The sequence below is a fragment of the Kocuria rosea subsp. polaris genome (assembly GCF_001483755.1).
Classification (GTDB): Bacteria; Actinomycetota; Actinomycetes; order Actinomycetales; family Micrococcaceae; genus Kocuria; species Kocuria cellulosilytica.
The window spans coordinates 114,132-170,294 of record NZ_LQBK01000002.1 but is presented as its reverse complement, the minus strand read 5'-3'; the positions used below and the strand labels follow the sequence as shown (position 1 = coordinate 170,294).

Here is a 56,163-nt window from a genome sequence, read left to right as displayed (position 1 = left end):
AGCTTCGAGTGCGCCGCCCACGCCATGGCTCCGACCTGCGCCCACTGCGGGTGCCGTGTTCTCGGCCACGGGGTCGAGGCCGGGAACACCATCTACTGCTGCGCCCACTGCGCCGAGCACTCCGGGGCAGAGGGACTCACCGACCGCACCTGAGTCCCGCCGCGGCGCTCGGCCGCGCTCGGCCGCCCTCGCCCGGCCGGCGCGGAACGGGACCGCCGGGACCGGGACGGAGGGCTCAGCTCACTCCGTGGGGCACCGGCGCTCCGCGGGCTCCTGGTACTCGGGAACGGCCCGGGCCTCGGCCTCCCGGGCCGTGGCCGCCACGCCGTTGCGCTCGATGTCCTCGATCAGCCAGTCCATCTCGAAGATCTCCCGCCGCTGGGCCTCGCTGATCTCCACGGCCAGTTCGCACACCCGAACATCGGCGAGCTCGGCGCGCTCGGACCGGGTGATGGCCAGGGAGTGGTGCGGGATCATCGCGCTCATGAACGCGGTGTCCTGCACCGTGGTCTGGCTGCGGTCCAGGAACGTTCCCGCGCCCAGGAGCAGGAGGCTGGCCACGACCACGGCCACATTGGCCTTCGTGTTCTTGTACATGTTCAGCATCCAGGCGAGCATGATCAGCCCCATGGTCCCGCCCATGGTCAGCGCCATGAACAGCCGGCTCTCGCTCCAGCGCACGTGGCCCCACTCCCAGGAGCCGACGAACATCGCGGCGTACATGACCACCATCGCGGTCAGGATCATGGCCGCGAAGCGCCAGTACATGGTCCGGCCTCCGTGGGATCCGTGGTCGCTCCCCTCCGGCCCACCGCGCCGGCCCCCGTCGGTCCGGTGGTTCCCCGTGTTCGACACAGCACTCCTCCGATCTCCGGTGCCCCGTTCGGCACGACGGCGTATCACCGGTGGACACGCCCTGCACCAGAGGGTAGACCGCGGGATCCGCCGGTCCGGTCCGACTCCCGTGAAGATTTCGTGAAGAACGGCCGCCCCTCCTGCGCGAGGACCGGCGGGATGCACACCGGGCGCGACGGCGGCGAGCACGGTCCGACACCGGCGGGAGTCTCCCGTCAGGTCCGCCCGGAACACCCTGTCCGGCGCCGCGCGGCGCCGGCGGAGGAGTCAGCCACGCACGTGGGCCCGGGCTGCCGAGCGGGCCAGCTGGCGGCCGACGTCGATCGGTGAGCGGGGACGGCCGCGGAGGAAGGAGGCCAGGGTGCCGCTGTAGGCCAGGAGCACCTCGTCGGCCAGGTCCTGGGCCCCCGCCCCGGCGAGCGGTCGGGAGAAGTGCAGGAGGCGGTCGGTGAGCAGGGCGGTGTCCGCGGCGAGGACGTCGTCGATCTCGTCCGCGGCTCCGGGCAGCTCGGTGGCGGTGGCCAGGAAGGCGCACCAGCGTGCCGGGTGCTGCTGGCCGCGCCGGTAGGCGGCCAGGGCGTCGAACACCGCGAGCAGCCGCGCCAGGTCGTCGCCGGCCGCGACGACGTGCTGGTCCCAGACCGCACGCCACTCCGTCAGCCGGACCCGCAGCGCCTCGGCGACCAGGGCGTCCTTGCTGTCGAAGTGCGTGTACATGGTGGCCGCGGAGACCTCTGCCCGGCGCAGCAGCTCGTCGACGGGGGTGGCTCGGATCCCGTGGTCGAACAGCACGCGGTCGGCCGCCTGGAGCAGCCGTGCGCGCGCTGGGGTCCGCCGGTCCGTGGTCACCGTTCCAGTGTAGTGAGCCCCGGTTCCAGAACGGTCGTTCTGGTGTATCGTAACGATCGTCCTGGTTCGGGTGCTCGGGAAGGGCTGCGATGCGCGCTCTGGTGGTCAGCGGCACGGCTCTGATCGCGGCGACCTACGGGCTGGCGCGCTTCGGCTACGGGCTCTTCCTGCCCCGCTTCGCGGAGGCCTTCCAGATCGGTCCGGTCGTCTCGGGGCTGATCCAGGCCGGCAGCTTCCTCTCCTTCTGCCTCGCCGCGGTGCTCGCCTCCCGCCTGAGCGCCCGCCCGCGCCTGGTCGTCGTGTGCGCCGGGGCGACGGCCGCCCTGGGATCGGCCGGGGTGGCGGCGGCACCCCACGGGGGCGTCCTCGCCGCGAGCGTGGTCCTCGCCGGTGCCGGCGGCGGGTTCGCCACTCCCGGCCTCGTCGCGCTCGTCGAGCGCAATCTCGACCCGGCGCGCCGGGAGCGGGCCCAGACGTTCGTCAACGCCGGCACCGGAGCGGGCATCGTGGCCGCGGGAGTCCTCCTGCTCCTCACGGTCGGCCAGTGGCGTCCGGGGTGGGCGGCCATCGCCGGTCTGGTGGCCCTGGCCACCGTCGCCACGCTCCGTGCCGACAGGTCAGCGCACCGGGCCCGGCGCACGGACCCGCCGGCGCGGACCCCGTACGCGGCACGCCTGCTCCGGCCCGTCGCCGCGGCGGCGCTGGCCGGGGCCTCGAGCGCCGCGATCTGGACGTTCGGCCGCACGGTCATGGTCGACTCCCGCGCGGGCGAGGAGACCTACTCCGTCGTCGCCTGGATGGTCCTGGGCGCGTTCGGCGTGCTAGGCGCGGCGGCCGGGCGGATCGTCCAGACCTGGACCCTGCGGACCGCGTGGAACCTGACCACGGTGGCCATGGCCGCCGCGACCGTCGTCCTGGGCGCGGCACCGGGTGCCCCCGGTGCCGCGTACGTCTCCGCGGCCGTGTTCGGCGCCGGCTACACCGCCGTGTGCGGTGTCCTCATCGTCTGGGCGGCGCGGCTCGTTCCCGACCGCGCCGCCGAAGGGACCGCCGTGCTGTTCATCGCCCTGGCCGTCGGTCAGGCGATCGGCTCGGTGCTGCTGGGAGTCCTGCTGAGCTCGACCTCGCCGGTCCTCGCCTTCACCGTGGCCGGAGTCCTCGGCGTCCTCGCCGTGCTGCCGGCCGTGGGGCGCGATCCCGGGGCACCGCGTCCTCGCGCCACCGCGGCTCCGCTCTCCGGGGCGCCCGCGGCCACGTCCGGCGCGGTGGGCCGTCCCGGCGTAAGCTGAGGAGCCAGAGGTGGCCCAGGACAGCCGGCCGCCCTGCACGGGGTGGCCTCCCCGGGCCGTCGCGTCCTGTGCCGGCCCGTGTCCACCCGACCGACCGGGGAGTCCCGATGGAGCCCACGACCACCGCCACGACCGCGGACCTGACCACGGTCTTCGCCCGCATCCAGGGAATGCTGCTGAGCCAGGAATCGGCCGAGGCCGCCGCGACGCAGCTGGCCCGTGCCGCCCAGGACCTGATCGGCTCCGCCGCCGGGGCCGGGGTCTCCCTGCTCGACGACACCGGGCGCAGGACGTCGGTCGCGGCCACGGACCCGTGGGTGGAGTCCGCCGACGCCGCCCAGTACGAGCTCGGCGAGGGCCCGTGCTTGAGCGCCTGGGCCACCGAGTCCCTCCAGCGCCTCGAGGACACCGCCACCGACGCCCGGTGGCCGGAGTGGTCCCGGACCGCGGCCGCGACCGGGATCGCCTCGGTGCTCAGCGTCCCGGTGCTCTACCGGGAGCGCCGCCTGGGCGCGATGAAGATCTACGCCACCACCGCTGGAGCCTTCGACGACCGGGCCGAGCACCAGCTGCTGCTGCTGGCCTCCGCCGCCGGCACCCTGCTCGGGGCGGCCCAGGGCAGCGACGCCCCGCAGCGGCTCAGCGCCTCGATGCAGCAGGCCCTCGCCGACCGGACCGCGGTGGAGACCGCCACCGGGATGCTGATGGAACGCCATGCCACCGACCACGAGTCCGCCCGCCGCCTGCTGATCGAGGCCTCCCGGCAGCAGCGCCGGCCCCTGGCGCAGATCGCCCGCCGGATCGCGGAGCGGGCCACTGACCCCACACGCTGAGGAGCGGGCGGCGATGGACGACGACGCTGCGGGACGGGCCCAGGCAGACCTGGTGCGCCGGGCCCTCGAGGCGACCGGGATCGACCCGGGCCGGCTGTGGGTGCACTACTTCAGCATCGGCGGTGAGGCCGGGGAGCTGGAGATCGAGGCCTTCCTGCACCACTCCCTCACCCTGCCGGCCCTGCAGCGGGACCTCCTCGCCCACGCCGCCGACGAACTCCTCGACGACCGGAGACCCCCGCGGATCCCGCAGGCCTCGGACCTGCTCGACCACGACGAGCAGGACGGGTCCGAGGGCGGTCAGCACGGCGGCGAGGACGAGGACGGCACCGACGAGCCCTGACGCACCGTCCGCCGGGCCCCGTGGGAGGGGCCCCGGCCGCTCCGGCCCCCGCGCGGGCCGTACCCGGGCCCGGAGCTCCTGGACGCGGCACGGCTCCGCGCGACGGTCGCCGGTCCGCGGGCGGCAGACGCAGGGAGGGGACGGGCCGTGCGGCCCGTCCCCTCCCTGCGGCGCGGGGGTCCTGCCCCCGGGCTCAGTACTTCTTGTGCCGCGGCTTGCGGAACGGCCTGTCGCCGTCCCGGTCCCCCGCGGAGGGACCGGACCTCTTGCCCTGGTAGCCGCCGCGGGAGTCGTCGCCCCGGGCGCCGCCGCCGCGGCGGGGACGGTCCTGGTAGGAGGACGAGGTGCTGCGCGGACGGGCCCGGCCGCCGCCGCCGGGGCCGCGGTCGGCCTCGAGCTGGATGAGCTCCCCGTTGATCCGGGTGCGGGAGAGCCGGTCCAGCGTCGAGGCGGGCAGGTTCTCGGGCAGGCCCACGAGGGTGTGGGTCGAGCGGATGTCGATCGCGCCGATCTGCTCGCCGCTCAGGCCGCCCTCGTTGGTGAGGGCCCCGACCACGGAGCCCGGCGAGACGCGGTGCCGGTGCCCCACGGACATCCGGTAGGTGGCCATGCCCTTCTCGGTGCGCGGCTCGCGGCGCGGGCGGTCGTCGCCGTCCCGCCCCGGACGGTCCCGGTCGCGGGTGCGCTGCACCGGCTCGGGCAGCTCCTCCACGAAGAAGGGCCGGCCGTCCTGGGCCATCACGGCGATCGCGGCGGCGATCTCCACCGCGTCGACGTCGTGCTCGGCCTGGTACTGCTCCACGAGCTCGCGGAACTGCGCGAGGTCCTCGGACTCGATGGTGTCCGTGATCTGCTGTGCGAACTTGTCCTTGCGGGTCTGGTTCACGTCCTCCGTGGAGGGCATGCGCATGAGCTCCACCGGCTGGCGGGTGGCCTTCTCGATGGCGCGCAGCAGGTACTTCTCCCGAGGCGTCATGAACAGGATCGCCTCGCCGGAGCGCCCGGCGCGGCCGGTGCGGCCGATCCGGTGCACGTAGGACTCGGTGTCGTGCGGGATGTCGTAGTTGACCACGAGGGAGATCCGCTCGACGTCGAGCCCGCGGGCCGCGACGTCCGTGGCCACGAGGACGTCGATCTTGCCCTCGCGCAGGGCCTCGACGGTGCGCTCGCGCATGTTCTGCGGGATGTCGCCGTTGATGGCGGCGGCCGCATAGCCGCGGGCCTTGAGCCGGTCGGCGACCTCCTCGGTGGCGGCCTTGGTCCGCACGAAGACGATGACGCCGTCGTAGTCCCCGACCTCGAGGATCCGGGTCATGGCCTCCATCTTGTGCGAGCCCATGACCTGCAGGTACCGCTGGCGGGTGTTGGTGCCCGTGGTGGTCTTGCCCTTGACGGCGATCTCCTGCGGGTCCCGCAGGTACTTCTTGGCGATCTTGCGGATGGCGGGGGGCATGGTCGCGGAGAACAGCGCGACCTGCTTCTCGACCGGGGTCTGCGAGAGGATCTGCTCGACGTCCTCGGCGAAGCCCATGCGCAGCATCTCGTCGGCCTCGTCGAGGACCACGTACTGCAGGTGGGACAGGTCCAGGGACCCCTTCTTGAGGTGGTCGATCACGCGGCCGGGCGTGCCGACCACGACCTGGGCACCGCGGCGCAGCCCGGCCAGCTGCGGGCCGTAGGGGGAGCCGCCGTAGACCGGCAGGACGGTGAAGTCCTCGAGGTGGGTGGCGTAGGAGGAGAACGCCTCCCCGACCTGGAGGGCCAGCTCGCGGGTCGGGGCGAGCACCAGGACCTGGGTGTCCCGGGAGACGCCGTTCACGTCGGAGAGCTCGGCCAGCCGGGACAGCGCGGGAACGGCGAAGGCCGCGGTCTTGCCGGTGCCGGTCTGGGCCAGGCCCACCACGTCCTTGCCCTGCAGCAGCACCGGGATGGTGGCGGCCTGGATGGGCGTGGGGTTCTCGTAGCCGACCTCGTCGAGGGTGGCGAGCACCCGGGAGTCGATGCCGAGCTCGGCAAAGGTGGTGGTGTGCTCCTCGGCGGTGCCGGAGGTGCTGGGGGTGTCGACGGTCATGGAGAAGTGCCTCGTATCTGTGCAGGTGGCGGCCCGGGAGCAGGTCCGGGGGCGTCGGCCACGGTCGTGGTGTCCGGACGTCCCTGCCAACCACTTGGAGCCCCGTTCGGAACGGGAGCGTCGGACACGGCGCGGCGCGGGCCGCGGCCGAACACGGTGCGCGTCATGGCACCGCGTTGCACGAGAAAGTGAGGGAGTGACCGGATTCGGTCCGACCAGTCTAGCGCACCCGGCGGCGCGGTCAGCCCCGGCGGCGCACCACCACGAGGTGCTTCTCGTCACGCACCACCGCGTAGCCGGCGCCGTAGCGCTGCCGGGACCAGTCGGCCACGTCCCCCGGCGGGTTCCCGCCCCACGCGGTGCCCAGCCGGTCCACCACCACGTACTCCGGGGCCGGATCGCCCTCGTTGCCCAGCCAGTGCACCTGGGCGCGGGGCACGAGGTGGTGCAGCAGGGTCAGGTCGGTGGCCACGCTCGCCCCCTCGGGGACGGCCGTGACGACGGCCGCCTTGGCCTCCGCCCGGGGGTCCGGCCGGTAGGCGGCGGGGTCCACGAGGTCGGCCAGCGGGCGTCCCGGGACCAGCAGGAGCGCGACGACGAGCGCCAGTGCCGGCGCGGCCCGGCCGAGCCGCCGGAGCCGTCCGCCGCGCAGGCGCAGCACGGCGTCGAGCAGCGCGACGAGCACGATGGGCATGAGCACGGCGCTGTAGTGCCACCCCGTGCCCCAGTAGCCGTGGTTGGGCGAGAGCATCCGCCAGACCAGCGTGGGCAGCGCCACGAGCGCCAGCGGCGAGCGCACCACGACCACCGCGCCCACGGCCAGCACGGTCAGCCAGGTGAGCGCCTTCTGGCCCGGCACCACGAGGGAGACGAGCGCCCCGACGGGGTCGGCGGCCGCCGCCGCGAGGTCCAGCCGGTCCGCGTACGCGAACCGACCGTCCGGGCTGAGGGCGGGCAGCACCACGGTCACGGCGAGCACGGACCAGGCCGCGCCCCACCCGGCGAGCCCGAGCCCGAGCAGCACCGGGCGGCGGTCCCCGCCCGCCTCGCGGTGCGCGCGCCCGGCGAGCACCAGGCCGAGGACCGCGACCGTGACGCCCAGGTCCTCCTTGACGAACGCGACCGGCGCGGCCCACAGCGCGGCCGCGGTCCACCGCCGCTCGACCAGGGACCCGAGGGCGAGGACCAGCAGCGGCAGCGCGAAGGCCACCTCGTGGAACTGCACCGCGACGGCGGCCTGGAGACCGAAGCTCAGCCCGTAGGCCAGGCCCAGGGCCGCACCGGGGGCCGCGCCCAGGGCCCGCACGGCGAACCGGGTCAGCGCCCACGCGGAGACCGCCACGAGCAGGTCCTGGACCACGAGCAGGGTCAGCGCGGAGGGGAACAGGGCGTAGACCGGCCCCAGCAGCACCAGGATCGGGTGGAAGTGGTCGCCGAGCAGGTTGGCGCCGTGGCCCTTGATGTGCACGAGCGGGCCGTCCCCGGCGGCGTAGGACTTGGCGAGCTGGGTGAAGATGCCCAGGTCCCAGGACGGGACCTCCCACCGGTGCCACTGGAGCAGGGACCACCACAGGTACAGGACGAGCACCAGGAGTCCCACGCCCAGCGGCACCAGCCGGGCCCGCCCGGTCAGGGGGGCCGGCGGCGGAGTGGGGACTGCGGGACGCCGGAGCGCGGTGGCGGGCATGGCCTCCTCGGTGGCTGGGCGGCCCGCCCGGACCGGCGCGGCGCCGTCGGACAGGACTGCCATCATGGTCTCATGTCCGTCACCGCTCCCCCGTCCGCAGGCCGCCGCCCGGCCCTGCCGGCGGACGCCGAGCTCGTGTGGGACCCGGAGGGAGCCCTGCACCTGGGCCAGACGCTCGGCGTGCTGAGCCGCGGCAGCGCCGATCCCCTGGTCCGGGTCGCGGCTCCCGACGTCGTGTGGGTCACCGCGCGGACCGCGGCGGGCCCGGTCACGGCCCGCTTCTCCCGCACCGGCGGCGGCCGTCCCCTGCAGCGGCCCGTGCTCGTGCGCGCGTGGGGCCCGGGGGCCGGGGAGTTCCTCGGCGAGGCCCCGCGCTGGGCGGGGTCCGAGGACGCGTGGGACCGGTTCGAGGCCTCGGACGCCTTCCGTGCCCTGCCGCACCGGCTGGTCGCCGCCCGGCACCACCACCCGGGCCTGCGGCTGCCCGCCACCGGCCGGGTGCTGGACCGCGCCGTGCTCTCGGTGCTGGAGCAGCGCGTCACCGTGCGCGAGGCCGTGGCCGCCCACCGGCAGCTCGTGCGGCGCCACGGCGAGCCCGCGCCGGGGCCGGCGCCGGAGGGGATGCGGATCGCCCCGACCGCCGAGGCCTGGGCCCGGGTGCCCGTGTGGGAGTGGCACCGGGCGGGGGTCGACGGCGCCCGGGCCGCCACCGTGCGGCGCGTGGCCGGACGGGCCGCCGCGCTCGAGCGCCTGGGCCGGGCCCCGCTGGACGCCGAGCTGCACCGGGGGCTGCGCTCGATCCCCGGGCTCGGGCCGTGGACGGTCGCGGAGATCGTGCAGTGCACGCACGGGGACCCGGACTCGGTCAGCGTCTTCGACTTCCACCTCGCGGACACGGTGTGCTGGTTCTTCGACCGGCGCCCCGGCGACGACCGCCGGATGCTCGAGCTGCTGGAGCCGTGGCGGGGCGACCGGCAGCGGGTGGTGCGCCTGCTGCGGGCCTCCGGCTTCCGCAAGCCCTCCTTCGCCCCGCGCCTGCACCCGGAGGACCACCGGCGCCGGTGAGGACATCCTGTCCTTCCTGGCAGGACGGGGCCCGCGGGCGTTGAATGGAGCCATGACGACCGAACACGTGATCGAGGAGCCGCACGGTGCGGGCTACACCGAGCGGATGAACAAGCTGCGGGCCGGGGTCCTGGGCGCCAACGACGGCATCGTCTCCGTTGCCGCGGTCGTGGTCGGCGTGGCCGGCGCCACGGCGGACTCCAGCGCGATCCTCCTGGCCGGGGGCGCCGCCCTGGTCGGCGGGGCCCTGTCGATGGCCCAGGGCGAGTACGTCTCGGTGTCCAGCCAGGCGGACTCGCACCGGGCCCTCATCGAGAAGGAGAAGCAGGAGCTCATCGACATGCCCGAGGCCGAGCTCCGGGAGCTCGCCGAGATCTACGAGACCAAGGGTCTCTCCGCCGGGACGGCCCGGCAGGTGGCGGTGGAGCTCACCGAGCACGACGCCCTGGCCGCGCACCTCGACGCGGAGCTCAACATCGACGAGGAGGACATCGTCAGCCCGTGGGGCGCGGCGGTCGCCTCCGCGCTGGCCTTCCTCGTCGGCGCGCTGCTGCCGATGCTCGCGATCCTGCTGCCGCCCGAGGCCTGGCGGATCCCCGTGACCTTCGTCGCCGTGCTCGCGGCGCTCGCGCTCACCGGCTGGCTGGGGGCCCGTCTCGGGGACACCCCGCAGCGGGGCCGCGCGGTGGTGCGCGTGGTGGTGGGCGGGGCGCTGGCCCTCCTGGCGACCTTCGCGCTCGGCTCGCTGTTCGGCGTCGCCGGCGTCGCCTGAGCCGCGCCGGCCGGAGACGACCGCGCCGGGCCCCGCCTCCTCGGAGGCGGGGCCCGGCGCGGTCGTGCGGGTGCGGTGGTCAGGCGTTGGGCGCGTCCTGGGACTGCTTGGCGACCTCGGCGCGGACCTCTTCCATGTCGAGGCCCTTGACGGCGTCGATGACCTGGTCGAGGGCGGACGCGGGCAGGGCGCCCGGCTGGGAGAACACGAGGATGCCCTCGCGGAAGGCCATGAGGGTGGGGATCGACGAGATCTGGGCCGACGCGGCGAGCATCTGCTGCTCCTCCGTGTCGACCTTCCCGAAGACGATGTCCTCGTGCTTCTCGGAGGCGGCCTCGTAGGTCGGCGCGAACTGCTTGCAGGGCCCGCACCACTCGGCCCACCAGTCGAGCAGGACGATGTCGTTCTCGGCAATGGTCTGGCCCAGGGTGTCCTGGGTGATGTCAACGGTAGCCATGCCCTCCAGCGTAGAGGCCGGGCCGCCCGGGGGCACAGGATTTCACTGCCGGCTCAAGACCGGGCCCGCGCACCCGCACTAGACTGGACGTCCGGTCCGGTCTCCCGGGCCGGGCTTCCGGACCGGAGGCACGCCCCGTGCACGCCGAGGTGCGCCATGAACTTCGAGATCGGCATCTTCTCCCTGGGCGAGGTGGTCCCGGACCCCGTCACGGGCGCCCGCCCCGACAGCCGTCAGCGCCTGCGGGACCTCATCGAGCAGGCCGAGGCCGCGGAGCGCGCCGGGCTCACCGTGATGGGCGTCGGGGAGAACCACGGCACGGACGTGGTGGCCGCCTCCCCCGTGGTGCTGCTGTCCGCGATCGCCGGCCGCACCCACCTCCTGCGGCTCACCACCGCCGTCTCCGTGCTCACGGCCGGGGACCCCGTCCGGCTCTACGAGCAGATCGCCATGCTGGACAACATCTCGGGCGGCCGGGCGGAGATGATCGTGGGCCGCGGCGCCTCCCGGGCCGTGCGGCAGGCCCTGGGTCTGGCGCAGGACGACCACGACACCGTGTTCGAGGAGAAGCTGCGCCAGCTGCTCCGGGTGCGCGAGACGGACCCCGTGACCCTGGCCGGCCCGCTCCCCCAGCACGGCGTGGACCTCGACCTCAGGCCCCGCCCGCTGCAGCCGTGCCTGCCGATCTGGCTGGGCACCACCGGCACACCGGCCTCCGTGGCCCGCGCCGCGGCCCTGGGACTGCCCCTCGCCCTGCTGCGCACGCACGGCCCGTTCGCCGGGGCCGTGCCCGTCGTCGCCGCCTACCGGTGGGCCCTCGAGGCGTCCGGCCGGGACGTCCGGACCCCCGTGAGCCTCAGCGTGCCGGGCTTCGTGGCGCGCACCCCGGCGCGGGCCCGGGAGCTCAGCCACCCCTGCTTCGCCGCGGGCGCCCGCAGCCACGGGCCGGTCCGCCCGGACGATCCCCGCTGGACCCGGGAGGAGTACGACCGGGAGTGCGGCCCCGAGGGGACCCTCGTGGTGGGGGACGTGGACGAGGCCGTCACCAAGATCGTGGCGCAGCAGCGCGCGATCGGCCACGAGCGCCTGCTGCTGCGGATGGACGCCGGCGGGGTCCCGCACCACCTGGCGCTGGAGTCGATCACGCTCCTCGGCGCCGAGGTGGCGCCCCGGGTGCGCGCCGTCCTGGGCTGAGACCTGCGGCGGGCCTCAGCCCTGCGCGGGGGACGCCGTGAGCACGACGTTCTTGCCCCACAGGTCCTCGGTGTAGCAGCTGACGATGACCAGCCGGTCCGGCACGATCCGCCAGATGTCGCTGTCCTTCAGGGTGTTCTTGTCGTGGGTGACCACGGAGTCCACCACGTACTCCAGGGTCCCGGTCCCGGTCTCCAGCACGATCTCGCTGCCCACCAGGCCGGGGTCGCTCAGCCGGTTGAAGGGGGCGTCCCGGTCCTCCCAGCTGTGGCCGGTGATGTACGTGGTGTTCTCCGAGCCCTCGCCCGGCATGCCGTAGGGAGTGAGCCAGTAGCCGTCCAGGGTGTCCGGCGGGACCAGCAGCTCGGAGGCCAGCTCCTGCTCGCTGGGCGTCAGCGGCAGGACGGTCACGTCGAACTGGGCGTCCTCGACCGCCAGCCGCACGGGAGCCGCGGCCGCCGGCCGGTCGGCGGTGGCCGCGGGGGACGGCGCGGGCGCCGCCGTCCCGGTGCCGGGCGCCGCCGGAGCGGTCGCCGCCGGGGTGGTCGCCGTCGCGGCCGGCGTGCCGGCCTCGTGGCCCTCCGCCCCCCACAGGTCCGTCAGCAGCACCGCGGACAGGGCGACCACGGCCCCGAGACCGCCGGCGGCGGCCCAGCGCGTGCCCGCGCCACGGCGCGGAGCGGCCTTCGGCCCGGGTGCGTGCATCTGCGGTCCTCGAGGAGTCGGTGCGGGATGTGACGGCGCCCTGGTGCCGCGCGAGCGCGGCACCAGGGCGGTCAGCGGTGGTCGGTCAGGCGCGCCCGCGGCGCATCCGGAAGGCCACGGCCCCGGACACGGCAGCACCGGCGGCCAGCAGGCCGGCCAGCACACCCGTGCTGAGCCCGCCCTCCTCGGCGGTCTGCATGTTGATGCCCTGGTTCACGCCGGAGTCGGCGCCGGTGCCGGCCCAGTCCTCCGAGTCGTTCCAGTCGCCGGAGCCGGTCCCGTCCCCGCCGGTCCCGGTGCCCAGGACCTCGCAGTTGTTCTGGAACAGCGCCACGAGGTCGGCGCCGTCCTCCATGAAGACCTCGCCCTCCGCGCGGGCCTCCGTGGCGGCGGCCTGGAAGCCGGCGGCGGCCGCGGAGCTGGCCGCGTAGGCCTCGTCCACGGCGGGGTCGTCGGTCGACGCGGCGTAGGACTCCTGCAGGCGCAGGATCTCGGTCCAGGCGGCCCGGGCGCGGTCCATGGTGGCGTCGTTGACGATGGCGTCCTCCAGCACGGCCTGTTGGGTCTGGAGCTGGCTCAGGACCGCCGGGTCCGTGACGAGCGAGTTGAAGTGCGTGCCCGTGTCGTAGAGGTGGTCGGCCGCGGTGACCAGGTTGCTCACCGTGGTGCTCGCGGCGGGGGCCACGCAGGTGTCGGCGTGGGCGGCGGGGGCGCCCAGGAACAGGCCACCGGCCAGGACGGCAGCCGACGAACCCGCGGCCACCCACTTCTTCACAGCAGTCATTTCGGTCTGTCTCCTCAAGTCATTCAGAACCCCGGGCCTGCCCCTGGGGTACCAGCGGGCGGCACGGTCCGTCCCGGCGTCCTCGATGTCGTCCACCGGGGGGAGCGCTGCGGGGTGGGTCGTGCTGCTCGTCATCCGGTGTAGGGGGTCCCGACGTGCCGGCTCGGGGTGTGCTGGCACGTGGCCGGATGATGCTGTCGCCTCAAGCTACAAGGATATTCATGTTCTTAGCAATTGTTAAGGTTGGAACGGCGCGCCGACCTCTTCCGTGTGTCCCCGCATCGGGGGACCGGAGCCGGGAAGTCGGGCCGGCACGCGGTTCTCTCGGCGGGAAGGCGACCCGGGCCCCGTGGTGCCCGCGGCGACTGCAACGGCGTCCCGCGTCCCGGCGGCGAGGGACCGCTCCGCCGGTCGCGGGCGGCCATGACGAAGGCCCCGGTCCGGGGACCGGGGCCTTCGTCGTGACGCTCGTGGCAGATGAGGGATTCGAACCCCCGTAGGCATTGCCAGCTGATTTACAGTCAGCCCCCTTTGGCCGCTCGGGTAATCTGCCGGGGTGCTGCCGCCGGCCCGTCCGGACCGGTGGTGGCTGCCCCCGCGTGCGGGAGCACTTCAACAGTACAGAACATCCGCCGCGATGCGAAATTGCCGGGACCGGGTCAGGACGCGAGCCGCTGGCAGACCTGCCGGAGGAACTTCTCGGCCTGCTCGGTGGTGATCTCTCCGTGGGTCACGGCCTCCGCGAGGTCCTGGGCGACGCCGAGCAGCCGCTGCGCCGTCTCGAAGTCGATCCGCTCCGGCGCCGCGACCCCCGAGCCGGGGCGCGGCGGGGGCTCCGCCTCACCGCCGGCCGCCGCCGGGCCCAGCCCGATGCCCATCAGCAGGACCGCCGCCAGTGCCGTGGCCGCCACGGCACCGCCGCGCCGGGACCGGCCCGGGGCCGGCGCCACGTCGTCGTGGCCCAGAGGTGTGCTCATGCCGCCATCCTGGGAGACCGACCTGAACAGTTCCTTGGGCGCAGGTCACGAAACGGTGACGGGGCCGCCCGGTAGGCTGGAGCACAGTCCCACGGGCCGCGCACCCCGCCCGTCCACCGCCACAGCACAGGAGGCAGCATGGCCAGCGATTCCTCGTTCGACGTCGTCAGCAAGGTCGACAAGCAGGAGGTGTCCAACGCCCTGAACCAGGCCCAGAAGGAGATCGCGCAGCGCTACGACTTCAAGGGCGTGGGCGCCGAGATCGACTTCTCCGGCGAGAAGATCCTCATGAAGGCGAACTCCGAGGAGCGCGTCAACGCGGTCCTCGACGTCTTCCAGTCGAAGCTGGTCAAGCGCGGCATCTCCCTGAAGTCCCTCGACGCCGGGGAGCCCTTCGCCTCCGGCAAGGAGTACCGGATCGAGGCCTCCGTCAAGGAGGGCATCGTCCAGGACCAGGCGAAGAAGATCACCAAGCTCATCCGCGACGAGGGCCCCAAGGGCGTGAAGGCCACCATCCAGGGCGACGAGCTCCGGGTGTCCTCGAAGTCCCGCGACGACCTGCAGGACGTCATCACGCTCCTCAAGGGCTCGGAGCTCGAGGTGGACCTGCAGTTCATCAACTACCGCTGACCCGCCCCGCCGGACAGTCCACGGCTGCGCGGACCGGACGGTGCTACGGGGCGGCGACCTCGCCGACCCAGGCCCCCGCGTAGAACCGGGAGGACCGCGAGTCCAGCAGCTCGGCGTAGGCGTCCGGCTCCAGCGCCTGCGCCGAGCCCTCCGGGATCTCCGACGTGAAGGCGGACACGCCCAGCCCGGCCTCGTGGTCCGCCAGGGTCAGGCCGGCGGCCTCGAGGATCGTGGCGTACATGTTCAGCTGGTCCGCCCGGGGGCGCAGCGTGCTGCTCGCGTCCGCGCCCGGAACCCGGATCCGGTTGAAGATGGTGCGGTTGCCGTGGTGGTCCAGCTGCTCGTGGAAGGCGTCCCCGGCGCTCATGTGCTTGAGGTGGTCGCCCATGATCACCACGGCGGTGTCCTCGAGATAGCCCTTCTCCTCCATGTGGTCCACGAAACCGGCGACCTGGGCCATGGAGCAGGCGAACACGGAGGTGACCTCGTCCCGGGTGTCCACGTCGCAGTAGTCGTAGACGTGCACCGGCTCGTGGGTGTCCAGCGTCAGCACGGAGAGGTTGAACGGCCGGCCGGTCCGCTCCGCCTCGGCGTGCAGCGCGTCGATCTCGTCCGCGGCGTGGGCCATGAGGCGTCCGTCGCTCAGGCCCCAGTCGCCGCGGAAGTTCCGCTCCGGCTCGCCGGCGGCGCGCCAGTCGGAGAGGTCCTTGATCTCCGAGTAGCCGTGGGTGCGCAGGAAGGCGTCCTTCGCGGCGAAGGAGGCGTTGGCGCCGCCCAGGAAGACGCTGGTGTAGCCGTGCTCCTCCAGGACGTCGCCCAGGCAGGGAATTCCCCGCAGGTAGGTGTCGACGTCGCCGCCGAGATCGTTGAGGGCGCCGCTGCCGGCGGCGGAGCCGATGCCCTTCAGCGGGACGCCGCACTGTGTCGAGGTGAGACCGGCCATGGTCCAGCCTCCGCCCTCGTACTGCTGGAAGTCCTCCACGCTCTGCCACCCGTCCGAGGCCCGGGTGACCGCCTTCAGCGGGGCGAACGCGTCCTTCTCGAAGAGCTCGTCGTTCGCGAGAGTGGCCTCGCCGGACTCGAGGTAGATCAGCACCAGGTTCCGCTTCTGCTCGTCACCGGTGACGGTCGGCTCCACGTAGTGGTCGCCGAGGTCGTACTCGGAGTTCCCGGCCCTGATGTAGTCCGCCACGCCCACCGTGGTGGCGAACGCCGTGGTGCCGCCGACGACCACCGCGGCGACCAGGACGGTGGAGACGGTGCGCACGGCCCACCGCGAGCGGCGCGGACGCCGGTCACCGCCGACGCGGCGTCGCCGGCGCCGGGCGTGCTGCCACAGGGCAATCCCGGCGGTGATGAGCAGGGGCAGGACACCGACCCCCAGGATGCCGATCCAGACGATGGGTCCGCCCCCGCCGTCGATCTCCACGGAGACGAGGTTCAGGAGCATCTGGCCCACGGAGATCTCGCCCCAGAAGAACCGGATGCCGGCGGCGGCGATCAGCAGCGCGAGTCCCGCCCAGATCAGGACGTAGACCAGGAGGCGCCCCGCGGCGACGCCGACCCGTCGGATCAGCTGAAGAGTCCGGCCGGACATGGCAACACCTCGCGTTCCGGATGCGCGCGTGCTCGCCGAACACCCTTGACATCCCGCCCGTTCTCGGGCCCGTTGACGACTAGTACCGTTACGTTACCCGTTCACCGGGGGTTCACCCGGTGGTGCCGGTCCGTTCACCCCGGCACGGACGGGGACGCCCCGGGTCCGCCGGACTCCTCGGCCCGCTCCGCCGGCACGCCCCGGCGGTGCACCGGTCCCCGCGACGCGGCTCGGACGAGCCCGTGCTCGTACGCGAAGGCGGCGGCCGCGGTGCGCGTGGGCACGTCGAGCTTGGTGAAGATGTTGGACAGGTGGCGGGAGACCGTCTTCTCGCTCAGGAACAGCTCCGCGGCGATCTCCGGATTGGTCCGGCCGGTCGCCACCAGCCGCAGGACCTCGACCTCCCGGTCCGTGAGGCCGCGCGGCGCGCCCGGACCGAGCAGCCGCCGCGCCTCGGCCTCCCCCGCCGGCGTGCCGAGCTCGTGGAACGCACGCCGCGCCGCGGCCAGCTCGGCGTGCGCCGAGGGCTCGTCCCCGAGCGCGCGCAGGGCGCCGCCGATGAGCAGGCGGCAGCGAGCGATCTCGTACGGGGCCTCGAGCCGGTGCCAGGCGTGCTCCGCCTCGCGCAGCTCGGCCAGCGCGGTGCCCGGCTGCTCTGCGGCCAGCAGCACGCAGCCCCGGGCGTGGTGGGCCATCGCGCTGAGGCCGGGACAGCCGAAGGACGCCGCGACGGACGCCAGCTCCTCGCTCACCGCGTCCGCCTCCTCGACGAGCCCGGTGCCCACCAGGATCTCGACGGCCGCCGGCAGCAGCTGGGAGCGGTGCACGGGATCGCGCGGCTCGGCGAGCAGCCGCCGGATCGCCGCCAGGGCGTCGGCGGTGCGGCCCCGGGCCAGCCACAGCAGGGCCAGCCCAGGCTGCGGCTCGTGCCCGAAGCCGATGGCCCGTTCGTAGGCGTCGTGGGCGCCCGTCAGGTCGCCGAGCAGGCACAGCACGCCGCCGCACTCGGCCATGGCGAGTCCGGCCGGGGCCGGGGTCCCGGCCCGCTCGTAGCGCTCCACGGCCAGCTCGAACTCCTCGACGGCCTCGCGGAAGGCGCCCCGCAGACGCATGATCTGGCCCCGGTGGACCGCGCACTGACCGGTGAACGCCACGAGACCGGGCTGGCCCTCGATCCAGGCCGTCAGCGCGGCGGTCCACTCGGCGGCCCGGCCGAAGTCGGAGACCTCCTGACACGCCTCGACGAGCGAGCAGTAGGTCTCCCCCGCCACGACCGGGGAGACGTCCCCGGTGGAGATGCCGATCATCGCCTCGTCGAGCAGGGCGAGCCCCTCCGGGACGTGCCCGGAGTACAGCAGCAGCCGCCCCTGGGCGTTGAGACCAGTGGCCAGCAGGTCCGCGTCGTCGAACCGGCGGCCGTAGTCGGTGATCTCCAGCGCCAGCCGGTGCGCCTGTTCGTACTCCCGGGCGACGATGTGCCGGAGCAGCACGGGGACGAGGACGTGGCCCCGCTCGACCAGGTCGCCGTCCACGCCCGCGAGCATGCGCTGGGCCCGCGCCACCCATCCGCCGGCGACGGCGCCCTCACCGCTGGTGAGCAGCACCGTCGCCAGCCGGACGGCGCACCGGACGGCCGCCGGCGTCTCGCCGGCGGCCGCGTGCGCGGTGTAGGCCCGCTGCAGGGCCTGGATGCAGTCGTTCCGCCGGCCGAGGAGGTGGGCCGTCGTGGCGAGCCGGGCGAAGTCCTGGGCGGGCACGGACGCGTCCTCGGCGCCGGAGAGCGCGTCATAGGCCGTCACCCATTCGCGGCGCTCGAACGCCTGCCGTGCTCTGGCGAGATCCTCGAGGACTCCCATGTGCACCTCCCCCGCTCCTCGAGGATAGCGCGCGCGGGTGGCCGGACGAGGGCCGCTCCTGGTGGCGGGACGCCCTCCGCGCGATGTGCCGGGCGACGTGCTCCGCGTCCCGGCCGATCCCGGGCAGGAGCATGGAGCTGAAGGAGTACTGGAAGCTCAGCCCGCAGAAGTACAGGCCCGGGGCGTCCTCCACGACTCCGCGGAACTCCCGGGGCCATCCGTCCTCCTGGAACACGTCCAGGTGGATCCAGCCGAACCGCTGCCCGAAGCCGGTGCACCAGACCACGTTCTGCACGTCCACCCGCCGGTCCCCCACCACGGGCAGGCCGTCCGCGACCCCGGTGACCCGCTCCGTGAGCCGTTCCACCCCGCGCTCCCGCAGGTCCTCCCGCTTCACCCGCAGCATCGGGGCCCCGTGGAACCGTGCGTGCGCCATCACCTTGCGCCCGATCGGCGTGCGGCGGGTGAGCACGTGCCGCCATGCGAACATCAGCACCGGGAAGACCGTGCGGATCCGGCGGGAGTCGAAGCGCACGGGGAACTGGCCCGGGTCGCGGCCGCAGAGGACGGTCTCGTGGGTGAGCGCGAGCTCGTACGCGATGTCCGTGCCAGAGTGGGAGGCGCCGACCACGAGCACCTTCCCGGGCCTCAGCTGATCGGGCCGGCGGTACGCGCTCGAGTGCAGCTGGGTGATCGAGGGGTCCAGGTCAGCGGCGAAGGACGGGACGTACGGAGTGCGGCCGAACGTGCCGGTCGCCACGACCACGTTGTCACAGGTGATCGTGTCCGCGCCCAGGTCCACCGCGTAGCCACCGCCCGGGCGGGCCCGTACGGCGTCGACGGTGGTGCTCGTGCGCACGGGCAGGTCCTTGTGGAGGGTGAAGCTCTCGAGGTAGGCGGCGACATCGTCCTTGCCCGGATAGGACCAGGGCTCCTGCGGGAAGGGCAGGCCGGGCAGTCCGTCGTACTTGGCCGGGGTGTAGAGCCGGAGGCTGTCCCACTGGTTCCGCCAGTGGTCCCCCACCCGGCCCTCGGCGTCCACGATCAGGAACGGCCGGCCGAGCCGCTGCAAGGAGCTCCCCGTGGCGAGGCCGGCCTGGCCGGCGCCGATGATGAGCGTTTCGATGTGCTGGGTGTTCATGACCGGGACCTCCGTGGACCTGCTGGGACAGCACCAGGCTAGGAAGCCGGCGGTCCGGGCCGCATCGAGAGGATGCCGCAGAGGCCGGCCGCCCGGCATGGGTCGATCACCCCATGCCGGGCGGCCCCGCGGGGCGCGGTCAGCGGCGGCCGATCCCGGCCATGCCCTCGAGCCGTGCCACCCGGTCCGCGGTCGGCGGGTGGGTGCGGAACAGGCTCGCCGCGCCGCCCCGGAACGGGTTGGCGATCATCAGGTGCGAGGTGTTGACGAGCTTCTGGTCGGCGGGGTCCAGCGGCCGGGCGTTCGTGCCCATCTCGATCTTCCGCAGGGCGGAGGCCAGGGCCAGCGGGTCCCCCGTGAGCTGCGCACCGTCCTCGTCGGCGTCGTACTCGCGGGTGCGCGAGACCGCGAGCTGGATGACGGTCGCGGCGAGGGGCGCCAGGAAGGCCAGGAGCAGCCCGACGAGGGGGTTGCCGCGGTCGCCGTCCCGGCCGCCGCCGAAGATGGCCGTGAACTGGAGGAACTGCGCGGCCGAGGTGATGATGCCGGCCACGGCGGCGGCGATCGAGGACGTGAGGATGTCCCGGTTGTAGACGTGCATCAGCTCGTGGCCGAGCACGCCCCGCAGCTCGCGCTCGTCGAGCATCTGGAGGATGCCCTCCGTCACGCAGACCGCGGAGTTCTCCGGGTTCCGCCCGGTGGCGAAGGCGTTGGGGCTCATCGTCGGCGCGATGAACAAGCGGGGCATCGGCTGGTTCGCCCGCTGCGACAGCTCCCGCACGATGCGGTAGTACCCCGGCGCCTGCTGCTCGGTGACCGGGATGGCCCGCATGGAGCGCAGTGCGAGCTTGTCGCTGTTCCAGTAGCTGTACGCCGTGGACGCCAGGCCGATCAGGGCGAAGACCCAGATGAAGACGCTGCTGCCCGTACCGCTCGCCACGAACCAGCCGATGGCCAGCAGCACCGCCCACAAGCCGCCGAGGAGCAGGACGGTCTTGAGTCCGTTGTTGTGGTGGTGCATCGCGGCTGCGGCTCCTTCGTCAGGGGGGAGTGGGTCTTCCGCTGAGCACAACCTCGCCGGCGGCGTCCGTCTTCCCGTCCCGGGGGACGCGCAGGGATCTCCCAGCGTGCCCGGGGCATCCTCGTGCTCCGTCCCGGAACGGTCCGCGATCAGCTGCCCGGCGCCGGGTCGGCTGCTCCGGTCGCCCCGGCGGCCGGGGTCGTGGTGCCGGGCGCGGGCGCTCCGGTCGCCGGAGCACCGATCGCTGGGGCACCGGTCGCCGGGGCGGCCGGAGCCTCGGACCCGGGCGCCTCCGGCACCGGGGTGCCGGGCGCGGGCGCTCCGGTCGCCGGGGCGACGGGAGCCGGAACCCCGGTCGCAGGGGCCTCGCTCACCGGGTCGGCAGGAGCCGGGGCCCCGGTCGCCGGGTCCGCAGGAGCCGGAGCCTCGGTCACCGGAGCCTCGGTCGCCGGAGTTCCGGGTCCCGCCGGCCCCGGCGCGGGAGTCTCTGCTGCGGGCTCCTCGGGCGCAGGCGTCCCTGGGGCCGGCGGCTGCTCCCGGGGAGGGTCCCCGGCCGGGGAGCCGCCGGCGTCCGCGGGCGGGACCGGGGCGCCGGCCCCGCCTCCGGCAGCGGATGTGCCGCCGCCGTCCGAGGACGCCGTCCCCGGGGACCCTGCCTCCGGGCGCTGTGCGCCCGGCGCCGCGGGACGCGGCGCACGGCCGTCGTCCGGGGCGCTCCGCTGCGTCCGGGGCTGCGCCTGCGTGCCGGGGCCGGCCGGCGCGCCGGGGTCGGCGCCGTCCTGGCCGCCCCCGGAGGCCCGTCCCGCCGCCGCGGCGGCCGTGATGATCGTGCCGCTGCTCGCGCGCGCGGTGCGCGCCTCGGCCGCAGCCTCGGTCAGGGGGCCGGGCGACGGCTCGGCGGTCGGCAGGGACAGCATCCCGCCGGCACGCCCGGGCACCGCGGCACCGGGAGCCCGGGCCGCGGTGGCCGCGCCGTCGTCGGCCCCCGGGGTCGTGGCGGGCGCGGAGGAGGCTGTGGCGCCGGGAGCGCCGGCGGCGCCGGTGCTCCCGGCGGTCTGCGTCGTCCCGTCGCCGAGACCCCCGGAGCCCGTCGCGGCCACTCCGGCGAGCGCTGCGGCGGCCGCCAGGGCGCCGGCGCCGAGCAGCACCTTCCGGCCCCGCCGGGAGACGTGGACGGCGGCGAGGGCTCCGCCGGCCACGTCGGTGCCCGGAGCCGCGCCCAGGCGTCCGGCGCTCATCCGTCCCGCGGCCCGGACCAGCTCCACGAGCTCGTCGGTCCGGGTGTCCCACAGTGGCACGCCGGCGAGCACGGGCAGCAGCCAGCCGCGCAGGCCCGCTTCGGTGTCCTGCAGATAGAGGTGGTCGGCGGTGCAGCGAGGGCACTCCTCGAGATGGGACCGCACGGCCTGCGCCCGGTCGGCGGGCAGGCCGCCGTCGGCGAAGGCGCCGAGATCGGCCGCGCAGTCGGCACAGCCGGGCAGAGCGGGGAGGTCCTGCCGGGCCCGACGGTAGGCGGCCCGCAGCCCGGCGCGCGCCTCGAGGTGCAGCGCGGTGGTGGCGGCCGGGCTCAGCCCGAGCACCGCGGCCGTCCGCTCGAGCTCGAGGGCCTCGATCTCGAGGTGCCACAGCACGGCCTGCCAGGACGCCGGGAGGCCGAGGTAGACGCTGGTCACGCTCTCGGCCGCGTGCTCCTGCTCCACGCCGGCCCGGCCGACGACGGCCACCAGCCGTGCCCGCAGGAAGACGCCCGGCCCGTCCTCGCCGCCGGCTCCCTCGTCGAGCTCGGCGAGGACCTGGTCGAAGGCCGTGCCCGCCAGCTGCTCCGCGTCCTGGCGGCTCGGTGTGTGGAGGCGGGCCACGACCACGGCGGTGTGCCAGTGCCGGTCCCGGAGGTCCGGGAAGGCGTCGGGGCGCTGCGCCCGCACCGCGGCGAGCAGCTCCTCGTCGGTGCGCGGCGTGCGCCCCTGGGCGAGCGGCTCGGTCGTGCGCGTCATGGGATCTCCGTGGGTCTCGGGAACGCTCGGTCACCTTGCGGTGCGGGCGACCCGGGAGCGGCGCCGCGAGGCCGCGACCCCGACGATCACGATGACGACGCGCACGCCGACGGCGCGCGGTTCCTGACTGTGGACCCCCCGGTCCCCCGGTCCCATGGTAGAGCGCCGCGGCGGAGGGCGGCACGGCGGCCCGTCACGACCCGTTCCCGTTCGTAACACTGACCACCGGAGGATGCCGGGGCGCCGGCGGGGACCTGCGCTCAGCGGTGCGAGCGGCCCTCTCCCCGGTCGGAGCCGCCGTGACCACCGGGCCGGCCGTGCTGCTCCCGGTGCTGGTCCCGGCCCTGACGCCCGGCCTTGCCCCGGCCCTCGCGCCGGTCGTCGTCCCAGCTCCGCTCGCGGTGCCACTGCTGGCGCTCGTCGTGGCGCCCTCCGCGGGCGCCGGTCTCCGCGTGCGCGTGCTGACGCCCGGCCCGGGGAGCGGTCCCCGTGCGCGCCGGGTCGCTCGGCGGCGCGCTCGTCCGGGCCGGGGGCGCCGGAGCCCTGAGCGGCGCGGGGCTGGCCTTCGCGCTCGGCAGGGAGCTCACCGAAGGGGCCGGCGCCGGCGCGGCCGCCTTCCGCGCCGGAGCGGGAGCGGCCGAGGGCGCCTCGGTCCGGCGCGCCGACGGCGCACCGGCCGCAGAGCCCCCGGCGGCCGAGTCCCCGGCGGCCCGGTCCTGGGCACCCGGGTCCTGGGCGCCCGGGTCCTGGGCGGAGCCGCCCGCGGCCGCGGCGCCGGACGCCGGGGCCTCTGCGGCCCCGCCCCCGTCGCGCCCGGGCGCCGAGCCCTCCCCGACGGCTCCCGGCAGGGACTCCCGGTCCCCCGCCGAGGGGCCCGTGGCCGCCGCGGCGCCGCCGGCCTCTGCGGCTCCCGCTGCGCCGGTGCCGCGGCCGGCCACGGTGCCCGCCTCGCCGGTCCCGCGGTCGGCCACGGCGACCAGGGCGGCGGCCTCCGGCGCCCCGGCCGGGACGTCGAGCGGACCGGCCCCGGGCTCCCCCGCCTCGACCGAGCCCCGTTCACGCTCCGGCCCGGAGTCACCGGCCTCCTCGTCGTCGGTCCGTGCGTCCCGGGCCGCGGAGTCCTCCGCGCTCGAGCGCTCGAGGTCCTCGGCGGTGCGCGGCGCCTGCTCGGCGGCCAGGCCGCCCGCCGCGGGCACCGGGTCCCCGCCGCCGGACACGCCCACCGCGGCGACCGCCACGGCGGTCGCCAGGGCACCGGCGCCGAGGAGGACCTTCGTCCTGCGGCCGGACCACGCAGAGGTGCCCTCCGCCTCGTCCGGACGGTCAGCGGCGGTGCCCGCCCCGGCCGCACCTGTCCCGGCGACGGCGGCGGTCCGCGCACCGATCCCGGCGGCGCCCGTGCCGGCTGCTGCCGCCGCGGCACCGCCGGTCCCGGCCCCGGCGACGACGGTGGCGAGCTCGAGGGCCTCGGTGCCCCACAGCGGCAGGCCGGCCAGCACGGGCAGCGTCCACGTGCGCAGGCCCGTCCCGACGTCCTGACGGCTCAGGTACTCGGCGGTGCAGCGGGCGCACCCGTCCAGGTGGGCCTTGACGTCGTGCCGGCTCCGCTGCCCGCGGGTGCCCCGGACGAAGTGGGCGAGCTCCCCGGAGAACTCCGCGCAGTCCTGCCCCGCCGCACGCTCCGACGCCGCCCGGGCGTAGAGCCCGCGGAGCCCCCGGACCATGTCGCGGTGCAGGCCGGCGGCCGCGACCGCACCGAGCCCCAGGGCCGCCGCGGCCCGGCGCGGGCTGTGGCCCAGCACCTCGGTGCGCCAGAGGAAGCCCTGCCACTCGGCGGGCAGACCGCTGAAGACCCGGACCAGGGAAGCGGGGTCGGAGGGGTCATCCGGCAGCGCGACCGGCCGCGTGCCGCCGTCGGCCTCCCGCCCGACCATCCACACGACGAAGGCGCCGAGGAAGGCGCGCGGTCCGCCGCCCTCGCGGACGATCCGCTCGATCCGCTCGAAGGCCGCCGCGGCGAGGCGCTCGGACTCCTCCTCGCTGCCGGTCCGCGACCGCGCCACGGCGAGGGCCGTGCCGTGGTACCGCTCCCGCAGCGCCCGGAAGGCCTCGGCGTCCCCCGAGTGGGCGGCGTCGAGGAGGACGTCGTCGCGGGAGGTCCCCGATCCGCCGGTGGGGCCGTGCGAGCGGGCGTGGGCAGGACGCGTCATGTCTGTACTCCGTGGTGGTCGCGGGCGATCGGGAGGACAGAGCGAAGAAAGAGCTCCGGAATCGTCCCGGCCGGCTCGCAGGCGCGCACGCCTCGACGACAGCGCCGGACCCCCGTCCCCCGCGCACATCGTAAGCCCTGGTCAGAGACGGGTGAAAGGTCGTGCCGACGCCGCGCGACCAGAACCGTCACGGAAGATCGGCCGGTGCGGACGCCGTCCGGGCACGCCCGCCCCACTATTGTGAGTCCATCGTGATAACGCTACTCTGGAGGGATGCAGACAACGGATCGCCCCGCACCGGACGCCGCCCGGGCCGCCGCGTGGTCGGACCTGCTGCGCTCCCACGGCCGCCGCGTCACCAAGCAGCGGCTGGCCGTCCTCGACGCGGTGGACCGCCACCCGCACTCCACCGCCGAGGAAGTCCTCGCCGAGGTCCGCACGGCGCTGCCGGCGATCACGCTCCAGTCCGTCTACGTGGTCCTCTCCGACCTCACGGCCGTGGGCATGCTCCGCAAGTTCGAGCCGCCCGCGTCGCCCGGCCTGTACGAGACCCGTACCGGGGACAACCACCACCACGCGTACTGCGTGCGCTGCGGAACGGTCGCCGACGTCGACTGCGCCGTCGGCCACACCCCGTGCCTCACGCCCTCCGAGCACCACGGCATGCAGCTGCTCGCCGCCGACGTGGTCTACCAGGGCATCTGCGCCGACTGCCTCGCGGCGGGACCGGCCTCCCCGCGGCCCGCCCCCGCCGCGGGCTGAACGGCCCGTCCCGGGCTCAGGCCCCGGCCGGACCCGGCGCGCCCGCCCCGCCGGGCGCCCCGGGCCCCTGCTCCTCCGTCGCCCGTTCCTGCCCGGCCTGCTCCTTCTCCACGAGGGCCAGGAGCTCGCGGAGCTGTTCGGCGGTCAGCGTGGCCACCGGGGGGTGCGCGTTGATGCTGACCTTCCGCGCCCCGGCGTCGAGGGCGAAGCGCAGCGCCTGGCGGGCCGGCGCGGAGCGGACCTCGAGCGTGCTGTCCAGCACGGCGATCTCGGCCGCGGACGTGAACAGCATCAGGGTGTCCGGTGCGGCGCCCTCCTCCTGCGGCTTCGCGTAGACGGGCACGGCCCGTCCGTCCTGCACGCGGGCCCCGAGCAGCAGCACCGCCTCCGGGGCCAGGAGCCCGGCGAGCAGCTGGGACATGTTGTTCTCCAGCATGGCGGTCTTCACGGCGTCGTTGCGCGGGGCCCGCATGGCCCACTCCACCTGGGGACGGCCGATCCGGCAGCCCTGCCGGGCCGGGTCGATGACCAGGTGGTCGTACTGCGGGTCGTCCGCGAGCATCTTCAGCACCTTGACGGCGGACTCGCGCAGCAGCACCGGTCTCCCGCCGTCCGGGTGGTGGCGGTCGAACATGGCCTGGGCCTCGGCCGCCGACGTGTACACGGCCAGCGAGCGCGTGCCGTCGGGCTCCCCCAGCGTCTGGACGCGCAGGGTCGACTCCGGCCCCACGGCCTGCCCGTCCGGGCCTTCCACGAGGTCGCTCGCGGTGACGTCCAGCAGCAGGGAGCCCGCCATGCACTGACGGAGCACCTCGATCATGGCCGTGTTGTCGGGGGCGCTCGCGAACCGGTCGACGGCCGCCCGGACCAGGGGGTGGACGACGCCTCCGGTGTCGTCCTGCTGCTCGGCGTCCGCCGGGAGGACGGGCAGCTCGACGCCGTCCCGCGCGGCGAGCTCGGCGGCCCACGCCGGGATCCGGGCGCGGGTGCGGGGGAAGCGCTCGAGGTGCGCCAGGACGTCCTGGCCCGTGAAGGGGCCCTCGGTCCCCCACTGGCGGGGCTCGCCGTCGAGGTCGTAGGTCCCCCCGATCCGGTGGGTCGGCTCGGGCCAGCCCTCGGCGAGGATCACGACCGTGGCGGTGAACCACGTCCCGCGCCCCGGGACGTGGACGCTCTCGCGCAGCTGCTCGACGGCGGGGATGACGGCGCTGTCCTCCTTGATGGGACCGGCGGTGCCGGGCACCACCTCCTGGCCCCGCTGCTCGCGCACGCGCAGGTGCACCCGTCCCCCCTGGACCTTCAGGTCCACGACCATCCGGTCCCAGCCCGGCTCCGCGCGCAGCACGGAGAGCACCCACGAGCCGATGGTGTTCAGCAGCTCCTGCCGTGCGGGTCCGGGGGTCGGGGTGGCGGGGGTCTCGCTCATGCGGTGGCTCGTTCCCGGCCCGCGAGGGGGCCTGCTCGGATCGTGGTGGTCACGGGACGGGCGCAGGGCCCGACGCGGCGTCGCCGAGCCCCGGGGGCCTCGCTCCCACCCTACCCAAGCGGTCCCCGGCCGCCCGGGGACGGGGCGGCCGCCGGGGCGGTGCCGACCCACCGGGCGGCGCCCACCGTGACGCTCCTGCACCCGTGAGGGTTGCTAGCCTGGACGCATGACGAAAACGCTGCAGGACCTGATCGACGAGTCGATCTTCATCTCCACCGAGTACCAGGCCCGGCTGGCCGAGCTGACCCAGGGCGCCGGGTGGGACGTCGACTTCTCCGCGCCGGCGTTCACCCTGCAGACCGAGCCCCCCGTGACCCTGACCCCCTACCTGCTGGGCACCGAGTCCGCCTCCCGCGGGACCTGGATCTGGTCCTGGCAGGAGCTCGGCCACTTCCCGGCCGAGGTCGTCTCCGCCGCGGTGCAGGCCCGCGAGGCCGGGGAGCGGCTGGGCGTGGACGAGCTGTCCACCGACGAGCTGCCCGTGGCGGAGGGCCTGGCCCGCCGGCTGACCCTGGCGGCCAAGGCGGTCACGGGCGTGTACGCGCACTACCCCGCGGGCGCGGGCGGCGGCGTCACGGCGTGGCTGCTGCTGGACGGGCCGGAGTTCGAGCTGCCCGAGCTCACCGTGGAGCGGATGATGCGGGTCATCGCCGAGGCGCTGACCACGGACACCGCGGTGGACCACAACCTCGCCGTCGACTCCTACGCCAAGCTGCGCGGCGCGCACGTCGAGTGGGACACCGAGGCCACGTGCGTGGTCACCGTCCGGGACGGTGCCCAGCGGTTCTGGTTCGACGACCACCAGATCTCCGGGGTCGAGCCCGCGGAGCCGGCCGTGGGCCCCGAGATCCTCGCGGACCTGGCGGCCGACGCCCGGGCCCGCGCCGCCACGCTGCGCGAGGACCGCGCCGCCGCCGAGGCCACGGCCGCCCGGCAGGAGGCCGAGCCGCGGCCGGCCGCGGCGCCCGAGGAGACCCCGGTCCCCGCGGAGCTCCCGCAGGAGCAGCCCGAGCCCCTCGAGGTGCCCGAGTTCGTCGGGACGGAGCACGCGCAGGAGCGCCCCGAGCCGGTCGAGGAGCCCGTGGAGGAGCCGCGAGAGGCCGAGGAGCCGGTCGCCGCGCACGCGGATGCCGCCGACCTGCCCTTCGACCAGGAGCCCTCCGACCGGGACGTGCGCCCGGGCCGGGTGAGCACCACGGTGGTGCCCGGCCCCGAGCCGGTCCGGCCGGGCACCGAGGAGGCACCCGAGCCCGCGGCCGCGCAGCACCGGGAGCCCGTCGCGGAGCCCGAGGCCGAGCGCGAGGTCGTGGCCGGCCCCGGCGTCCCGGGCAGCGCCACGGCGGAGCCCGTGGTGGAGGGCGAGGAGACCGCCGAGGAGGAGCAGGGCGAGCGGAAGAAGGGCTTCTTCAGCCGATTCTTCGGCCTCTGAGCCCCGGCGGTACCCTCGAGCGTGACCGCATACAACACCGCGCCCGGCCCGGATCCCGACGAGCAGTCGAGGACCCGGGCCGGGGTGATGTCCGGGTTCGCCGCCTACGGGGTCTGGGGCCTGCTGCCGCTGTACTTCGTGGCGCTGGAGCCGGCCACGCCCGTGGAGATCGTCGCGCTGCGCGTGCTGTTCTCCCTGGCCTTCTGCCTGCTGCTGCTGGCGCTCACCGGTCAGCTGCCCCCGCTGGGCCGGGCGCTGCGCTCCCCGCGCACCCTCGGGGCCCTGGCCGTGGCCGGCCTCCTGATCGGGGTCAACTGGCTGCTCTACACGGTCGCGACGACCACCGGGAACACCCTGGAGGCGTCCCTCGGCTACTTCATCAACCCGCTCGTGGCCATCCTGCTCGGCGTGGTGGTGCTGCGGGAGCGGATGCGGACCCTGCAGTGGACGGCCGTGGGCATCGGATTCGTCGCGGTCGTGGTCATGGCCGTCTTCTACGGGCGGGTGCCGTGGCTGTCGCTGGGCCTGGCCTTCTCCTTCGGCTTCTACGGCCTGGTGAAGAACCGGATGGGCGGGTCCTACCCCGCCATCGTGACCCTGACCGTCGAGACGCTGGCGCTGACCCCGCTGGCCGCGCTGGTCGTGGGGATGCTCGGGGCTGCCGGCGGGCTGACGCTGGGCACCGAGGGCACGGGGCACCTCCTGCTGATGCTGTCCGCGGGCGTGATCACGGCCGTCCCGCTGATCCTGTTCGGGGTCGCCGCGACCCGCCTGCCGCTGAGCACCGTGGGCATGATCCAGTACGTGGCGCCCATCGGGCAGTTCCTGCTGGCCGTGCTCGTGTTCGGCGAGCAGATGCCCGTGGAGCGCTGGGTCAGCTTCTGCTTCGTGTGGCTCGCGGTGCTGCTGCTCGTGCTGGACGCGGTGCGCGCCCCGCGGGTCCGCCGCGCCTGAGCACCGCGCCGGACCGTCGCCGGGGCCGTCGCAGGGGGCCGCGCGGGTGGTGCCGCGGCCCGGGCACGCGGGAGGCCCCCGGCGCCGTGCGGCGCCGGGGGCCTCCTGCGTGCGGTGCCGGGGACCCGGCGCGACTCAGGTGGTGCGGACGTAGTCGTCGCTGCCGAAGCCCTGATCGTTCTCGTCGACCTCCGGAGTGCGCCGGAGGTGGAGCACGGCGGCGATGAAGCCGCCCCACACCGTGCACACGGCGACGACGAGCATGATGATGGCGGGAGTGGTCATCGGGGGTCCTCCTGGGATCCGGTGGTGCTGGACGGGGTGCCCGAGCTCCAGGGCGCCCGGCCGGCCCCCTCGGCGGGGACCTCCGCGTGCCGGCCCGGGGACCCGGCCGTGCCCTCGGCGAGGGCCCGGTAGGAGAAGTCCTGGTCGAGGGCCGGGGTGCGCAGGGCGGTGTCCGACCAGCGCGAGAGCGGCTGGCCGCCCTGCAGCCGGCGCCGGTCCACGGACGCGTCGACGATGGCCGGGGACGGGCTGAGGTCCGAGGCCGCGGACGCGGCCGGCCACGGCAGCCGGGAGAGCAGCAGGGCGACGACGACGATCGCGAGGGCCGTGCCCCAGCCGAACGTGTTGACGAACCACGCGGGCATCCCGCCGTAGCCCTCCGCCAGGGTGGTGGTGAGCGTGTTGATGAGGATGTAGCCCAGCATGATCGGGGTGATCCCGCCGACCACCACCATCCAGGTGCGGCCCAGCTTGAAGGAGGACACCGAGTTCAGGTGGTCCCGCAGCGTGGGCAGCGCGGAGAAGCCGGCCGTGAGCAGCATGATCGACACCAGCGCCGCCGCGACGATGCCGAACTGGTTAACGAAGTTGTCCGTGACGTCCAGCAGGTTCAGCCCCGTGGTGGTGGTGAACAGGGACAGGGAGATCAGCGCCATGGGCACCACGACGGCCAGCACGGCCGTGCGCCGGCGCAGGCCGAGCTTGTCCTGGGCGGCCGCCACGACCACCTCGACGATCGACACGAGCGAGGTGAAGCCGGCGAAGGTGAGGGTCGCGAAGAAGAGCACGCCGAGGAGCGTGCCGAGCGGCGCCTGGGAGATGATCGTGGGGAACGCGATGAACGCCAGGCCGATGCCCGAGGTGGCGACCTCGTCCACGCCCACGCCGGAGACCCCGGCCATGAAGCCCAACGCCGCGAAGACGCCGATGCCGGCGAGGATCTCGAAGCTGGAGTTGCCGAAGCCGACCACGAGCCCCGAGCCGGTGAGGTTCGTCTTCGGCTTGAGGTAGGACGAGTAGGTGATCATGATGCCGAAGCCCACCGAGAGCGAGAAGAAGATCTGCCCGTAGGCGGCGACCCACACGGCGCTGTCGGTGAGCGCCGCCCAGTTCGGCGTGAAGAAGGCGTTGAGGCCGTCGGCGGCGCCCGGCAGCGTCAGGGCGATGACCACGATGGTCAGGAACATCAGCACCAGCAGCGGGATCAGCACGAGGTTGACCCGGCCGATGCCCTTCTGCACGCCGAGCAGGAGCACCACGAGCAGCGCGACCCAGGCGACCGCGGTCACGGCCAGCACGTTCGGGACGAAGTCGAGGCCCACGGTGATCTCCTCGGAGCTCTGCAGGACCTCCGAGAGGAAGAAGGTGCCGGGGTCGTCGCCCCAGGCCTTGCCGAACGAGAAGTAGGTGTACAGCATCGCCCAGCCGAGGATGACGGCGTAGTAGACGGCGATCACGAAGCTGATGCCCATCTGCCACCAGCCGATCCACTCGGTCTTGGGGTGCAGGCGGCGGTAGGCCAGGGGGGCCGAGGCGCGGAAGCGGTGCCCGATGCCGTACTCGAGCATCAGCAGCGGCAGCCCGGCCGTGAGCAGCGCGACGAGGTACGGGATCAGGAACGCCCCGCCGCCGTTCTCGTAGGCGATGTAGGGGAAGCGCCAGATGTTGCCGAGGCCGACGGCGGAGCCGATCGCGGCCAGGATGAAGACCGTGCGGCTGGAGAACGCCTCGCGGGGCGCGGCGGCACGGCCGAGTGGGGACTGTGGGGTCATGGTCGTCCTCGGGTGCGGGAAGTGGTCTGCGGACGGCTACAGGCTAGCCCGTGGCACCGCGGGAACCACATCCGGCACGGCGGGCCGGCTCAGGCCTCGCGGTGGACGACGGCGTGCGCGAAGGCCACGAGCGCGCGCTTGGCCACCGTGTCCGGCAGCGGCTCGAGCGACGCGATGGCCTCGTCGGCCCACTGCCGGGCGATCCGCCACGCCTCCTCGGTGGCGCGGTGGCCCGAGACCGCGGCCACGGCCCGGGCCAGGGCCTCGTCCGAGGTGAGGTCGGAGTCGAGGTGCTCGAGGACGCGCACCGCCTCGGCGTCGCCCTCCCCCGCCATCCGGCGCAGGATGAGCACGGGCAGGGTGGGCACGCCCTCCCGGAGGTCGGTGCCGGGCGACTTCCCGGAGACCTCGTCCTCGCCGGTCACGTCGATCACGTCGTCGGCGAGCTGGAAGGCGATGCCGACCTTCTCCCCGTACTCGACCATGACGTCCACGACCTCCTGCTCGGCCCCGGCCAGGACCGTGCCGAAGTGGCCGCACGCCGCGATGAGCGAGCCGGTCTTGCCCGCAAGGACGTCGAGGTAGTGCTCCAGCGGGTCCTGCCCCTCGCGCGGGCCGACCGTCTCGTGCAGCTGGCCGAGCACGAGCCGCTCGAACGTCTCCGCCTGGATCCTGAGGGCGCGCTGGCCGAGCTCGGAGACCATCGACGAGGCGCGGGCGAAGATGAGGTCGCCGGTGAGGATGGCCACCGAGTTGCCCCACACCGTCTGGGCGGTCGCGACGCCGCGGCGCAGCGGCGCGGAGTCCATGACGTCGTCGTGGTAGAGGGTGGCCAGGTGGGTGAGCTCGACCACGGCCGCGGACTCGAGCACGGCGTCGTTGATGCCGCCGCCGATCTCCCCGGCCAGCACGGTCAGCAGGGGCCGCACCCGCTTGCCGCCGGCCTGGAGCAGGTGGCGGGAGGTGACGTCGGCCAGGTGGTCGGCGCTGCGCACCGCGTCGTCCAGCCGCTCCTCGATCCGGGCGAGCGACCGCAGCACGACCGGGCCCAGCCGGTCGTCGGACGCGATGAGGTCGAAGCCGGCGGGCAGCCTCACCTGATCGGTGCCGAGGCCCGTGGCGGGGCCGTCGGCGCTCGAGGAGGAGGTTTCAGTCACGGTCCACCACTCTAGCGAGTTTTCGGGGGGCGGGTGTTGCCGGTCGCGGGCGTGAGGGCGTCGAGGAGGGCGACCACGCGGTCCTCCCACGTGGCGGCGGGCCGGTCGGAGAGCTCCGTCATGACCCGGACCACGAAGCGCATCAGCGCGGGCACGGCCATGCCGGTGCGCACGGCGGCCTTCATCACGGCGGGGCTGCCGATGAGCTGGGCCAGCACCCGGCCCTGCGTGAAGTGGGCGCCCCACTCCTGGCGCACCCGGCCGGGGTAGCCGGCGAGCACGAGCTCGCGCTGGGCCGGTCCGTGGGCGGCCGCCGCCGCCACGACGTGCTCGGCGGCGTAGCGGGCGGACTCCATGGCGTTGGAGATGCCCTCCCCGTTGAACGGGGAGACGAGGCCCGCGGCGTCGCCCAGCAGCAGCATCCCCGGCACGTGGTGCGGTGTGCGGTTGAAGGCCATCGGCAGGGCCGCGCCGAGCACGCGCCCGCGGCGGTGCTCGTCGTCGAACGTCCACTCGGCGGGCATGGAGGCGGTCCAGTCGGCGAGCACCTTCCGGTAGTCCAGGGCACCGAACGCCGGGGAGCTGTCCAGGATCCCGAGGCCCACGTTGGCCGTGCCGTCGCCGACGCCGAAGACCCAGCCGTAGCCGGGCAGCAGGGCCCGGTCCGGGTCGGTGCCGTCGGTGAGCTCGAGCCAGCCCTCCATCCAGTCCAGGTCCGAGCGCGGGGACTCGTAGTAGGCGCGCACCGCGACCCCCATCGGCCGGTCGTCGCGCTTGTGCAGCCCGGCGGACACCGCGGTGCGGGAGGAGTTGCCGTCGGCGGCGAGCACGACGTCGGCGCGGTGCTCCTCGGTCTCGCCGGTGCGCCGCCCGGCGGCGTCGAGGACGTTGGCGCGGGCGCCGACGACGCGCCCGGAGCCGTCGCGCAGCACCCCGGTCACGGCCCGGCGCTCGAGCACCCGGGCCCCCGCGCCGCGGGCGTGCCCGGCCAGCTGCTCGTCGAAGCCCAGCCGGGTGCGCACGAGCCCGTAGGCCGGGAAGTCGCTCAGCTCGGGCCACGGCACCTCGACGCTGCGCTCGCGGGCCACCAGCCGCAGTCCCCGGTTGCGGGCGTAGCCGAGCTCGGGCCCGTGCGGGAGGCCCATGAGCTGCATCTCGCGCACGGCGCGCGGGGTCAGCCCGTCGCCGCAGACCTTCTCCCGCGGGAACGCGGTCTTCTCCAGGACGGTGACCTCGATGCCGTGCGCCGCGAGCCAGTACCCGGCCGTGGCGCCGGCCGGCCCGCCGCCGAGGACGAGGGCCCTCATCGGGCGGGGGCGTCCGCGGTGGGCCTGACGGCCCGGTGCACGGCCACGATGCCGCCGGTGAGGTTGCGGTACTGCACCCCGGTCCAGCCGGCCGCGAGGATCTCCGCGGCGAGGTCCTCCTGATCCGGCCACGCCGCGATGGACTCGGCGAGGTAGCGGTAGGCCTCCGGGTTGGAGGCCGCGCGCGCGGCGATCCCGGGGAGCGCCTTCATCAGGTACTCCGTGTAGACGGTGCGCAGCGGGGCCGCCGTGGGGGTCGAGAACTCGCCGATCACGAGCCGCCCGCCCGGGCGGACGACCCGCAGCATCTCGGCGAGCGCGCGGCGGAAGTCCTGGATGTTGCGCAGCCCGAAGGAGATGGTCACGGCGTCGAAGGAGGCGTCGGCGAACGGCAGCCGCGTGGCGTCCGCCTGGACGAACTCGATGTCGGGGCGGCGGGCGCGGCCCACCTCGAGCATCCCGAGCGAGAGGTCCGCGGCCACGACCTCGACGCCCGCGTCCGCGTACGGCTCGGACGAGGTCCCCGTCCCGGCGGCGAGGTCGAGGACCCGCTCCCCCGGGACGGCGCCGACGGCCTCCGCGACGGCCCGGCGCCATCCGCGGGTCCGCCCCAGCGAGAGGATGTCGTTGACGAGGTCGTAGCGGGGCGCCACGTCGTCGAACATGGCGGAGACTTCGTGCGGCTGCTTGGACAGGTCTGCTCGGTTCACCCGGTCATTGTCGCACCTCGCTCCGACGCCCCCGCCCGGCCCCTCCGCCGGCCCCTCCTCCGGGGCCGGCCCCGCGCCCGCCGGGCCCGGGGCTGTCCGGCGGGCGGCTTAGACTGGTGGGCGATGTCCTCCACCGACCCCGCCGCCGATCCCGCCGCCGTCCCCGTGCTGCACGCCCTCACGGTGCCGCTGTACGCGCTCGGCGCGGACCCCGCGGCCCTGCCGGACCTGCGGGAGCTGCTGGCGGGGCCGGAGCTGCTCACCTGGACGGTGGACGGTCGCGGCCTGGTGGCGTGGGGCCGGGCCGCCGAGCACACGGTGCGCGGCGCGGACCGGTTCACGGCCGCGCGCGTGTGGTGGGACGACGTCGCCGCCGCCGCCGTGGTCGAGGACCGGGTGGGCGTGCCCGGGACCGGGCTCGCCGCCTTCGGGGCGTTCACGTTCGCGACCAGCTCCGCCGTGGACTCCGGGCTCGTGGTCCCGGAGCTGCTCGTGGGGCGCCGGGGCGACGTCGCGTGGGCGAGCCTCGTGGTGGCCGTGGCCCCCGGGACGCCGTTCGCGCTGAGCACCGACGACGTCGCGGCCGCGTGGCTGCGCCGCGCCGGCTCCGTCCCCGGCCGGGCGTCCGCCGCCGGCGATCCTCCCGCGGCCCCCGCCGTGGTCCGGCTGTCCCCGGGCACGCTGGGCGAGCACGAGTGGACGGAGGCGGTGCGCGAGGGCGTGGCGCGCATCCGCGCCGGCGGGATCGACAAGCTCGTCCTGGCCCGGGACGTCGTGGCGCGCACGGACGCCCCGCTGGACGCCGTGGCCGTGGTCCGGGACCTCGCCCGGCGCTACGAGCAGTGCTGGACGTACTGCGTGGGCCTCGGCGGGGACCCCTCCGGCGCGGGCCGGCTGATGGGGGCCACCCCCGAGATGCTGGTGCGGGTGCTGGACGGCGTCGCCCACGCCCGCGTGCTCGCGGGCACCCTGGACCGGGACGCCGCGCCTCCCGGGGAGGACCCGCACGACTACGCCGCGCGGGTGCTCGGGGAGTCGGAGAAGCAGCAGCACGAGCACGGGTTCGCGATCGACTCCCTCGAGGCGTCGCTGGCCCCCTACACCGACGCCGTCACGACCTCCCCGGAGCCGTTCATCCTCGAGCTGCCCAACGTGTGGCACCTGGCCTCGGACGTCACCGCCGCGCTGCGGCCGGGCCCGGCCGGGGACCCGCCGTCCTCCCTCGAGCTCGCCGAGGCCCTCCACCCCACCGCCGCGGTCTGCGGGACGCCCACGGCCGTGGCCGCCGCCACGATCCCGGAGCTGGAGCAGATGGACCGGGGACTGTACGCGGGCCCCGTCGGCTGGCTCGACGCGGCCGGCAACGGGGACTGGGGCATCGCCCTGCGCGGGGCGGTGCAGGAGGACGAGCGCACCGTGCGGCTCTACGCGGGCTGCGGCATCGTGGCCGCCTCCGACCCCGAGTCCGAGCTGGCCGAGACCTGGGCGAAGCTGCGGCCCATGCTCCAGGCCCTGGGGCAGCGGGCGCCGGAGCGCCTCGTGCCCGCCCCCGGCCTGTCCGCCGGCTGAGCCGCCACGGGGATCGCACCGTATCCTGGTGCCCGAACACGGTCGGGGCCACCGCCCCGCAGGGCCGGCCCCGTGCCCGGCCCGACCGCGCCGACGACCACTGCTCCCACCGGAGGATCTCCGCATGCCCCGTCCGACCACCCGCCCGTCCCGCGCGCACGCCCTGGCGGCGCTGTCCGCCGTCGCCGCCCTGGCCCTGACCGCCTGCACGTCCGAGAACCCCTCCGGGGACGCCGCGGACGGCGGCGGGCAGACCGCCGGGGCCACCTCGTCCTCGGCCGTGGCCCTGGTGGAGCCCGGGTTCCTCACCGTGTGCTCGGAGTCCAACTACCCGCCGTTCGAGATGGAGGAGAGCGGCGAGATGGTCGGCCTCGACATGGACCTCGGCCGGGAGATCGCGAAGGACCTCGGGGTGGAGATGAAGAACGTCACGCTCGCCTTCGAGTCGATCCAGTCCGGGGCGGCCCTCGAGACCGACCAGTGCGACGTCGCGATCTCCGCCCTGTCCATCACCGAGGAGCGGCAGACGGTGATGGACTTCTCCGACCCCTACTACGACAACGAGGTCGGCCTCGTGACCGACGGCGAGGACGGTGTCGACTCGATCGACGCCGCCCGCGAGGAGCAGGTGCGGGTCGGGGTCATGCAGGGCACGGTCGGCGAGACGCAGGCGCGGGAACTCGGCCTGAACACCGTCCAGTTCGAGGACGCCACCACGCTGTTCACCGGGCTCAGCACCGGCAGCGTGGACGCGGTGCTCGACGACGTCACCGCGATCGCCCAGCACGCCCAGGACGACCCGGACTTCGTGGTCCAGGAGACCGCGGAGCTCGACGACCAGCTCGGCGTGGCCGTGGCCGAGGGCGACGAGGCGATGCTCCGGGCGGTCGACGCCACCCTGGACCGCATCGAGGAGGACGGCACGCTCGAGCGGATCGTCGAGACGTGGATCCCCGTCCAGGAGAACTGACCCGGGGGCCGGTGACCCGCACCCGGGACGCCGGCCCCGACACCGTCCCACCCGTACCACCCAGAACGGACCCATCCATGGCCATGACCATGCACCAGAGAGCACGTCTCTCCCGCGGCGTCCAGTACGCCGTCCTGATCCTCCTCGCCCTCGCGCTGATCGCGATCGCGGACTGGCCGCTGCTGGTCGAGAAGGTGTTCAACCCGGCGATCGCGGCCCAGCAGTTCCCCGGCATCCTCGTCGTGGCGCTGAAGAACACCCTCATCTACACGTTCCTCGGCTTCGTGGTGGGCCTCACCGGCGGTGTGGTGCTCGCGCTCATGAAGCTCTCCTCCGTGGCGCCCTACCGGTGGCTGGCCACGCTCTACATCGAGTTCTTCCGCGGCGTGCCCGCCCTGCTGGTCTTCCTCGCCTTCGGCTACGGCATCCCGCTGGCCTTCGGCTTCCGCTTCAACCACTACGTCACGGTCATGATCGCCCTGGGCCTCGTGGCCGCCGCCTACATCGCCGAGTCCCTGCGCGCGGGCCTGCAGGCCGTGCCGAAGGGCCAGTACGAGGCCGCCCGCTCCCTGGGAATGTCCCACGCCCGGGCGATGGTCACGATCGTCATCCCGCAGGCCCTGCGGATCGTGCTGCCGCCGCTGACCAACGAGGTGATCCTGCTGACCAAGGACTCGTCGCTGGTCTACCTGCTGGGCATGGGCGTGGGCCAGTACGAGCTCACCAAGTACGGCCGCGAGGCCATCTCGAGCGCCGGCGCCGGCCTCACCCCGCTGGTGGTGGCGGGCGTCGCCTACCTCGTCATCACGGTGCCCCTGGGCATCCTGACCCGACGCTTCGAGTCCAAGACCGACCGCATGAAGAAGTCCTAGGAGCCTGACCGTGAGCACTGCATCCTCCCCCAGCCCGCAGCCCGGCCCCGCCGACGGCCTCGCCGGCGCCGCCTCCGTCGTGATCGAGGGCCTGCACAAGTCCTACGGCTCCCTCGAGGTGCTCAAGGGCATCTCCCTCAGCGTCGGCGCCGGCCAGGTGGTCTGCCTCATCGGCCCCTCGGGCTCCGGCAAGTCCACCCTGCTGCGCTGCGTCAACCTGCTCGAGACGCCCCAGCAGGGCCGGATCACGATCGGCGACTTCGACGTCACCGACCCCGAGGCCGACGTCGACCGGATGCGCCGGCACGTGGGCATGGTCTTCCAGCAGTTCAACCTCTTCCCGCACCTGAGCGTCCTCGAGAACTGCACCGTGGCCCAGCTCAAGGTGCTCAAGCGGGACAAGGCCGAGGCCGAGCGGATCGCCCGCGGCAACCTCGAGCGCGTGGGCCTGTCCGAGAAGGCCGGCAGCTACCCCGACCAGCTCTCCGGCGGGCAGCAGCAGCGCGTGGCCATCGCCCGGGCCCTGTCCATGGACCCGTCCCTGATGCTCTTCGACGAGCCGACCTCCGCCCTGGACCCCGAGACGGTGGGCGACGTCCTGGCCATCATGCGCGATCTCGCCGCCGAGGGCATGACGATGCTCGTGGTCACCCACGAGATGGAGTTCGCCCGCGACGTCGCCGACAAGGTCGTCTTCATGGACGGCGGCGTGGTCGTCGAGGAGGGCCCCGCCGCGCAGGTCATCGGCGAGCCGAAGGAGCCCCGCACCCAGTCCTTCCTCGCCCGCGTGCTCAACCCCACCCAGGTGCAGACGCCGGAGCGGTGAGCACGGAGCACTGAGCACTGCGCAGCACGCCCCGGGCCCGTCGTCCTCGGACGACGGGCCCGGACTCATATCCGCAATCACTCGGGATGCTCCCACTGATATTCTCAGACACTGAATGCCCCCCTGGTGGATCCCTGGGTCTTTGCCTCATATGACCCGGATCACAGCTCTGTCAGGCTGGAGAGCACCAGGGGGAACGCTGTCGGCTCCTCCGCCTTCCTGCCTTGTCCACGCGCTGCCCAGAGAGGTCCGGGGAACATGACCCAACCACACATCGACATCGCGGAGAACCCGCAGCTCGAGCGGAGGACCGCCCGCTTCGTGGCGTTCGTGATCTGTCTCGCGCTGCTCTTCGACGGCTACGACCTCGTCGTCTACGGCGTGGTCCTGCCGGGCCTGCTCGCCGATCCCACGCAGATCGGCACCCTGGAGCCGGCGGTCGCCGGCCTGGTGGGCTCCTACGCCCTGATCGGCGTGCTCATCGGCTCGCTCATCTGCGGGGCCGTCGGCGACTTCTTCGGCCGGCGCCGGCTGCTGATCGCCGGGGTCGCCTGGTTCTCGATCGGCATGTTCGTCACCGCGCTCACCACGAGCGTGCTCGCCTTCGGCGCGATGCGCTTCCTCACGGGCATCGGCCTCGGCCTCGTGATCGCCACCGCCGGCGCCACCATGGCGGAGTTCGCCCCCGGCGGCCGCCGGCAGTTCTACAACGGCATCGTCTACTCCGGCATCCCGGCCGGCGGCGTGTTCGCCGCCGTCGTGGGCATCGCCCTCCTCTCCGACCTGGGCTGGCGCGGGCTGTTCATGATCGGCGCCCTCCCCCTCGTCCTGCTGGTCCCGCTCATGATCTGGAAGCTCCCCGAGTCCCCGCGCTGGCTGCTGGCCCGCGGCCACACCGAGCGGGCCGAGGCCGTCGCCCTCCGGACCGGGGTCCCGCTGATCGAGGAGCAGGTCATCCGGAAGGTCGGCGCGGCACCGCGCCGGACCGGCTACGCGGCCGTGTTCTCCAAGCAGTTCGCCCTGGCCTCGATCCTGCTGGGCTTCATGTCCTTCTGCGGTCTGCTGCTCACCTACGGGCTCAACACCTGGCTCGCCGTCATCATGAACGGCTACGGGCACAGCCTCAGCCCGCTGTACTTCGTCCTGGTGCTCAACGGGTCCGCCCTGGTCGGCGGTCTCCTGGCCTCCCGCTTCGCGGACCGCACCGGTCCGCAGCGGATGATCGCCACCACGTTCGCCCTGGCCGCGGTGGCCCTGATCCTCATGACGTTCAGCTTCGCGCTGCCGCTGCTGCTCGTCTTCATCGGCGTGGCCGGCGTGGGCACCATCGGCACCCAGGTCCTGGTCTACGGGTTCCAGTCGAACTACTACACCACCAACGCCCGGGCCGCCGGCGTGGCCTTCTGCGCCAGCATGGGCCGGTTCGGCGGGATCTTCGGCCCGATCATCGGCGGCTGGCTCGCCGCGGCGGGCTTCGGCGGCCCCCAGGCGTTCTACGTCTTCGCCGGTGTGGCCCTGCTCGGCGCGGTCGTCACCCTCGTGGTGCCCCACCAGCGCAAGCTGGAGGAGGCCGAGCACCAGGTGGAGGAGCTCGTCGAGCACCACGCCCCCGCCGGGCACCAGGCGCCCACCGTCCGCGGTTGAGCCGCGGCACCGCCTCCGGGCCCCGTCCCCCCTCCCGGGGGACGGGGCCCGTCCGCGTCCCCCGGTCCGGGGCGCGCTCCTCCGGACCCGGCAGCGGCCCGGCGCGAGCCCCTCAGCGCTCGCCGGCGGTCCGTGCGACGGACTGCGCGACGGACTGCGCGGCCGCCTGCCCGGCGGCCTGCGCGACTGCGGCGCGGATCGCGGCGTGGAGCTCCCGCAGGCCGCTCCGGTCCACCACGATCTCCAGGACCGATCGCCCGCGCACGGGCGCGGTGAGCGCCTGCTCGAGCTCGGCGAGGTCCTCCGCGCGCCGGTGGGCCACGCCGTAGCCGGCGCACAGCGCCTCGAGGCGGGCCTCGTGCGGGGTGCCGAAGAACCGCTCCACGACCGCCCGGTACTCCTCCTGCTCCCCCAGGGCGCCGTGCTCGAGGGTCGTGAAGATGCCTCCGCCGCCGTCGTTGACGACCACCAGCTGCAGGTCGGGCTCGCGCTCGCCGCGGCCCAGCAGCAGGGAGGAGACGTCGTGCAGGAACGTCAGGTCGCCCAGGAGGGCGCGGACCGGCCGGCCGGTGCCGAGGGCCGCGCCGGTGGCGGTGGCCACCGTCCCGTCGATCCCGGCGAGGCCCCGGTTGGCGAGCACGAGCGGGGACCCGGGGCCGGGCCGGGCGGCGAGGTCCAGGTCGCGCACCGGGTTGGAGGAGCCCGCCACGAGCACGGACCCGTCCCGCCGGCAGGCCTCCCACACGGCGGCGGCCACGGCCGGGCCCGTGGCCGCCGGTGTCCCGGCGGAGAGCAGCCGCACGACGGCCTCGTCCGCGGCAGCACCCGCCTGCCGCCAGGCGTCCGCCCAGCCGGGGGCGCCGCGGCCCGTGAAGGCCGCCGCCTCGGTCCAGCTCGTGAGCTCCCGCTCGCGGCGCCGCCCGGGCTCGAACCAGGCCACGGGCGCCGGCCGCACGGCCGCCGTGACGGCGTCCTCCCGGGCGAGCAGGGCCCCGACCGGGCGGGAGAGCGTGGGCCGGCCCACCAGCAGGACGCGCTCGATCCGCCGGCCCAGCGGGGAGTCCAGGAGCAGCCGGTAGGCCCCCACGGCGTGCGGGCCGCACCGCGCGTTCGACGACGGCTCCGCGAGCAGCGGCAGCCCGCACGCCGCGGCGAAGCGGGCCGCGGCGGGACCGGCGCCGTCCCCGGCGACCACCACGGAGCACGCCGTTCCCGCATCCGGCCGCGGCGCGCGGACGGGCCCGGCGGCCACGGCGGCCGGGCCCGGGTCCGGCCGGGCTCCCCGCCGGGACGCCAGCCGGGCCGCCCGGGCGGCGAGCTCCGGGCCGTCCTCCGGCCCCGGGTGCAGCGGCTCGCGCAGGGCCACGTTGAGCTGGACCGGCCCCGTGGGCCGGGACCCCTCCGGCCCACGGCCGGCCAGGGCGTCGAGGACTCCCGCGAGCCGGGCCGGCACGTCGTCCTCCGGGAGGAGGTCCACGGCGGCACGCACGTGGTCGCCGAAGATCCCCGGCTGGCGGGTGGTCTGGTTGGCGCCGGTGCCCCGCAGCTCCGGCGGGCGGTCCGCGGAGAGCACCACGAGCGGCACCTCGGCGTGGTCGGCCTCCAGCACCGCGGGCAGCAGGTTGCCCACGGCCGTGCCGGAGGTGGTGAGCACCCCGGCGGGCCGGCCGGTGGCCCGGGCGATGCCGAGGGCGGTGAACGCCGCGCCCCGCTCGTCCACCCGCACGTGGACCTCGAGCGCCCCGGCGGCCCGGGCGGCCGCCGCGGCGTAGGCCAGCGGCGCGGACCGGGAGCCGGGGGCGACGACGAGGTGCCGCATCCCGGCGTCGACGAGCTCCTCCAGGACGGTGCGGGCGGTGTCGAGGGACGGTGTGGTCACAGGAGACCAGGGTAGTCCGGCAGGGCACCGCTCCCCGGCACGCCGCGGGGCGGACCGGGGAGCGGTGGGCCCCGAGGTCTCCGGAACGACGTCGGGGGCAGGACGCCGGGGACAGGGCTCGGGAGACAGGGCCCGGGAGGCAGGGCTCAGTAGGAGCGGGCCGCGGTCCTCGCCGCCGTCCTCGTCTCCGGGGTGGCCTTGCCCCTGTAGCCGCGGTAGCGGGGCCCGCGCTCGCCGTTCTTGCGGCGCTTGTGCTGGTTGCGGCCCCGGCCCGGCCCGTCGTGGATGGCACCGGGGAACTCGGGCTCCCCGCCCCGGCCCACGGCGAAGACCTGGGCCACGGACGGCCGCGGCAGGGACCACTCGCCCTCGCCCTGGCGGGTCTCCACCACGTAGTCCGGGAAGTAGGAGCGGGGCTCCTCGAAGGAGCCGTCCTCCCCCGGGTGCTGGACGTTGACGTACACCATCCGGTCGTCGTCGTGAACGACCGGGCCGCAGGTCTCCGCGTCCTGGGGCACCGCGAGGAACTGCTCGACGTTGCCGCGCTCGCGCCCGGACAGGCCCACCCTGAACAGCCCGTCGTTGTAGCCGATGGTCCCGGGGGCGCCGTCGGTGGAGACCCACAGGCCGCCCGCGGAGTCGAAGGCCAGGTTGTCCGGGCAGGAGATCGGGGACACCTGGTCCGCGGGGAACCCGGCGAAGTACGCCGAGGCGTTCTTCGAGGGGTCCCCGGCCACGATCAGCAGGTTCCAGTCGAACTCCAGCGCGGCGGCGAGGTTGTTCCGCTCGGTGAGCTCGAGCACGTGGCCGTCGCGGTTCTGGGTGCGCGGGTTGGCCTCGTCCGGGCCCGCCTTGCCCGGGGTGCCGCGGTCGGTGTTGTTGGTCAGCGCCACGTAGAGCTTGCCGGTGTGCGGGGAGGGCTCGACGTCCTCGGGCCGGTCCATCTTGGTGGCGCCGGCCCGGTCCGCGGCCAGGCGGGTGAACACCAGGACCTCCTCGACGGACATGCCGTCCACGGCCGACTCGCCGTCCACGACGAGCGGCAGCCACCGCCCGGAGCCGTCGAACGCGCCGTCGGAGGGCAGCCGGCCGGAGCCGTCGATCTCGGCCTCCGTGTCCCCGGTGAACTGCGCCACGTAGAGGTTGCCCTCGGAGAGCAGCGTCATGTTGTGGGCGCGGTCGCCCTCGACGTACTTCTGGGCCGAGACGAACTTGTAGAGGTAGTCGAAGCGCTCGTCGTCGCAGGAGTAGGCCACCACGGTCCCGTCCCCGGCCACGCGCACGTTGGCGCCCTCGTGCTTGAAGCGGCCCAGGGCCGTGTGCTTGACGGGGGTGGAGGCCGGGTCCTGGGGGTCGATCTCCACGACCCAGCCGAAGCGGTGGGGCTCGTTCTCGTAGCCCGGCACGGTCGAGTCGAAGCGGGGGTCGACCTTGTGCCAGCGGCGGCTCGGGGCCTCGGCGGAGATCCCGTAGCGCTGCTGCTCGGGCGAGCCGTTGCCCTTGAAGTACTGGTTGAAGTTCTCCTCCCCGGACAGGACCGTGCCCCACGGGGTGGTGCCGCCGGCGCAGTTGTTCAGAGTGCCCAGCACCAGCTCCCCGGCGGGGTCGGCCTGGGTCCTCAGCAGGTCGGAGCCCGCCGCGGGCCCGTCCACCCGGAAGGGGGTGCTCATCGTGATGCGCCGGTTCCGGGCGCCGCCGCGGACGTAGGACCAGGGCTTTCCCGCGCCGGCGCGGGTCAGGTCGACCACGGACATGCCGTGCGCGGCCAGGGCCACCCCGGCCACGCGCTGGAGGTCGTCCTGCTGCTCGGCCGGGAACATGAGGTTCTCGTTGGTGTACTCGTGGTTGCTCACGAGCACGGCCGTGCGCCCGCCCCGGTCGCGGAGGATGTCGAGGTAGTCGCAGTTGTAGCCGAACTGGCGCGCCTGGGCCTCGGGCGTCTGCGCATAGGGGTCGAACTCCGGGGAGTCCGCGAACAGCGGGTCGCCCCAGCGGATGATCGGGGACCAGTCGAAGCCCTCGGGGACCGTGAGGTCGTCCACGGTGTTCGGCACGGGGGAGATCGGGGCGAAGGACAGCCCGGAGCGGCCGCGGCCATGGGCCTGGGCGGCCTCGGGGACGGCCCCGGCGACGCCGACGGTCACGGCCGCCGCGGCGCCCAGGCCCAGGGCGGACCGGCGGGTCAGGGCGGCGCTCGCGATGTCGCGGAAATAGCCGTTGCCGGAGGTGTTGCACTCCGGGCCGGCGCAGGCGCTGCCGCACTTCAGCTGACAGGTGAGGGGGCTGCGCTTGCCACGGGTGTGGCCCAGCAGCGGGAGGAAGGTGCGCTTGGCGGTGTCGGTCATGGCTCCCCCAGGGAGGGTCGGGGCCGCGGCGGACCGCGGTCGGGGAACGGGTGCTCCGCCACTGCACCACCGCCCGGTGAGGGGGCGGGGGCTGCCGCACGAACCGCGGGTGAACGAGCGGTGACCGGCCGGGGACGGACCCCCTCCTGGTCAGTGCGTCCGTCCCTGGTGCGCGTTCACAGGAAGAAACAATGCGCCGGCCGATTCCGCCCCCGCCCCGGTTCTGGGATGCTCGTGCCGTCAGGCCGTCCCCATCCGTCCAGCGCCCCGGACCGTGACCGGGAACTCCGGAAGACCCCCCCTCCTTCTGCCCCACCCGCCCACGGGCCGTGCCACCGTGGACGGACGCGGGCGGGCCGGACGCCGTCGAGGGAGGCGCGGAATGCACACGGAACCGGGGCCGGCACCGATCACCCCGCATGACCACTGGGAACCCGCTCACCGCCACGCGCACGGGCACCGGCGCGCGGCCGTGGACTGCCGGCACGTCCACCGCGCCTGGGACCTGCACCCGGGGGACTGCCTGCACGGGCGCGTCATCGCCTCCGTCCGCGGGGTGGTGGGCCTCGCCTGCAGTCCCGTGGCGGTCTTCTCCTTCACGGGCGACGACCCCGAGCACCCGGCCCAGACGCGGATCGGCGCCGCCCACCCCGACGTGGAGCTCGGCCGCGACGACGTCTGGCGCGCCGCCCGGGCGTGGGTCCGCCGCCACGGGCTGCGCGAGGGCGAGCCCGTGGACCTGGACCGGCTGCGGGCCGAGGTCCTGGGAGGCGCCGCTCAGCCCTGAGCCGCGACCAGGGCGTGCACCCGGCGCACCCGCTCCAGCCACCACCGGCGCCGGTCGGCGGGCACCGCGTGGCGCTCCAGCAGCGCGGGGTCCGGGACCGCGTCCCGCAGCTCGAGCATCCCGCCCACCGGCCGCAGCGGATCCCGCAGGACGTCCGCCCGCATGAGGGACACGGTCCCGAGCCCGCACGCGTACGGCAGCTCGGGCAGGGCGGCGGCGAGCGCGAGACCCGCCCGGATGCCCACCGAGGAGTCCAGGGCGGAGCTGACCACCGCGGGCAGCCCGGCCTGCGCGACCACCTCCAGGGCCCGGCGCACCCCGCCGAGCGGGGCCGCCTTGACCACGAGCAGGTCGGCGGCGCCCGCCCGGGCCACCGCCAGGGGATCGCTCTCCTTGCGCACGGACTCGTCCGCGGCCACCAGCACCGGCACGCCCCGGTCGGCGAGGCCCGCCCGGACGGCCGCGAGACCCTCGATCGTGGGCACCGGCTGCTCCGCGTACGCGAGCCCGTGCCGCCCCAGCCGCTCCAGGGCCTCGAGCGCCGTGGGCACGTCCCAGCCGCCGTTCGCGTCCACCCGCAGCTCCGCCTCCGGCAGCAGGGCCCGCACCGCCGCGACCCGGGCGTCGTCGTCCTCCGGGCCCTGGCCGCGCTCGGCGACCTTGACCTTGACCGCGCGCACACCGCCCCCGAAGCCGGCGAGCACGTCCGGGACGCGGGCCGCCGGCACGGCGGGCACGGTCGCGTTGACGGGCACGCGCGTGCGCCGGGGCGTCGGGAAGCCGTGCCACGCCGCGTCGGCGGCGGCGCGCAGCCACGCGCCGGACTCGGCGTCGCCGTACTCCGGGAACGGGCCGAACTCCCCCCACCCCGCGGGGCCGCGCAGGAGCACCGTCTCGCGCACGTCGATGCCGCGGAAGCGCACGCGCATCGGGAGGGCGACGACGTGCGCGTCCGCGAGCAGGTCGTCGAGCGGGGGCAGGTCCGCGGCAGGGAGCATGCCCCCAGCCTAGGGGCGCTTCTCAGCCTGCTCCGATGCGTGCGTGGAAGAATGAGGGCTCCGCGGGTGCCGGCACGGCCGTGGCCGTGCCGGCACCCGCACGCCCCGCCCCACCGCCCAGGAGCTCGATGACCACCACCGCCCGCCGCCCCGCTCCCACCTTCCTGCAGGTCCTGGGCCACCTGTTCGGCGCCGCCGCCGCGTGGGCGGCGGCGGCGCTGGTCGGGGTCGTGGCCCTGACCACGGCGACCGGGCAGTGGCTCGACGAACTGGCCCTGCGCCAGGCGAACCACGCCTTCCCGGACCTGTCCGACCGTGTCGGCCAGCTGCTCGACGCGGTCCCGTGGGCGGTGGGCGCGGTCTCGGCCCTGTGCCTCGCGGTCCTGGCCGTGCGCTCCCGGCGCCTCGCCCCGGCCGTGGTCGGGGCGGCGGTCGTCCTGCTCTCCAACCTGACGGTCCAGCTGCTCAAGCGGGTGCTGCTGGAGAAGCCCGACCTCGGGATCCAGGAGGCCGCCGTCAACTCCTTCCCGTCCGGGCACACGGCCGCCGCGGCCGCCGCCGTGGCGGTGGTGCTGCTCGCGGCGCCCGCCCCGTCCCGGCCGTTCGTCGCGCTCCTCGGGGCGGGGGCCATGACCGCGACCGGGGTGGCCACGCTGCTGAACGGCTGGCACCGGCCCTCGGACGTGGTGGCGGCGCTGCTGGTCGTGGCGGGCTGGGCGGCCCTGGGCGGCCTGGTGCTGCGGCTGACCGGGCCCGTGGAGCGTCCGGCGCCGGGCGGGGGCCTGACCGTCCTGCTGGCCGTCCTCGGCGCGGGATCGATCCTGGCCGGCCTGCTGCCGCTCTGGGCGGCCCTGCGCGTCCCGGGCGGCGGCTGGGCCGCGGTCGCGGCGTGCGCGGCGATCCTGGGCGTCAGTCTGCTGGCGGCTGCGGCGCTGACAGCGCTGCAAGCTCCTCGGTCGCGGCGTCCTCGGCCCTGATCCGCTCGAGCCGGTCCAGCAGGATCCGTGCCGCCCCCGCGTTGTAGGGCAGGCGGAACATCGAGGCGGTCACGGGGCGCATGCCGTCGGGCTGCGCCGCCGCGGCCTCGCTCGCGTCCACCCGGTCGATCGCCGTGCGCATGAGCCGGGCCTGCTGGAGCACGTAGCCGCGCTCCACGGGGTTGCCGTGGCCGGGGACGAAGACCTGGTACCGGTCGAGGGCGGCCAGGTTCTCGAGGGCCGAGGCCCAGCCCCGCGGGTAGGAGTCGTCGAAGCTGGGGTCGGCGCCCTGCTCCACGAGGTCCCCGGTGAACACGACGTCGTCGACGCCCACGCAGAGGTCGTTGTCGGTGTGGCCCGGCCCGAAGGAGAAGAGCACGGCCGCGCGCTCCCCCAGGTCCACCCGGGTGAGGGCGGGGCGCCGGCCCGTGCCCGGCAGGTGCCGGTTGGGCACGACGAGACGGGTGTCCGGTCCCTCGGCGGCGGCCATCTCGGGCTCGTGGATGCCCACGAACGAGCGCTGGAAGTCCCCGTGCGCCTCGATCGCCGCCGCGCAGCCGCGGTGGGCCCAGAAGTCCTCGGCCCCGGCGCGCTGGAACACGGCGTTGCCCAGGAAGTGGTCGTAGTGGGCGTGGGTGTTCACGACCGTCAGCGGCAGGCCCGTGAGCGAGCGGACGGCCCCCAGGATCTCCCGGGCCTGGCGCGGGCCCGCTCCCGTGTCGATCACGAGGGCGCGCCGGGTCCCGAGCACGACACCGGAGTTGAGCCTCCAGTTGTCCGTGCTCACGGCGAAGACGCCGTCGCGGATTTCGTTGATGCGCGCCACTCGACCAGGGTACCGACCGCCGCTGGCTATCCTGGCACCCATGACCACTTCCGCCTCGGACCGTGCGGTCGGAGGCGCCGGCCGCTATGCTCCGTCGCCCTCCGGGGACCTCCACCTCGGCAACCTCCGCACGGCGCTGCTCGCGTGGGCCCTCGCGCGCTCGACGGGCCGGCGCTTCGTCCTGCGCGTCGAGGACATCGACCGGGTGCGGCCGGGGTCGGCCGAGCGGCAGCTGGCTGACCTCGCCCGGCTCGGCCTCGACTGGGACGGCCCGCCGCTGCTGCAGTCCTCGCGGGAGGCCGAGCACCGGGCCGTGGTGGAGCGGCTCACCGCGGCGGGGCGCACCTACGAGTGCTTCTGCACCCGCCGGGAGATCCAGGCGGCCGCGAGCGCGCCGCACGGGGCGCCGGGCGCCTATCCGGGCACGTGCCGGGACCTCGGCGACGCCGAGCGGGCACGGCGCCGGCGGGAGCGGCCCCCCGCGGTGCGGCTGCGCGCGGACGTGCGCTCCCGCACGGTCGTGGACCGCTGGGCCGGGGCGTACACCGGGCTCGTCGACGACTTCGTGCTGCTGCGCAACGACGGCCGCCCCGCCTACAACCTCGCGGTGGTCCTGGACGACGCCCACCAGGGCGTGGACCAGGTGGTCCGGGGCGACGACCTGCTGCCCTCCACCCCCCGGCAGGCGTACCTGGCCTCGGTGCTCGGACTGGACGAGCCGGAGTGGGTGCACGTCCCGCTCGTGCTCAACGCGCACGGGCAGCGCCTCGCCAAGCGCGACGGCGCCGTGACCCTCGCCGAGCTCGCGGCGGCGGGTCACGGCGCCGAGGAGGTGCTGGCCCGGATGGCCGCGTCGCTGCGCCTCCCGGGTCCGGTCCGGACGGCCCGGGACGTCCTCGCCGTCCTCGACGAGGACGTCCTGCCCCGGGAGCCCTGGGTCGTGGACCCGGCCCGGTGGACCGCTCAGGAGCGCGCGGACGCGGAGGCCTCGGCCTCCTCCGGGGCGTGCGGGTCCTCGGGCTCGGCCAGGAAGCGCTCGTAGGCGGGGGTGGTCAGGAACGCCGGGTAGTCGTCGCCCAGGGCCACCTCCTCGAAGATGGAGCGGGCGTCGTCGAACCGGTCGCCCTCGGCCCGCTCGATCCGCGCGAACTCCTCCTCCATCAGCTCCTGGACCCAGTCCCGGGTGATCTCCTCGCCCTCGTCGGTGATGGCCCGGGTGTTCACCCACTGCCAGATCTGCGAGCGGGAGATCTCCGCGGTCGCGGCGTCCTCCATGAGGTTGTGGATGCCCACCGCGCCGTTGCCGCGCAGCCACGCCTCGATGTAGCGGATCCCCACCTCGATGTTGTTGCGGATCCCCTCCTCCGTGATCTTCCCCTCCGCGGAGGCGATGTCGATGAGCGCCTTGTCGTCGGGCACCACGTCCTCGCGGAGCCGGTCCAGCTGGTTGGGCTTCCCGCCGAGCACCTCGTCGAAGACCTCCCGGCACACCGGCACCAGGTCCGGGTGGGCCACCCAGGACCCGTCGAAGCCGTCGTTCGCCTCACGGGTCTTGTCCGCCCGCACCTTCTCGATCGCGGTGCGGTTGACCTCCTCGTCCCGGCGGGAGGGGATGAACGCGGCCATCCCGCCGATGGCCATCGCCCCGCGGCGGTGGCAGGCCCGCACGAGCTGCTCGGTGTAGGCCCGCATGAACGGCTGCGTCATGGTCACGGCGTCGCGGTCCGGGAGGATGAAGCGGGGTCCGCGGGTCCGGAAGTTCTTGATGATCGAGAAGATGTAGTCCCAGCGCCCGGCGTTGAGCCCCGCGGCGTGCTCGCCGAGCTCGTACAGGATCTCCTCCATCTCGAAGGCCGCGGTGATCGTCTCGATGAGGACGGTGGCGCGGATGGTGCCGCGGTCCGCCCCGAGCATGGACTCCGCGCGGCTGAAGATGTCGTGCCACAGCCGCGCCTCCTGGTGGGACTCGGTCTTGGGCAGGTAGAAGTACGGGCCCAGCCCGAGCTTCTTGAGCCGGCGGGCGTTGTGGAAGAAGTACAGGCCGAAGTCCACGATGGCGCCCGCGATGGGCTCGTCCCGCACGGACAGGTGCTTCTCCTCGAAGTGCCAGCCGCGGGGCCGCACCACGACGGTCGGGTTGGACCGGGCGTCCTTGTTCTTCAGCGTGTACTTCTTGCCGTCCGGGTTGGTGAACTCGATGGTCCCCTCGAGCGCGTCGATGAGGTTGAGCTGGTTGGTGACCACGTTGGTCCAGTGCGGGGTGTTGGCGTCCTCCATGTCCGCGAGCCACACCTTCGCCCCGGAGTTGAGGGCGTTGATGGTCATCTTGCGCTCGGTGGGGCCGGTGATCTCCACGCGGCGGTCCTCGAGCCCGGGCGGGGGCGGCGGCACGCGCCAGGAGTCGTCCTCGCGGATCCGCCGCGTCTCCGGCAGGAAGGCGGGGTCGGTGCCGCGGGCGATCGCCTTGCGCCGCTCCTCGCGCGCGGCCAGCAGCTCGCGGCGGCGGGGCTCGAACTCGCGGTGCAGGGCCGCCAGGAAGCCGAGCGCATCGGGGGTGAGCACACTGTTCTGCCGGGGGACGTGGTGACCGGTGAGGGTCACGCCGTTGATCGTCACGGGATTGCTGGTCATGGTCATCATGGCTGGTTCCTCGCCTGAAGAGTGTCCTGGGGAAGATCGGGTGGGGCGGCTCCGGTGCGGACCGGAGCGGGTCGTCGTTGGATGCGGTGCGGCCGGGGACCCCGTCGGGCCCCCGGCCGGTCGCCGCCGCTCAGCTCAGAACTGGGCGGTCTCGGTGGAGCCGGCCAGCGCCGTGGTGGAGGACTCCGGGTTGAGGACGGTGGAGACCAGGTCGAAGTAGCCGGTGCCGACCTCGCGCTGGTGCCGGGTGGCGGTGTAGCCGCGCTCCTCGGCCGCGAACTCCCGCTCCTGCAGCTCCACGTAGGCCGTCATCTGGTTGCGGGCGTAGCCGTGGGCCAGGTCGAACATCGAGTAGTTCAGGGCGTGAAAGCCGGCCAGGGTGATGAACTGGAACTTGAAGCCCATCGCGCCCAGCTCCCGCTGGAACTTCGCGATCGTGGCGTCGTCCAGGTGCTTCTTCCAGTTGAAGGACGGCGAGCAGTTGTAGGCGAGCATCTGGTCGGGGTGCTCCGCGTGGATGCCCTCGGCGAACTTCTTGGCGAGCTCGAGGTCCGGGGTGCCGGTCTCCATCCACAGCAGGTCGGCGTACGGGGCGTACGCGTTGCCGCGGGCGATGCAGGCCTCGAGGCCGTTGCGGACCTTGTAGTAGCCCTCCGCGGTGCGCTCCCCGGTGACGAACGGCTTGTCGCGGTCGTCGACGTCCGAGGTGATCAGGGTGGCCGCCTCCGCGTCGGTGCGGGCGATGATCAGCGAGGGGACGTCGGCGACGTCGGCCGCGAGCCGGGCCGCGCTGAGGGTGCGGACGTGCTGCTGGGTGGGGATGAGCACCTTGCCGCCCAGGTGGCCGCACTTCTTCTCGGAGGCCAACTGGTCCTCCCAGTGCACCCCGGCCGCGCCGGCGGCGATCATGGACTTCATGAGCTCGTAGGCGTTGAGCGGGCCGCCGAAGCCGGCCTCGGCGTCGGCCACGATCGGGACCAGCCAGTCCTCGACGGTCCTGGTGCCCTCGGAGTGCTCGATCTGGTCGGCGCGCATCAGCGCGTTGTTGATCCGCCGCACGACCGCCGGGACGGAGTTCGCGGGGTAGATCGACTGGTCGGGATATGTCTGGCCAGCGAGGTTCGCGTCGCCGGCGACCTGCCAGCCGGAGAGGTAGATGGCCTTGAGGCCGGCCTTCACCTGCTGGACCGCCTGGTTGCCGGTCAGGGCGCCGAGGGAGTTGACGAAGTCCTCGGTGTGCAGCTTCTCCCACAGCTGCTCGGCGCCGCGGCGGGCCAGGGTCATCTCCTCCTGCACCGTGCCGCGCAGGCGGACGACCTCCTCCGCCGTGTACTCGCGGGTGATCTGCGCCCAGCGGGGATCGGCGTCCCACTCCTGGCGGATCTCGTCGGCGGTCTTGGGGGCGTTGGGGTAGGACATGTCGGCTCCTCGTTGAGTGGTCCGTGGACGGGTGCTCGTCGGCTTGTGGGTCACCGGGAAGTTCGCTCTCCCGTGGTGACACATCCCACTTTGCCCCAGTTCGGACCGGGTGAACCCCACATTTCTTCGTGAACTTTCGTCCTTTTTCACGTAGGGTGAAGAAATGACGACCAGCGCCTGGGGCTACGAGGAACCGACGTCGGCCGAGCAGTCCGGCACCACCGACCTGATCGGTCTCGGCCGGCGCATCCGGGCGCTGCGCAAGGACCGGGGGCTGACGCTCGCGGAGCTCGCGGACCGGGCCGGCACCGCCACGTCGCAGCTGTCCGTGATCGAGAACGGGCGGCGCGAGCCCCGGCTGAGCCTGCTGCAGCGCCTCGCCGAGGTCCTGGGCACGAGCGTGGACGCCCTGCTCGGGGCCGAGCCCGGGAACCGTCGCGAGGCGCTCGAGATCCAGCTCGAGCGCGCCCAGCGCTCCCCGTTCTACGAGCAGCTGGGGCTGCCGACCGTCCGCGTCAGCTCCGCCCTGTCCACCGAGGTGCTCGAGGCCCTCGTGGGCCTGCAGGAGCGGCTGGCGGAGGCCCTCGAGAAGAACTCGGCCACCCCGGAGGAGGCCCGCCGGGCCAACGTGCAGCTGCGCCGGCTCATGCGGGAGCAGGACAACTACTTCCCCGACCTGGAGCAGGCCGCCAAGGAGCTGCTGACGCTGGGCGGCTACTCATCGGGCCCCGTGTCCAACTCCGTGATCTCCGAGATGGTGGGCCGGCTCGGCTACAGCATCCACCACGTCACCGACCTGCCGCACTCGACGCGCTCGGTGACCGACCTGCTCAACCGGCGGATCTACCTCGTGCAGAGCCCGCGGGCGGACCACGACCCCCGCGCGGTGCTGCTCCAGGCCGTGGGCCACCAGGTGCTGGGCCACGAGCCCCCGAAGGACTACGCCGAGTTCCTCGCCCAGCGGGTGCAGAGCAACTACTTCGCGGCCGCGGTGATGCTGCCGGAGGACAAGACCGTCCCGTTCCTGCTCGAGGCCAAGCGGAACCGGGACCTGTTCCTGGAGGACCTCAAGGACCGCTTCGCCGTCTCGCACGAGACGGCGGGGCACCGCTTCACGAACCTGGCGACCCGCCACCTGGGCATCCGGACCCACTTCCACAAGGTGCACTCGTCCGGGGTGATCCACAAGGCCTACGAGAACAACGGCCTGGCGTTCCCCACGGACCACACCGGCGCGATCGAGGGCCAGATCTCGTGCCGCAAGTGGTCCGGGCGCACCGTGTTCGACCAGCCCAACCAGTTCACGGCGTTCGCCCAGTACACGGACACCCCCTCCGGCACGTACTGGTGCTCCACGCGCACGGAGCTCTCGGGCCAGGGCGCGTTCTCGATCGGCGTGGGCGTCGCCTTCACCGACGCCCGCTGGTTCCGCGGCCGCGACACCCCGCACCGCACCGTGTCGACGTGCCCCGACCCCTCGTGCTGCCGGCGTCCGCCCGAGGAGCTCAGCCGCGTGTGGGCCGGGCACGCCTGGCCCAACACCCGGGCGCACTCGCACGTGCTGGCCGCCCTCCCGGAGGGGGCCTTCCCGGGCGTCGACGAGCGCGAGGTCTACGAGTTCCTGCAGGCGCACGACGACGCCTGAGCGGGCCGCCCGCCGTGCCGGCGCCCCGACGCCTATACCCGTAGTGGCTGGCCACTGCCTCGGAGCGGGCGTAAAGTCCTGTGGGACCTTTGTTCCACCCACCCCCCTGGACGCTGCGCTCCACCGGGCCGGCTCCGGGCGGAAAGGACACCATGACCCAAGAGATATCCCAGACGATCGCGATCGTCATCTATTTCGCCGCCATGATCGGCATCGGCCTCTACGCCAACAGCAGGACGAAGAACCTCGACGACTACATGCTCGGCGGGCGCAACCTCAAGCCGGGCGTCGCCGCGCTCAGCGCCGGCGCCTCCGACATGTCCGGCTGGCTGCTCCTGGGCCTGCCGGGCGCGGTCTTCCTCTCCGGCCTGGTCGAGGCGTGGATCGCGATCGGCCTGATCATCGGCGCGTGGGTCAACTGGAAGTTCATCGCGCCCCGGCTGCGCTCCTACACCGAGGTCTCGCACAACTCGATCACGATCCCGTCCTTCCTGGACAACCGGCTCAAGAGCGGGTCCCGGCTGCTGCGCATCGTCTCGGGTCTGATCATCCTGGTGTTCTTCACGTTCTACGTCTCCTCCGGCATGGTCGCCGGCGGGCTGTTCTTCCAGTCCTCCTTCGGCTCGACCTACCACGCCGGCCTGCTCCTGGTGGTGGGCGTGACCATCGCCTACACGCTCTTCGGCGGCTTCCTGGGCGCGACCTACACCGACGTGGCGCAGGGCATCCTGATGTTCATCGCCCTGATCATGGTCCCGGTCGTCGGCATCATCAACGTCGGCGGCTTCGGGCAGATGACGGAGAACATCACCTCGGTGGACCCGGACGCCCTCTCGCTCGTGCGCGGCGCCACCGTGATCGGCGTCGTCTCGGCCCTGGCGTGGGGTCTCGGCTACTTCGGCCAGCCGCACATCATCGTGCGCTTCATGGCCATGCGCTCCCCCTCCGACGCCAAGACCGGCCGCCGGATCGGGCTGAGCTGGATGGTGCTGAGCGTCATCGGCGCGGTCGCCACCGCCCTGGTCGGACTGGCCTACTACGGCAACCGCCCCGACGAGAGCCCGACCGACCCCGAGTCCGTGTTCCTGGACCTCGCACAGGTCTTCTTCCACCCCGTCGTCGCGGGCTTCGTCCTGGCGGCCGTGCTCGCGGCGATCATGTCCACGGTCTCCTCCCAGCTCATCGTCTCCTCCTCCGCCCTGGTGGAGGACCTGTACAAGCTGACCGTCAAGGAGTCCCCGTCCGAGCGCAAGCAGGTGTGGATGGGCCGCGCGGGCGTGGCGGCCGTGGCCGTCGTGGCGACGTTCCTGGCCTGGGAGCAGAACAACACGATCCTCGGCCTCGTGGCCTTCGCGTGGGCCGGCTTCGGCGCCTCGTTCGGCCCGGTCGTGATCCTCTCCCTGTTCTGGCGCAAGCTCACGAACCTGGGCGCGATCACCGGCATGATCCTGGGCGCGGTCACCGTGTTCGTGTGGACCGTGACCCCGTGGGCCGACCTCTACGAGATCATCCCCGGCTTCGTCGTGGGCCTCGTCTCCGCCGTGCTGGTCTCGAAGGCCACCTACCGGCGCGACGAGGAGGTCGAGCGCGAGTTCGACGACGCCGTGCGCCTCACCCACGCGGCGCAGGACGAGATGGCCAGCCGCTGACCTCTCGCAGCCCGCGCGCCGGGGCCCGTTCCGCACGCCGGAACGGGCCCCGGTGCCGTTCGCGGGCCGGTCTCCCGCCCCGGGCCCGCGGCTGCTCGCGGCTCAGTACCCGATCGAGGCCAGCGTGGCCCGGATCGCCTCGGCGGAGCGGTGCAGCATGGCCAGCTCCTGCTCGTCCATGGGCACGACCAGCCGTTCCACGACGCCCCGCCGGGCGACGACCGACGGCACGGACAGCGCGACCCCGCTGATCCCCCGGTAGTCGTCGAGGACCGTGGACACCGGCAGCACGGCGTGCTCGTCCCGCAGCACGGCCTCGGCCACGCGCGCCCCGGCCAGACCGATCGCGTAGTTGGTGGCGCCCTTGCCCTGGATGACCGTGTACGCCGCGTTGATGGTCCGGTGCGTGATCTCGTCCAGCCGGTCGTCGGTGAACGGCCGGCGCCCCTCGACCGTCCACTCGCGCAGCGGGATCTGCCCGATGTTCGCGTTCGACCACAGGGGGAACTCGGTGTCCCCGTGCTCGCCGACGATCGTGGCGTGCACGCTCGTGGTGGACACCCCGCCCTCCTCGGCCAGCAGCCACCGCAGCCGGGAGGTGTCCAGCACGGTCCCGGAGGACATCACCTGCTCCGGGGGCAGCCCGGTGAGCTTCTGCGCGATCACCGTGAGCACGTCGCACGGATTGGTCACCAGGACGTACACGGCCTCGGGCGCCTGCTCCACCAGGCGCGGCATCAGCCCCTCGAGGATCGCCGCGTTGGCGCCCGCCAGCTCCATCCGGGTCTGGCCGGGCCGCTGCTTGGCCCCGGCGGTCACGAAGACCACGTCCGAGCCGGCCAGCACGGCGACGTCGTCGGAGCCGGTCACCCGGGAGCTGGGGGTGAACATGGCCCCGTGGGCCAGGTCCAGGCCCTCGGCGCGG

The 56,163-nt window shown here is 74.4% G+C and carries 48 protein-coding genes and 1 tRNA gene (2 of these 49 running past the window's edge); 21 read left to right on the top strand and 28 right to left on the bottom strand.

The window, feature by feature from the left end; genetic code table 11:
- Positions 1-153, top strand: partial view of a hypothetical protein gene (locus tag AVL61_RS00905; RefSeq protein ID WP_058872482.1) — the 3' portion only. 81 nt of this gene lie to the left of the window's left edge; the window shows 153 of its 234 coding nt (coding positions 82-234); its start codon lies off the left edge, out of view; it ends in the stop codon at positions 151-153.
- Between the two features lie 87 nt (positions 154-240).
- On the opposite strand, the gene AVL61_RS00900 is transcribed toward AVL61_RS00905, so the two are convergent.
- Both AVL61_RS00900 and AVL61_RS00895 read right to left on the bottom strand, forming a co-directional pair.
- Positions 241-768 carry a DUF305 domain-containing protein gene (locus AVL61_RS00900; RefSeq protein ID WP_058872630.1) on the bottom strand — a complete coding sequence of 176 codons (528 nt, stop codon included), beginning with the start codon at positions 766-768 and terminating at the stop codon, positions 241-243.
- 354 nt (positions 769-1,122) lie between these two features.
- Positions 1,123-1,704, bottom strand: a complete 582-nt coding sequence (locus AVL61_RS00895) for a TetR/AcrR family transcriptional regulator (RefSeq protein WP_058872481.1) — start codon at positions 1,702-1,704, stop codon at positions 1,123-1,125.
- An 89-nt stretch (positions 1,705-1,793) separates the two neighbouring features.
- Here AVL61_RS00895 and AVL61_RS00890 point away from each other — a divergent pair, with 89 nt between their 5' ends.
- The 3 genes from AVL61_RS00890 to AVL61_RS00880 all read left to right on the top strand — a co-directional run bounded on the left by AVL61_RS00890 (position 1,794) and on the right by AVL61_RS00880 (position 4,169).
- The gene (locus AVL61_RS00890) at positions 1,794-2,993 is read left to right on the top strand and encodes an MFS transporter (protein ID WP_058872480.1); all 1,200 of its coding nucleotides are present in this window, start codon (positions 1,794-1,796) and stop codon (positions 2,991-2,993) included.
- Between the two features lie 107 nt (positions 2,994-3,100).
- Positions 3,101-3,826, top strand: a complete 726-nt coding sequence (locus AVL61_RS00885) for a GAF and ANTAR domain-containing protein (RefSeq protein WP_058872479.1) — start codon at positions 3,101-3,103, stop codon at positions 3,824-3,826.
- A 13-nt stretch (positions 3,827-3,839) separates the two neighbouring features.
- Positions 3,840-4,169, top strand: a complete 330-nt coding sequence (locus tag AVL61_RS00880) for a hypothetical protein (RefSeq protein ID WP_058872478.1) — start codon at positions 3,840-3,842, stop codon at positions 4,167-4,169.
- Between the two features lie 193 nt (positions 4,170-4,362).
- Here AVL61_RS00880 and AVL61_RS00875 read toward each other — a convergent pair whose 3' ends face one another.
- Positions 4,363-6,240: a DEAD/DEAH box helicase gene (locus AVL61_RS00875; protein WP_058872477.1), complete on the bottom strand. Its 1,878-nt coding sequence runs from the start codon at positions 6,238-6,240 to the stop codon at positions 4,363-4,365.
- Between the two features lie 241 nt (positions 6,241-6,481).
- A complete protein-coding gene (locus AVL61_RS00870; protein WP_231738228.1) occupies positions 6,482-7,993 on the bottom strand; it encodes a DUF2079 domain-containing protein in 1,512 nt (503 codons plus the stop codon).
- Between the two features lie 6 nt (positions 7,994-7,999).
- Between AVL61_RS00870 and AVL61_RS00865 the strand changes: the two genes are divergently transcribed.
- Positions 8,000-8,992, top strand: a complete 993-nt coding sequence (locus tag AVL61_RS00865) for a DNA-3-methyladenine glycosylase family protein (RefSeq protein WP_058872475.1) — start codon at positions 8,000-8,002, stop codon at positions 8,990-8,992.
- 52 nt (positions 8,993-9,044) lie between these two features.
- Positions 9,045-9,764 carry a VIT1/CCC1 transporter family protein gene (locus AVL61_RS00860; RefSeq protein WP_058872474.1) on the top strand — a complete coding sequence of 240 codons (720 nt, stop codon included), beginning with the start codon at positions 9,045-9,047 and terminating at the stop codon, positions 9,762-9,764.
- A 79-nt stretch (positions 9,765-9,843) separates the two neighbouring features.
- Here the strand turns inward: AVL61_RS00860 and trxA are convergent, their stop codons facing one another.
- Complete coding sequence (trxA, locus tag AVL61_RS00855; RefSeq protein ID WP_035924949.1) at positions 9,844-10,221, bottom strand: thioredoxin; 378 nt, start codon at positions 10,219-10,221, stop codon at positions 9,844-9,846.
- A 156-nt stretch (positions 10,222-10,377) separates the two neighbouring features.
- On the opposite strand from trxA, the gene AVL61_RS00850 reads away from it, so the two are divergent.
- Entirely contained in the window at positions 10,378-11,415 is a 1,038-nt protein-coding gene (locus tag AVL61_RS00850; protein ID WP_058872473.1) for an LLM class flavin-dependent oxidoreductase, read from the top strand.
- A 15-nt stretch (positions 11,416-11,430) separates the two neighbouring features.
- Here the strand turns inward: AVL61_RS00850 and AVL61_RS00845 are convergent, their stop codons facing one another.
- From AVL61_RS00845 to AVL61_RS00830, 4 genes are all read right to left on the bottom strand, one after another.
- The gene (locus AVL61_RS00845) at positions 11,431-12,120 is read right to left on the bottom strand and encodes a class F sortase (RefSeq protein WP_058872472.1); all 690 of its coding nucleotides are present in this window, start codon (positions 12,118-12,120) and stop codon (positions 11,431-11,433) included.
- A gap of 85 nt (positions 12,121-12,205) precedes the next feature.
- The gene (locus AVL61_RS00840; protein ID WP_157571237.1) at positions 12,206-12,904 is read right to left on the bottom strand and encodes a hypothetical protein; all 699 of its coding nucleotides are present in this window, start codon (positions 12,902-12,904) and stop codon (positions 12,206-12,208) included.
- Positions 12,905-13,375: 471 nt separating this feature from the next.
- Positions 13,376-13,457, bottom strand: a tRNA-Tyr gene (locus AVL61_RS00835).
- 106 nt (positions 13,458-13,563) lie between these two features.
- Positions 13,564-13,881 (bottom strand): hypothetical protein, encoded by a 318-nt coding sequence (locus tag AVL61_RS00830; RefSeq protein WP_058872470.1) that lies wholly within the window; start codon positions 13,879-13,881, stop codon positions 13,564-13,566.
- A gap of 138 nt (positions 13,882-14,019) precedes the next feature.
- On the opposite strand from AVL61_RS00830, the gene AVL61_RS00825 reads away from it, so the two are divergent.
- A complete protein-coding gene (locus AVL61_RS00825) occupies positions 14,020-14,511 on the top strand; it encodes a YajQ family cyclic di-GMP-binding protein (RefSeq protein WP_058872469.1) in 492 nt (163 codons plus the stop codon).
- 43 nt (positions 14,512-14,554) lie between these two features.
- Here AVL61_RS00825 and AVL61_RS00820 read toward each other — a convergent pair whose 3' ends face one another.
- The 6 genes from AVL61_RS00820 to AVL61_RS00795 all read right to left on the bottom strand — a co-directional run bounded on the left by AVL61_RS00820 (position 14,555) and on the right by AVL61_RS00795 (position 24,330).
- Complete coding sequence (locus tag AVL61_RS00820) at positions 14,555-16,108, bottom strand: LTA synthase family protein (protein WP_058872468.1); 1,554 nt, start codon at positions 16,106-16,108, stop codon at positions 14,555-14,557.
- A gap of 134 nt (positions 16,109-16,242) precedes the next feature.
- Positions 16,243-17,964 carry a helix-turn-helix transcriptional regulator gene (locus AVL61_RS00815; protein WP_082696886.1) on the bottom strand — a complete coding sequence of 574 codons (1,722 nt, stop codon included), beginning with the start codon at positions 17,962-17,964 and terminating at the stop codon, positions 16,243-16,245.
- The gene (locus tag AVL61_RS00810; protein ID WP_058872629.1) at positions 17,894-19,105 is read right to left on the bottom strand and encodes a flavin-containing monooxygenase; all 1,212 of its coding nucleotides are present in this window, start codon (positions 19,103-19,105) and stop codon (positions 17,894-17,896) included. Before AVL61_RS00810 ends, AVL61_RS00815 begins: the two co-directional genes overlap by 71 nt.
- Before the next feature lie 139 nt (positions 19,106-19,244).
- Entirely contained in the window at positions 19,245-20,126 is an 882-nt protein-coding gene (gene htpX / locus AVL61_RS00805; RefSeq protein WP_058872467.1) for a zinc metalloprotease HtpX, read from the bottom strand.
- Positions 20,127-20,275: 149 nt separating this feature from the next.
- The gene (locus tag AVL61_RS18560) at positions 20,276-22,120 is read right to left on the bottom strand and encodes a zf-HC2 domain-containing protein (RefSeq protein WP_058872466.1); all 1,845 of its coding nucleotides are present in this window, start codon (positions 22,118-22,120) and stop codon (positions 20,276-20,278) included.
- Positions 22,121-22,380: 260 nt separating this feature from the next.
- On the bottom strand, positions 22,381-24,330 hold the full coding sequence (locus AVL61_RS00795) for a hypothetical protein (protein ID WP_058872465.1): 1,950 nt from the start codon (positions 24,328-24,330) through the stop codon (positions 22,381-22,383).
- Between the two features lie 273 nt (positions 24,331-24,603).
- On the opposite strand from AVL61_RS00795, the gene AVL61_RS00790 reads away from it, so the two are divergent.
- A complete protein-coding gene (locus tag AVL61_RS00790) occupies positions 24,604-25,092 on the top strand; it encodes a Fur family transcriptional regulator (RefSeq protein ID WP_058872464.1) in 489 nt (162 codons plus the stop codon).
- A gap of 16 nt (positions 25,093-25,108) precedes the next feature.
- Here the strand turns inward: AVL61_RS00790 and AVL61_RS00785 are convergent, their stop codons facing one another.
- Positions 25,109-26,518 carry an SseB family protein gene (locus AVL61_RS00785; protein ID WP_082696876.1) on the bottom strand — a complete coding sequence of 470 codons (1,410 nt, stop codon included), beginning with the start codon at positions 26,516-26,518 and terminating at the stop codon, positions 25,109-25,111.
- 226 nt (positions 26,519-26,744) lie between these two features.
- On the opposite strand from AVL61_RS00785, the gene AVL61_RS00780 reads away from it, so the two are divergent.
- Together AVL61_RS00780 and rarD are read left to right on the top strand one after the other, a co-directional pair.
- Positions 26,745-28,007, top strand: coding sequence for a DUF6882 domain-containing protein (locus AVL61_RS00780; RefSeq protein WP_058872463.1), 1,263 nt, complete (start codon positions 26,745-26,747; stop codon positions 28,005-28,007).
- A gap of 84 nt (positions 28,008-28,091) precedes the next feature.
- A complete protein-coding gene (gene rarD / locus AVL61_RS00775; RefSeq protein ID WP_058872462.1) occupies positions 28,092-28,961 on the top strand; it encodes an EamA family transporter RarD in 870 nt (289 codons plus the stop codon).
- Positions 28,962-29,096: 135 nt separating this feature from the next.
- Here rarD and AVL61_RS17240 read toward each other — a convergent pair whose 3' ends face one another.
- From AVL61_RS17240 to AVL61_RS00755, 5 genes are all read right to left on the bottom strand, one after another.
- Complete coding sequence (locus tag AVL61_RS17240; protein WP_082696875.1) at positions 29,097-29,246, bottom strand: methionine/alanine import family NSS transporter small subunit; 150 nt, start codon at positions 29,244-29,246, stop codon at positions 29,097-29,099.
- The gene (locus tag AVL61_RS00770; RefSeq protein WP_058872461.1) at positions 29,243-31,018 is read right to left on the bottom strand and encodes a sodium-dependent transporter; all 1,776 of its coding nucleotides are present in this window, start codon (positions 31,016-31,018) and stop codon (positions 29,243-29,245) included. The genes AVL61_RS17240 and AVL61_RS00770 overlap by 4 nt, the downstream gene beginning before the upstream one ends.
- 89 nt (positions 31,019-31,107) lie before the next feature.
- A complete protein-coding gene (locus tag AVL61_RS00765) occupies positions 31,108-32,175 on the bottom strand; it encodes a polyprenyl synthetase family protein (protein WP_058872460.1) in 1,068 nt (355 codons plus the stop codon).
- An 11-nt stretch (positions 32,176-32,186) separates the two neighbouring features.
- Entirely contained in the window at positions 32,187-33,482 is a 1,296-nt protein-coding gene (locus AVL61_RS00760) for a geranylgeranyl reductase family protein (protein WP_058872459.1), read from the bottom strand.
- On the bottom strand, positions 33,479-34,192 hold the full coding sequence (locus AVL61_RS00755) for a demethylmenaquinone methyltransferase (protein ID WP_082696874.1): 714 nt from the start codon (positions 34,190-34,192) through the stop codon (positions 33,479-33,481). The genes AVL61_RS00760 and AVL61_RS00755 overlap by 4 nt, the downstream gene beginning before the upstream one ends.
- Before the next feature lie 123 nt (positions 34,193-34,315).
- Here AVL61_RS00755 and AVL61_RS00750 point away from each other — a divergent pair, with 123 nt between their 5' ends.
- The 5 genes from AVL61_RS00750 (at position 34,316) to AVL61_RS00730 (ending at position 40,073) form a co-directional block, all read left to right on the top strand.
- Positions 34,316-35,761: an isochorismate synthase gene (locus tag AVL61_RS00750; RefSeq protein WP_058872457.1), complete on the top strand. Its 1,446-nt coding sequence runs from the start codon at positions 34,316-34,318 to the stop codon at positions 35,759-35,761.
- Positions 35,762-35,885: 124 nt separating this feature from the next.
- Positions 35,886-36,731, top strand: a complete 846-nt coding sequence (locus AVL61_RS00745; RefSeq protein WP_058872456.1) for an ABC transporter substrate-binding protein — start codon at positions 35,886-35,888, stop codon at positions 36,729-36,731.
- A gap of 77 nt (positions 36,732-36,808) precedes the next feature.
- The gene (locus AVL61_RS00740) at positions 36,809-37,603 is read left to right on the top strand and encodes an amino acid ABC transporter permease (protein WP_058872455.1); all 795 of its coding nucleotides are present in this window, start codon (positions 36,809-36,811) and stop codon (positions 37,601-37,603) included.
- Positions 37,604-37,613: 10 nt separating this feature from the next.
- Positions 37,614-38,429, top strand: a complete 816-nt coding sequence (locus AVL61_RS00735) for an amino acid ABC transporter ATP-binding protein (protein WP_058872454.1) — start codon at positions 37,614-37,616, stop codon at positions 38,427-38,429.
- Between the two features lie 258 nt (positions 38,430-38,687).
- Positions 38,688-40,073 (top strand): MFS transporter, encoded by a 1,386-nt coding sequence (locus AVL61_RS00730; RefSeq protein ID WP_058872453.1) that lies wholly within the window; start codon positions 38,688-38,690, stop codon positions 40,071-40,073.
- A gap of 112 nt (positions 40,074-40,185) precedes the next feature.
- On the opposite strand, the gene menD is transcribed toward AVL61_RS00730, so the two are convergent.
- Positions 40,186-41,952: a 2-succinyl-5-enolpyruvyl-6-hydroxy-3-cyclohexene-1-carboxylic-acid synthase gene (menD, locus tag AVL61_RS00725; RefSeq protein WP_058872452.1), complete on the bottom strand. Its 1,767-nt coding sequence runs from the start codon at positions 41,950-41,952 to the stop codon at positions 40,186-40,188.
- Positions 41,953-42,098: 146 nt separating this feature from the next.
- The gene (locus AVL61_RS00720) at positions 42,099-44,297 is read right to left on the bottom strand and encodes a PhoX family protein (protein WP_058872451.1); all 2,199 of its coding nucleotides are present in this window, start codon (positions 44,295-44,297) and stop codon (positions 42,099-42,101) included.
- Between the two features lie 382 nt (positions 44,298-44,679).
- Between AVL61_RS00720 and AVL61_RS00715 the strand changes: the two genes are divergently transcribed.
- Positions 44,680-45,084, top strand: a complete 405-nt coding sequence (locus AVL61_RS00715; RefSeq protein ID WP_058872450.1) for a hypothetical protein — start codon at positions 44,680-44,682, stop codon at positions 45,082-45,084.
- On the opposite strand, the gene AVL61_RS00710 is transcribed toward AVL61_RS00715, so the two are convergent.
- Positions 45,075-46,082 carry an o-succinylbenzoate synthase gene (locus AVL61_RS00710; protein ID WP_058872449.1) on the bottom strand — a complete coding sequence of 336 codons (1,008 nt, stop codon included), beginning with the start codon at positions 46,080-46,082 and terminating at the stop codon, positions 45,075-45,077. The genes AVL61_RS00715 and AVL61_RS00710 overlap by 10 nt on opposite strands.
- 128 nt (positions 46,083-46,210) lie before the next feature.
- Here AVL61_RS00710 and AVL61_RS00705 point away from each other — a divergent pair, with 128 nt between their 5' ends.
- Positions 46,211-47,059, top strand: a complete 849-nt coding sequence (locus tag AVL61_RS00705; protein ID WP_058872448.1) for a phosphatase PAP2 family protein — start codon at positions 46,211-46,213, stop codon at positions 47,057-47,059.
- Here AVL61_RS00705 and AVL61_RS00700 read toward each other — a convergent pair.
- The gene (locus AVL61_RS00700) at positions 46,992-47,885 is read right to left on the bottom strand and encodes an MBL fold metallo-hydrolase (RefSeq protein WP_058872447.1); all 894 of its coding nucleotides are present in this window, start codon (positions 47,883-47,885) and stop codon (positions 46,992-46,994) included. The genes AVL61_RS00705 and AVL61_RS00700 overlap by 68 nt on opposite strands.
- Before the next feature lie 40 nt (positions 47,886-47,925).
- Here AVL61_RS00700 and gluQRS point away from each other — a divergent pair, with 40 nt between their 5' ends.
- Positions 47,926-48,927: a tRNA glutamyl-Q(34) synthetase GluQRS gene (gluQRS, locus tag AVL61_RS00695; RefSeq protein WP_058872446.1), complete on the top strand. Its 1,002-nt coding sequence runs from the start codon at positions 47,926-47,928 to the stop codon at positions 48,925-48,927.
- Here the strand turns inward: gluQRS and aceB are convergent.
- Both aceB and aceA read right to left on the bottom strand, forming a co-directional pair.
- Complete coding sequence (aceB, locus tag AVL61_RS00690) at positions 48,849-50,522, bottom strand: malate synthase A (protein ID WP_058872628.1); 1,674 nt, start codon at positions 50,520-50,522, stop codon at positions 48,849-48,851. The genes gluQRS and aceB overlap by 79 nt on opposite strands.
- Before the next feature lie 138 nt (positions 50,523-50,660).
- On the bottom strand, positions 50,661-51,944 hold the full coding sequence (gene aceA / locus AVL61_RS00685) for an isocitrate lyase (protein WP_058872445.1): 1,284 nt from the start codon (positions 51,942-51,944) through the stop codon (positions 50,661-50,663).
- A gap of 163 nt (positions 51,945-52,107) precedes the next feature.
- On the opposite strand from aceA, the gene AVL61_RS00680 reads away from it, so the two are divergent.
- Positions 52,108-53,589: a helix-turn-helix domain-containing protein gene (locus AVL61_RS00680; protein WP_058872444.1), complete on the top strand. Its 1,482-nt coding sequence runs from the start codon at positions 52,108-52,110 to the stop codon at positions 53,587-53,589.
- Positions 53,590-53,741: 152 nt separating this feature from the next.
- Positions 53,742-55,238 (top strand): sodium/proline symporter PutP, encoded by a 1,497-nt coding sequence (gene putP, locus AVL61_RS00675; protein WP_058872443.1) that lies wholly within the window; start codon positions 53,742-53,744, stop codon positions 55,236-55,238.
- Between the two features lie 102 nt (positions 55,239-55,340).
- On the opposite strand, the gene AVL61_RS00670 is transcribed toward putP, so the two are convergent.
- Positions 55,341-56,163 carry the 3' portion of an L-lactate dehydrogenase gene (locus AVL61_RS00670; protein ID WP_058872442.1) on the bottom strand. It continues 146 nt past the right edge of the window, so only the last 823 of its 969 coding nucleotides appear in the window; its start codon lies off the right edge, out of view; its stop codon occupies positions 55,341-55,343.

Coding starts and splice junctions, on each gene's coding strand:
- AVL61_RS00900 (WP_058872630.1), bottom strand. CDS start 768: ATGTACTGGCGCTTCGCGGCCATGATCCTGACCGCGATGGTGGTCATG.
- AVL61_RS00890 (WP_058872480.1), top strand. CDS start 1,794: ATGCGCGCTCTGGTGGTCAGCGGCACGGCTCTGATCGCGGCGACCTAC.
- AVL61_RS00885 (WP_058872479.1), top strand. CDS start 3,101: ATGGAGCCCACGACCACCGCCACGACCGCGGACCTGACCACGGTCTTC.
- AVL61_RS00880 (WP_058872478.1), top strand. CDS start 3,840: ATGGACGACGACGCTGCGGGACGGGCCCAGGCAGACCTGGTGCGCCGG.
- AVL61_RS00875 (WP_058872477.1), bottom strand. CDS start 6,240: ATGACCGTCGACACCCCCAGCACCTCCGGCACCGCCGAGGAGCACACC.
- AVL61_RS00870 (WP_231738228.1), bottom strand. CDS start 7,993: ATGATGGCAGTCCTGTCCGACGGCGCCGCGCCGGTCCGGGCGGGCCGC.
- AVL61_RS00865 (WP_058872475.1), top strand. CDS start 8,000: ATGTCCGTCACCGCTCCCCCGTCCGCAGGCCGCCGCCCGGCCCTGCCG.
- AVL61_RS00860 (WP_058872474.1), top strand. CDS start 9,045: ATGACGACCGAACACGTGATCGAGGAGCCGCACGGTGCGGGCTACACC.
- trxA (WP_035924949.1), bottom strand. CDS start 10,221: ATGGCTACCGTTGACATCACCCAGGACACCCTGGGCCAGACCATTGCC.
- AVL61_RS00850 (WP_058872473.1), top strand. CDS start 10,378: ATGAACTTCGAGATCGGCATCTTCTCCCTGGGCGAGGTGGTCCCGGAC.
- AVL61_RS00845 (WP_058872472.1), bottom strand. CDS start 12,120: ATGCACGCACCCGGGCCGAAGGCCGCTCCGCGCCGTGGCGCGGGCACG.
- AVL61_RS00840 (WP_157571237.1), bottom strand. CDS start 12,904: ATGACTGCTGTGAAGAAGTGGGTGGCCGCGGGTTCGTCGGCTGCCGTC.
- AVL61_RS00830 (WP_058872470.1), bottom strand. CDS start 13,881: ATGAGCACACCTCTGGGCCACGACGACGTGGCGCCGGCCCCGGGCCGG.
- AVL61_RS00825 (WP_058872469.1), top strand. CDS start 14,020: ATGGCCAGCGATTCCTCGTTCGACGTCGTCAGCAAGGTCGACAAGCAG.
- AVL61_RS00820 (WP_058872468.1), bottom strand. CDS start 16,108: ATGTCCGGCCGGACTCTTCAGCTGATCCGACGGGTCGGCGTCGCCGCG.
- AVL61_RS00815 (WP_082696886.1), bottom strand. CDS start 17,964: ATGGGAGTCCTCGAGGATCTCGCCAGAGCACGGCAGGCGTTCGAGCGC.
- AVL61_RS00810 (WP_058872629.1), bottom strand. CDS start 19,105: ATGAACACCCAGCACATCGAAACGCTCATCATCGGCGCCGGCCAGGCC.
- htpX (WP_058872467.1), bottom strand. CDS start 20,126: ATGCACCACCACAACAACGGACTCAAGACCGTCCTGCTCCTCGGCGGC.
- AVL61_RS18560 (WP_058872466.1), bottom strand. CDS start 22,120: ATGACGCGCACGACCGAGCCGCTCGCCCAGGGGCGCACGCCGCGCACC.
- AVL61_RS00795 (WP_058872465.1), bottom strand. CDS start 24,330: ATGACGCGTCCTGCCCACGCCCGCTCGCACGGCCCCACCGGCGGATCG.
- AVL61_RS00790 (WP_058872464.1), top strand. CDS start 24,604: ATGCAGACAACGGATCGCCCCGCACCGGACGCCGCCCGGGCCGCCGCG.
- AVL61_RS00785 (WP_082696876.1), bottom strand. CDS start 26,518: ATGAGCGAGACCCCCGCCACCCCGACCCCCGGACCCGCACGGCAGGAG.
- AVL61_RS00780 (WP_058872463.1), top strand. CDS start 26,745: ATGACGAAAACGCTGCAGGACCTGATCGACGAGTCGATCTTCATCTCC.
- AVL61_RS17240 (WP_082696875.1), bottom strand. CDS start 29,246: ATGACCACTCCCGCCATCATCATGCTCGTCGTCGCCGTGTGCACGGTG.
- AVL61_RS00770 (WP_058872461.1), bottom strand. CDS start 31,018: ATGACCCCACAGTCCCCACTCGGCCGTGCCGCCGCGCCCCGCGAGGCG.
- AVL61_RS00760 (WP_058872459.1), bottom strand. CDS start 33,482: ATGAGGGCCCTCGTCCTCGGCGGCGGGCCGGCCGGCGCCACGGCCGGG.
- AVL61_RS00750 (WP_058872457.1), top strand. CDS start 34,316: ATGTCCTCCACCGACCCCGCCGCCGATCCCGCCGCCGTCCCCGTGCTG.
- AVL61_RS00745 (WP_058872456.1), top strand. CDS start 35,886: ATGCCCCGTCCGACCACCCGCCCGTCCCGCGCGCACGCCCTGGCGGCG.
- AVL61_RS00740 (WP_058872455.1), top strand. CDS start 36,809: ATGGCCATGACCATGCACCAGAGAGCACGTCTCTCCCGCGGCGTCCAG.
- AVL61_RS00730 (WP_058872453.1), top strand. CDS start 38,688: ATGACCCAACCACACATCGACATCGCGGAGAACCCGCAGCTCGAGCGG.
- AVL61_RS00720 (WP_058872451.1), bottom strand. CDS start 44,297: ATGACCGACACCGCCAAGCGCACCTTCCTCCCGCTGCTGGGCCACACC.
- AVL61_RS00715 (WP_058872450.1), top strand. CDS start 44,680: ATGCACACGGAACCGGGGCCGGCACCGATCACCCCGCATGACCACTGG.
- AVL61_RS00710 (WP_058872449.1), bottom strand. CDS start 46,082: ATGCTCCCTGCCGCGGACCTGCCCCCGCTCGACGACCTGCTCGCGGAC.
- AVL61_RS00705 (WP_058872448.1), top strand. CDS start 46,211: ATGACCACCACCGCCCGCCGCCCCGCTCCCACCTTCCTGCAGGTCCTG.
- gluQRS (WP_058872446.1), top strand. CDS start 47,926: ATGACCACTTCCGCCTCGGACCGTGCGGTCGGAGGCGCCGGCCGCTAT.
- aceB (WP_058872628.1), bottom strand. CDS start 50,522: ATGACCATGACCAGCAATCCCGTGACGATCAACGGCGTGACCCTCACC.
- aceA (WP_058872445.1), bottom strand. CDS start 51,944: ATGTCCTACCCCAACGCCCCCAAGACCGCCGACGAGATCCGCCAGGAG.
- AVL61_RS00680 (WP_058872444.1), top strand. CDS start 52,108: ATGACGACCAGCGCCTGGGGCTACGAGGAACCGACGTCGGCCGAGCAG.
- putP (WP_058872443.1), top strand. CDS start 53,742: ATGACCCAAGAGATATCCCAGACGATCGCGATCGTCATCTATTTCGCC.